General features: G+C 63.7%; 52 protein-coding genes and 3 pseudogenes (2 of these 55 running past the window's edge). 26 read left to right on the top strand and 29 right to left on the bottom strand.

The genetic code is table 11. The annotated features are described in order from the left end of the window. The 6 genes and pseudogenes from D8W71_RS23860 to D8W71_RS23835 form a co-directional block, all read right to left on the bottom strand. Positions 1-1,273 carry the 5' portion of an amino acid ABC transporter substrate-binding protein/permease gene (locus D8W71_RS23860; protein WP_121117178.1) on the bottom strand. The gene continues 185 nt to the left of window position 1, outside the view, so only the first 1,273 of its 1,458 coding nucleotides appear in the window; it begins with the start codon at positions 1,271-1,273; its stop codon lies beyond the left edge, outside the window. 80 nt (positions 1,274-1,353) lie between these two features. Then, positions 1,354-2,490 (bottom strand): Mrp/NBP35 family ATP-binding protein, encoded by a 1,137-nt coding sequence (locus D8W71_RS23855; RefSeq protein ID WP_121117176.1) that lies wholly within the window; start codon positions 2,488-2,490, stop codon positions 1,354-1,356. A 44-nt stretch (positions 2,491-2,534) separates the two neighbouring features. Then, positions 2,535-3,396, bottom strand: a pseudogene (locus D8W71_RS23850) (lytic transglycosylase domain-containing protein). 77 nt (positions 3,397-3,473) lie between these two features. After that, positions 3,474-4,475, bottom strand: coding sequence for a lytic transglycosylase domain-containing protein (locus D8W71_RS23845; RefSeq protein WP_121117174.1), 1,002 nt, complete (start codon positions 4,473-4,475; stop codon positions 3,474-3,476). Between the two features lie 9 nt (positions 4,476-4,484). Beyond that, the gene (locus D8W71_RS23840; protein ID WP_121119838.1) at positions 4,485-5,027 is read right to left on the bottom strand and encodes a DUF1003 domain-containing protein; all 543 of its coding nucleotides are present in this window, start codon (positions 5,025-5,027) and stop codon (positions 4,485-4,487) included. 20 nt (positions 5,028-5,047) lie between these two features. After that, positions 5,048-6,322: a magnesium transporter MgtE N-terminal domain-containing protein gene (locus D8W71_RS23835; RefSeq protein WP_121117172.1), complete on the bottom strand. Its 1,275-nt coding sequence runs from the start codon at positions 6,320-6,322 to the stop codon at positions 5,048-5,050. Positions 6,323-6,383: 61 nt separating this feature from the next. Here D8W71_RS23835 and D8W71_RS23830 point away from each other — a divergent pair, with 61 nt between their 5' ends. The 6 genes from D8W71_RS23830 to D8W71_RS23805 all read left to right on the top strand — a co-directional run bounded on the left by D8W71_RS23830 (position 6,384) and on the right by D8W71_RS23805 (position 12,339). Then, complete coding sequence (locus D8W71_RS23830; protein WP_121117170.1) at positions 6,384-7,343, top strand: HpcH/HpaI aldolase/citrate lyase family protein; 960 nt, start codon at positions 6,384-6,386, stop codon at positions 7,341-7,343. A 54-nt stretch (positions 7,344-7,397) separates the two neighbouring features. Further along, positions 7,398-7,889, top strand: a complete 492-nt coding sequence (locus D8W71_RS23825; RefSeq protein WP_121117167.1) for a general stress protein — start codon at positions 7,398-7,400, stop codon at positions 7,887-7,889. Between the two features lie 202 nt (positions 7,890-8,091). Further along, positions 8,092-9,414: an extracellular solute-binding protein gene (locus D8W71_RS23820; RefSeq protein ID WP_121117165.1), complete on the top strand. Its 1,323-nt coding sequence runs from the start codon at positions 8,092-8,094 to the stop codon at positions 9,412-9,414. Then, the gene (locus tag D8W71_RS23815; protein WP_121117163.1) at positions 9,411-10,334 is read left to right on the top strand and encodes a carbohydrate ABC transporter permease; all 924 of its coding nucleotides are present in this window, start codon (positions 9,411-9,413) and stop codon (positions 10,332-10,334) included. The genes D8W71_RS23820 and D8W71_RS23815 overlap by 4 nt, the downstream gene beginning before the upstream one ends. Beyond that, a complete protein-coding gene (locus D8W71_RS23810) occupies positions 10,334-11,167 on the top strand; it encodes a carbohydrate ABC transporter permease (RefSeq protein WP_121117161.1) in 834 nt (277 codons plus the stop codon). The genes D8W71_RS23815 and D8W71_RS23810 overlap by 1 nt, the downstream gene beginning before the upstream one ends. Positions 11,168-11,172: 5 nt before the next feature. Continuing rightward, positions 11,173-12,339: an ABC transporter ATP-binding protein gene (locus tag D8W71_RS23805; protein ID WP_121117159.1), complete on the top strand. Its 1,167-nt coding sequence runs from the start codon at positions 11,173-11,175 to the stop codon at positions 12,337-12,339. Positions 12,340-12,409: 70 nt separating this feature from the next. Here the strand turns inward: D8W71_RS23805 and D8W71_RS23800 are convergent, their stop codons facing one another. Then, positions 12,410-12,688, bottom strand: coding sequence for a hypothetical protein (locus D8W71_RS23800; protein ID WP_121117157.1), 279 nt, complete (start codon positions 12,686-12,688; stop codon positions 12,410-12,412). 130 nt (positions 12,689-12,818) lie between these two features. After that, on the bottom strand, positions 12,819-14,282 hold the full coding sequence (locus D8W71_RS23795; RefSeq protein ID WP_121117155.1) for an MFS transporter: 1,464 nt from the start codon (positions 14,280-14,282) through the stop codon (positions 12,819-12,821). Between the two features lie 97 nt (positions 14,283-14,379). On the opposite strand from D8W71_RS23795, the gene D8W71_RS23790 reads away from it, so the two are divergent. Beyond that, a complete protein-coding gene (locus D8W71_RS23790) occupies positions 14,380-15,510 on the top strand; it encodes a winged helix DNA-binding domain-containing protein (protein WP_121117153.1) in 1,131 nt (376 codons plus the stop codon). Here the strand turns inward: D8W71_RS23790 and D8W71_RS23785 are convergent. Together D8W71_RS23785 and D8W71_RS23780 are read right to left on the bottom strand one after the other, a co-directional pair. Then, a complete protein-coding gene (locus D8W71_RS23785; RefSeq protein ID WP_121117151.1) occupies positions 15,494-16,351 on the bottom strand; it encodes a chromosome partitioning protein ParB in 858 nt (285 codons plus the stop codon). The two genes, D8W71_RS23790 and D8W71_RS23785, sit on opposite strands and share 17 nt — an antisense overlap. Continuing rightward, positions 16,341-17,057 (bottom strand): metallophosphoesterase family protein, encoded by a 717-nt coding sequence (locus D8W71_RS23780; protein ID WP_121117149.1) that lies wholly within the window; start codon positions 17,055-17,057, stop codon positions 16,341-16,343. The genes D8W71_RS23785 and D8W71_RS23780 overlap by 11 nt, the downstream gene beginning before the upstream one ends. Before the next feature lie 33 nt (positions 17,058-17,090). On the opposite strand from D8W71_RS23780, the gene D8W71_RS23775 reads away from it, so the two are divergent. After that, the gene (locus tag D8W71_RS23775) at positions 17,091-17,699 is read left to right on the top strand and encodes a suppressor of fused domain protein (RefSeq protein WP_121117147.1); all 609 of its coding nucleotides are present in this window, start codon (positions 17,091-17,093) and stop codon (positions 17,697-17,699) included. 15 nt (positions 17,700-17,714) lie between these two features. Here D8W71_RS23775 and D8W71_RS23770 read toward each other — a convergent pair whose 3' ends face one another. Beyond that, positions 17,715-18,812 (bottom strand): magnesium and cobalt transport protein CorA, encoded by a 1,098-nt coding sequence (locus tag D8W71_RS23770; protein ID WP_201265175.1) that lies wholly within the window; start codon positions 18,810-18,812, stop codon positions 17,715-17,717. 33 nt (positions 18,813-18,845) lie between these two features. On the opposite strand from D8W71_RS23770, the gene D8W71_RS23765 reads away from it, so the two are divergent. The 4 genes from D8W71_RS23765 to D8W71_RS23750 all read left to right on the top strand — a co-directional run bounded on the left by D8W71_RS23765 (position 18,846) and on the right by D8W71_RS23750 (position 21,939). Continuing rightward, complete coding sequence (locus D8W71_RS23765) at positions 18,846-19,688, top strand: PHP domain-containing protein (protein WP_121117143.1); 843 nt, start codon at positions 18,846-18,848, stop codon at positions 19,686-19,688. Then, positions 19,685-20,299: a MarC family protein gene (locus tag D8W71_RS23760; RefSeq protein ID WP_121117141.1), complete on the top strand. Its 615-nt coding sequence runs from the start codon at positions 19,685-19,687 to the stop codon at positions 20,297-20,299. Before D8W71_RS23765 ends, D8W71_RS23760 begins: the two co-directional genes overlap by 4 nt. A gap of 15 nt (positions 20,300-20,314) precedes the next feature. Next, positions 20,315-20,563, top strand: coding sequence for a hypothetical protein (locus tag D8W71_RS23755; RefSeq protein WP_121117139.1), 249 nt, complete (start codon positions 20,315-20,317; stop codon positions 20,561-20,563). A gap of 179 nt (positions 20,564-20,742) precedes the next feature. Next, complete coding sequence (locus D8W71_RS23750) at positions 20,743-21,939, top strand: NAD(P)-dependent malic enzyme (RefSeq protein WP_121119836.1); 1,197 nt, start codon at positions 20,743-20,745, stop codon at positions 21,937-21,939. 33 nt (positions 21,940-21,972) lie between these two features. Here D8W71_RS23750 and D8W71_RS23745 read toward each other — a convergent pair whose 3' ends face one another. Genes D8W71_RS23745 through D8W71_RS23730 form a run of 4 tightly spaced genes read right to left on the bottom strand, consistent with a single transcriptional unit; the run spans position 21,973 to position 25,419 of the window. Beyond that, positions 21,973-22,671 (bottom strand): ABC transporter permease, encoded by a 699-nt coding sequence (locus D8W71_RS23745; RefSeq protein WP_121117136.1) that lies wholly within the window; start codon positions 22,669-22,671, stop codon positions 21,973-21,975. Next, positions 22,668-23,345 (bottom strand): ABC transporter permease, encoded by a 678-nt coding sequence (locus D8W71_RS23740; protein WP_121117134.1) that lies wholly within the window; start codon positions 23,343-23,345, stop codon positions 22,668-22,670. Before D8W71_RS23740 ends, D8W71_RS23745 begins: the two co-directional genes overlap by 4 nt. Continuing rightward, positions 23,342-24,520 (bottom strand): ABC transporter ATP-binding protein, encoded by a 1,179-nt coding sequence (locus D8W71_RS23735; protein WP_121117132.1) that lies wholly within the window; start codon positions 24,518-24,520, stop codon positions 23,342-23,344. The genes D8W71_RS23740 and D8W71_RS23735 overlap by 4 nt, the downstream gene beginning before the upstream one ends. After that, positions 24,520-25,419, bottom strand: a complete 900-nt coding sequence (locus tag D8W71_RS23730) for an ABC transporter substrate-binding protein (protein ID WP_121119834.1) — start codon at positions 25,417-25,419, stop codon at positions 24,520-24,522. Before D8W71_RS23730 ends, D8W71_RS23735 begins: the two co-directional genes overlap by 1 nt. Positions 25,420-25,643: 224 nt before the next feature. Between D8W71_RS23730 and D8W71_RS23725 the strand changes: the two genes are divergently transcribed. Beyond that, positions 25,644-26,534 carry a glycine betaine ABC transporter substrate-binding protein gene (locus D8W71_RS23725; protein ID WP_236077589.1) on the top strand — a complete coding sequence of 297 codons (891 nt, stop codon included), beginning with the start codon at positions 25,644-25,646 and terminating at the stop codon, positions 26,532-26,534. Here the strand turns inward: D8W71_RS23725 and D8W71_RS23720 are convergent. The 3 genes from D8W71_RS23720 to D8W71_RS23710 are packed head-to-tail and all read right to left on the bottom strand — an operon-like array spanning position 26,490 to position 29,830. After that, on the bottom strand, positions 26,490-27,428 hold the full coding sequence (locus D8W71_RS23720) for an alpha/beta hydrolase (protein ID WP_121117130.1): 939 nt from the start codon (positions 27,426-27,428) through the stop codon (positions 26,490-26,492). The two genes, D8W71_RS23725 and D8W71_RS23720, sit on opposite strands and share 45 nt — an antisense overlap. Before the next feature lie 6 nt (positions 27,429-27,434). Beyond that, positions 27,435-28,268 (bottom strand): SDR family NAD(P)-dependent oxidoreductase, encoded by an 834-nt coding sequence (locus D8W71_RS23715; protein ID WP_121117128.1) that lies wholly within the window; start codon positions 28,266-28,268, stop codon positions 27,435-27,437. Further along, a complete protein-coding gene (locus tag D8W71_RS23710; protein WP_121117126.1) occupies positions 28,265-29,830 on the bottom strand; it encodes a flavin-containing monooxygenase in 1,566 nt (521 codons plus the stop codon). Before D8W71_RS23710 ends, D8W71_RS23715 begins: the two co-directional genes overlap by 4 nt. Before the next feature lie 69 nt (positions 29,831-29,899). Between D8W71_RS23710 and D8W71_RS23705 the strand changes: the two are divergent. Beyond that, positions 29,900-30,511 (top strand): annotated as a pseudogene (locus D8W71_RS23705) (TetR/AcrR family transcriptional regulator); the annotation flags it as partial. 508 nt (positions 30,512-31,019) lie between these two features. Here D8W71_RS23705 and D8W71_RS23700 read toward each other — a convergent pair. The 6 genes and pseudogenes from D8W71_RS23700 to D8W71_RS23675 form a co-directional block, all read right to left on the bottom strand. Continuing rightward, positions 31,020-34,835 (bottom strand): multifunctional oxoglutarate decarboxylase/oxoglutarate dehydrogenase thiamine pyrophosphate-binding subunit/dihydrolipoyllysine-residue succinyltransferase subunit, encoded by a 3,816-nt coding sequence (locus tag D8W71_RS23700; protein WP_121117124.1) that lies wholly within the window; start codon positions 34,833-34,835, stop codon positions 31,020-31,022. A 126-nt stretch (positions 34,836-34,961) separates the two neighbouring features. Next, on the bottom strand, positions 34,962-38,774 hold the full coding sequence (locus D8W71_RS23695; protein WP_121117122.1) for an ABC transporter ATP-binding protein: 3,813 nt from the start codon (positions 38,772-38,774) through the stop codon (positions 34,962-34,964). A gap of 35 nt (positions 38,775-38,809) precedes the next feature. Beyond that, the gene (locus tag D8W71_RS23690; RefSeq protein WP_121117120.1) at positions 38,810-39,574 is read right to left on the bottom strand and encodes an ABC transporter permease; all 765 of its coding nucleotides are present in this window, start codon (positions 39,572-39,574) and stop codon (positions 38,810-38,812) included. Next, positions 39,571-40,779 carry an ABC transporter ATP-binding protein gene (locus D8W71_RS23685; RefSeq protein ID WP_121117118.1) on the bottom strand — a complete coding sequence of 403 codons (1,209 nt, stop codon included), beginning with the start codon at positions 40,777-40,779 and terminating at the stop codon, positions 39,571-39,573. The genes D8W71_RS23690 and D8W71_RS23685 overlap by 4 nt, the downstream gene beginning before the upstream one ends. Before the next feature lie 95 nt (positions 40,780-40,874). Next, positions 40,875-41,718, bottom strand: a pseudogene (locus tag D8W71_RS23680) (LLM class F420-dependent oxidoreductase). 19 nt (positions 41,719-41,737) lie between these two features. Next, positions 41,738-42,478 carry a hypothetical protein gene (locus D8W71_RS23675; RefSeq protein WP_121117116.1) on the bottom strand — a complete coding sequence of 247 codons (741 nt, stop codon included), beginning with the start codon at positions 42,476-42,478 and terminating at the stop codon, positions 41,738-41,740. A 73-nt stretch (positions 42,479-42,551) separates the two neighbouring features. On the opposite strand from D8W71_RS23675, the gene D8W71_RS23670 reads away from it, so the two are divergent. Both D8W71_RS23670 and D8W71_RS23665 read left to right on the top strand, forming a co-directional pair. Then, complete coding sequence (locus D8W71_RS23670) at positions 42,552-43,394, top strand: helix-turn-helix domain-containing protein (RefSeq protein WP_201265174.1); 843 nt, start codon at positions 42,552-42,554, stop codon at positions 43,392-43,394. After that, the gene (locus tag D8W71_RS23665; protein WP_121117115.1) at positions 43,387-43,779 is read left to right on the top strand and encodes a VOC family protein; all 393 of its coding nucleotides are present in this window, start codon (positions 43,387-43,389) and stop codon (positions 43,777-43,779) included. The genes D8W71_RS23670 and D8W71_RS23665 overlap by 8 nt, the downstream gene beginning before the upstream one ends. Here the strand turns inward: D8W71_RS23665 and D8W71_RS23660 are convergent. Both D8W71_RS23660 and D8W71_RS23655 read right to left on the bottom strand, forming a co-directional pair. Next, positions 43,761-44,768 carry a glutathione S-transferase family protein gene (locus D8W71_RS23660; RefSeq protein ID WP_121117113.1) on the bottom strand — a complete coding sequence of 336 codons (1,008 nt, stop codon included), beginning with the start codon at positions 44,766-44,768 and terminating at the stop codon, positions 43,761-43,763. The two genes, D8W71_RS23665 and D8W71_RS23660, sit on opposite strands and share 19 nt — an antisense overlap. Positions 44,769-44,781: 13 nt before the next feature. Then, positions 44,782-45,480, bottom strand: a complete 699-nt coding sequence (locus D8W71_RS23655) for a GNAT family N-acetyltransferase (RefSeq protein WP_121117111.1) — start codon at positions 45,478-45,480, stop codon at positions 44,782-44,784. A gap of 148 nt (positions 45,481-45,628) precedes the next feature. On the opposite strand from D8W71_RS23655, the gene D8W71_RS23650 reads away from it, so the two are divergent. The 3 genes from D8W71_RS23650 to D8W71_RS23640 all read left to right on the top strand — a co-directional run bounded on the left by D8W71_RS23650 (position 45,629) and on the right by D8W71_RS23640 (position 48,121). Continuing rightward, positions 45,629-45,832, top strand: coding sequence for a cold-shock protein (locus D8W71_RS23650; RefSeq protein WP_068369974.1), 204 nt, complete (start codon positions 45,629-45,631; stop codon positions 45,830-45,832). A gap of 211 nt (positions 45,833-46,043) precedes the next feature. Continuing rightward, positions 46,044-46,688, top strand: coding sequence for a PadR family transcriptional regulator (locus D8W71_RS23645; protein ID WP_121117109.1), 645 nt, complete (start codon positions 46,044-46,046; stop codon positions 46,686-46,688). 62 nt (positions 46,689-46,750) lie between these two features. Next, entirely contained in the window at positions 46,751-48,121 is a 1,371-nt protein-coding gene (locus D8W71_RS23640) for a DHA2 family efflux MFS transporter permease subunit (RefSeq protein WP_236078127.1), read from the top strand. Positions 48,122-48,186: 65 nt separating this feature from the next. Here the strand turns inward: D8W71_RS23640 and D8W71_RS23635 are convergent, their stop codons facing one another. Next, complete coding sequence (locus D8W71_RS23635; RefSeq protein ID WP_121117104.1) at positions 48,187-49,332, bottom strand: acyl-CoA dehydrogenase family protein; 1,146 nt, start codon at positions 49,330-49,332, stop codon at positions 48,187-48,189. 86 nt (positions 49,333-49,418) lie between these two features. On the opposite strand from D8W71_RS23635, the gene D8W71_RS23630 reads away from it, so the two are divergent. Continuing rightward, positions 49,419-50,210: an enoyl-CoA hydratase/isomerase family protein gene (locus tag D8W71_RS23630; protein ID WP_121117102.1), complete on the top strand. Its 792-nt coding sequence runs from the start codon at positions 49,419-49,421 to the stop codon at positions 50,208-50,210. Between the two features lie 49 nt (positions 50,211-50,259). Further along, positions 50,260-50,856 (top strand): TetR/AcrR family transcriptional regulator, encoded by a 597-nt coding sequence (locus D8W71_RS23625; RefSeq protein ID WP_121117100.1) that lies wholly within the window; start codon positions 50,260-50,262, stop codon positions 50,854-50,856. 6 nt (positions 50,857-50,862) lie between these two features. On the opposite strand, the gene D8W71_RS23620 is transcribed toward D8W71_RS23625, so the two are convergent. Then, positions 50,863-51,432 carry a TetR/AcrR family transcriptional regulator gene (locus tag D8W71_RS23620; RefSeq protein WP_121117098.1) on the bottom strand — a complete coding sequence of 190 codons (570 nt, stop codon included), beginning with the start codon at positions 51,430-51,432 and terminating at the stop codon, positions 50,863-50,865. A 104-nt stretch (positions 51,433-51,536) separates the two neighbouring features. Between D8W71_RS23620 and D8W71_RS23615 the strand changes: the two genes are divergently transcribed. The 5 genes from D8W71_RS23615 to D8W71_RS23595 are packed head-to-tail and all read left to right on the top strand — an operon-like array spanning position 51,537 to position 56,840. Further along, complete coding sequence (locus tag D8W71_RS23615) at positions 51,537-52,451, top strand: metal-dependent hydrolase (protein ID WP_121117096.1); 915 nt, start codon at positions 51,537-51,539, stop codon at positions 52,449-52,451. Next, positions 52,448-53,506, top strand: a complete 1,059-nt coding sequence (locus D8W71_RS23610) for a PDR/VanB family oxidoreductase (protein WP_236077588.1) — start codon at positions 52,448-52,450, stop codon at positions 53,504-53,506. The genes D8W71_RS23615 and D8W71_RS23610 overlap by 4 nt, the downstream gene beginning before the upstream one ends. Positions 53,507-53,522: 16 nt before the next feature. Continuing rightward, entirely contained in the window at positions 53,523-55,043 is a 1,521-nt protein-coding gene (locus D8W71_RS23605; RefSeq protein WP_121117094.1) for a flavin-containing monooxygenase, read from the top strand. Beyond that, a complete protein-coding gene (locus D8W71_RS23600; protein ID WP_121117092.1) occupies positions 55,040-55,888 on the top strand; it encodes an SDR family NAD(P)-dependent oxidoreductase in 849 nt (282 codons plus the stop codon). The genes D8W71_RS23605 and D8W71_RS23600 overlap by 4 nt, the downstream gene beginning before the upstream one ends. Positions 55,889-55,898: 10 nt before the next feature. Continuing rightward, positions 55,899-56,840, top strand: a complete 942-nt coding sequence (locus D8W71_RS23595) for an adenosine deaminase (RefSeq protein ID WP_121117090.1) — start codon at positions 55,899-55,901, stop codon at positions 56,838-56,840. Here the strand turns inward: D8W71_RS23595 and D8W71_RS23590 are convergent. Beyond that, positions 56,827-57,193, bottom strand: partial view of a molybdopterin-dependent oxidoreductase gene (locus D8W71_RS23590; RefSeq protein ID WP_121117088.1) — the 3' end only. 1,115 nt of this gene lie beyond the right edge of the window; the window shows 367 of its 1,482 coding nt (coding positions 1,116-1,482); its start codon lies beyond the right edge, outside the window; its stop codon occupies positions 56,827-56,829. The two genes, D8W71_RS23595 and D8W71_RS23590, sit on opposite strands and share 14 nt — an antisense overlap.

Below are 57,193 nucleotides of genomic sequence, written 5' to 3'. Positions count from 1 at the left end.
TGATGACGAACTGGTTGATGTAGGACGGGATCATCGTGCGGATCGCTTGCGGCATGACGACGCGTCGCATCGATTTGAGATAGCTGATACCGAGGCTTCGTGATGCTTCCATTTGGCCCTTGTCGACGGCGAGGATACCGCCGCGGACGATCTCTGCCATGTACGCGCCCGCGTTCAGCGAGAGCGTGATGATGCCTGCCGTGAAGGCGGACATCTGGAAGCCGAGCGCAGCGGGGACGCCGAAATAGATGAAGAAAGCCTGCACCAGAAGCGGTGTCCCACGGAAGATGTCGACATACGTGGTTCCGATTCCGCGGAGCACGATGTTGGTCGAGACCCGGAACAGGCCGAAGATCGCGCCGAGTACCAGAGCAATAGCGATGGAGATGACCGTCAGAACGATCGTCAGCCACAGGCCCTTCAGCAGCAGCTGCCAGCTGCTGGCGATGAGTCCGGGAATCGAGGTGTCCGAGGTGGTCGCTTCCGCGCCGATGTACGTGTCGACGATCCTGTCGTATTCGCCACTGGCTCGGATGTTCTCGAGTCCGGCATTGAATTGCTCGAGAAGTTGAGCGTTGCTGCCCTTCGCAACTGCGAACCCGTAGTTGGCGCCGGATTCCTTGTCCGTGACGATTTTGAATCCGTTGCCCTGGTTGATGCCGTACTGCAGGACCGGATAGTCCTCGAATGCAGCTACCGAATTGCGTGTTTTGACTTCCTCGTACATCGTTGCCGACTCGTCGAAAGGTCGTACCGTGAAACCGTATTGGTCCGCGATCGAGGCGGCGAATTCAGCGCCCTGGGTGCCTGTCTTGACGGCGACGGTCTTGCCGCGTAGATCCTCGTAGCCCTTGATGTCTTCGTTGTCCTCCAAGATCCCCATCTGAACATTGGATTCGAAGTAGGGGTCCGAGAAATCGAAGGTGGCTTTCCGTGGTTCCGTGATCGACATTCCGGCGATCATGCCGTTGAACTGTCCGCTCGTGACGCCCTGAAGGGCGGTGTCGAAACCGACTTGCTCGACGGTGTAGTCGAAATTTTGATCGGCTGCAATAGCAGCGAGGAGATCCATATCGATTCCGACGAGGTTCCCGCTCTCGTCCTGAAATTCGAAGGGCGCGAACGTGGTATCCGTTGCAATACGGTAATTCTGAACCGAGGGGTCTGGTTGCGCTGACGCGAGGCCAGGGCCGAGCAGCGAGCCCAGCAGTGTCACGAACAGTGCGAGCAGTATCGGTACGAATACCGGCCTGCTCCGATGCGGCGTCTTCATGCAGGCCACTCTCTATCGAGGGAATGATTCTTGGCAAATCATAAGACGGGAACCCTCGACAGGTCTGTAATCGGGTGGTACTAGCCCTTTCGGGTCGTGTCGATGTTCAGCGACATACCGACCAGACCGCGCTCTCGTACCGCGAGTTTCTGGGCCACCTGTTCCAATGCTTGCGCGGCCGGTGTCTCCGGGTGGCCGAGGACGATCGGCGTACCTGCGTCGCCGCCTTCTCGAACAGCGGTGTCCAGCGGGATTTGGCCCAGCAGTGGAACTGGGGCGCCGACGGCCTTGGTGAGACGGTCCGAAACATCCTGTCCGCCACCGGATCCGAAGATATCCATCCGGCTGCCGTCGGGAAGTTCGAGCCACGACATGTTCTCCACGACGCCTGCGATGCGTTGACGCGTTTGCAGTGCGATCGCGCCTGCACGTTCGGCGACCTCGGCGGCAGCCTGCTGCGGAGTTGTGACGACGAGGATTTCGGCGCCGGGAATCAACTGAGCAACCGAGATTGCAATGTCGCCTGTGCCGGGTGGGAGGTCGAGCAGGAGCACATCCAGATCGCCCCAGAACACGTCGGCGAGGAACTGCTGAAGTGCGCGGTGAAGCATCGGACCGCGCCACACGACAGGTGTGTTGCCGGAGGTGAACTGTGCAATGGAAATGAACTTCACGCCGTGCGCCTGAGGCGGCATGATCATCTTCTCGACTTGGGTCGGCTTTGCGTCGTTGCCGAGCATCCGCGGAACCGAGTGGCCGTAGATGTCGGCGTCGAGCACACCCACCGAGAGTCCACGCCGGGCCAACGACGCCGCCAGGTTCACGGTAACCGAGGACTTACCGACACCGCCTTTGCCCGACGCGACCGCGTACACACGCGTCAGCGAGCCGGGTTGAGCGAACGGGATGGTGGGTTCGGCAGAATCGCCGCGCAGGGACTTGCGAAGCTCGGTGCGCTGCTCGTCGTTCATGACGTCGAGCTCGACGGTGATGGCTCCGACGCCTGCAACGTCGGCCACGGCCTTGGTGACGCGGTCGCTGATCTCGGTCTTCAGCGGGCATGCAGCAGTTGTGAGGTAGATGCCGATGTCGACGGCGCCGCCGTCGCCGATGGTGACGCCCTTGACCATTCCCAGGTCGGTGATCGGTTTGCGAATTTCCGGATCGATGACCTTCGAGAGTGCGCTTCGAACGTCGGATTCCGTCAGTACTGACATGTGTCCATGCTAGTGAACCGGGAGTGGAGCCTGCGGAATGACCCTCAGTGAATACGCGGCAACTGATCCGAAGTGGGGACAATGCCGGTGGCGTAACCGGTGGACCAGGCGAGGACGTTGGCGACGTAGGCCATCGAGTTGTTGTAGCGCAGGATCGCCGTGGTGGTCTGGCCGAGATCGCGAAGATTGAGGCCACCGTCGCACAGGTAGTCACCCGTGGCGAGGGCTGCGTCGTAGAGGTTCTGCGGATCGGAGATACCGTCGCCGTTGCCGTCGGCCTTGTAGCGGTTCCAGGTTTCGGGAAGGAACTGCATCGGCCCGACTGCGCGGTCGAAGTTCGGGTCGCCGTCGAGCGCCCCTCCGTCGGTGTCGGCGATGACGTTGTTGCCTGCAAGGCTGCCGTCGAGGCGGGGGCCGAGGATGGGTTCGAGAAGCTTGCCGAGATCGTCGGCCTTGCCGTTGTTCGCATGCGTCGACTCGACGCGTCCGATTCCTGCGATGACGGTCCAGCTGATGCCGCACGCGGGTTGGACCTCGGCGAGGATCCGCTCGGCGTTCTTGTAGGCGGACACGTTGACGGTCGGTATTGCGATGGGGCTCGCGGCGAGGTTCGTCGGCAATTCGGGGTCGGGGATCTCCGGAACCGGGGAGCAGGGGCGCGGCGAGCGCGACGGGTGCTTCTCCCTGGGCGACCGGTTGTGCTTCGGTCTCCGCGGGCAGGGGTTCCGGTGTTTCGACGACCGTGCTGGCCTGTTGTGCGCTGGAGTTCGTCGTCATGAACGGGATGTATTCGGTCGCGCCTGCGCTCGTGGCTGCGGTGATGAGTCCGGCAGGGACCAGTCCGGTCAGAGCTATCACCGAATTCCGGCGAACAGTGGAATTCGATGCTTTTCTGTGACGTCCCACGCCTTGATACCTCCAGCTTGTTTTGAAACCGGAGTCGAGGGTACCTGATTCGAGATGCTTCCGTTACCTCGCCGTTATCAACCGACGGGTGCGGGTGTGGGAGCGCAGAGAATCAGGCACGGCAAGGGTGGCAGAGTCGGCAGGACGATCGCAGGCATCGGTGGTGGGGCGGGCGGGTCGGCAGTCGGCACGGGTGTGGTCGGTACGGGCGTGGTCGGCTGCGCCGGACCGGTCGTCGGCGTGGGTACGGAAGTAGCCCCGGTGTCCTTCACGGACTCGGCGCCCGTTCGGTACGCGGCCGACCAAGCGAGCACGTCGGCGACGTACGCAGCCGAGTTGTTGTACCGAAACACCGCCGCGGCCTCGTCGGCCGGCTTGGTCAGATCCAGCCCACCCGAGCACAGATACCGCCCAGCCGCGAGGGTGGCGTCGTACACGTTGTTCGGATCGGATACGCCGTCGCCGTTGCCGTCGGCGGCGTATCGGGCCCACGTCCCTGGAATGAACTGCATCGGTCCGACGGCGCGGTCGTGGGCGCGGTCGCCGTCGTGGTCGCCGCCGTCCGTGTCGACTATCACAGTATTGCCCGCGAGAGAGCCGTCGAGGACGGGGCCCAGAACAGGCGTGGCTGTGGTCCCGTCGGCATCCACCTGGCCGCCGCGTGCATGCCCGGACTCGATCCGGCCGATCCCGGCGAGCAGATTCCAGGCCAGCCCGCACGACGGCATGTCCGACGCCAACGCCGCCTCGGCCGAACGATAGGCGTCGAGTACGGACTCGGGAATGCCCAGGGCGCCGATCACGGGCGTCGGGATCGTCGCCCTCGGGACTGCGGATGGGACCGGCACCGGCTCGGACACCACCGGCGCCGCGGGAACCGGCGCGCTCAGCGCAGGCCAGGCCCGGGTCGGCGGCGTCGCCAACCCGGGTATGGACGCCGATGGCGGCAGCGGCGCCTGCTGCGCCGCAACGATGGGCGCTTTCGGGGGTACGGATGCGGACGCGAGCGCGGCTGCGGCCCCGGTCAGCACAACAGCCGACGCGAGAAGGGGAATCCCAGCTCGTCGCGTCGGCCGCATGAGAACACGTTACAGTTTGGGGGCGTTCTGCACTTCGGAATCATCCGCCTCGTCGATCGATGGCTGGCGCGACTTCTTCCGCGATTTCTTCGACGGCGAGGACGTCTGGCCAGTCGCCTGTTCCAGAAGTTCTCGAATTTCATCGAGTTCACGTCGCAGATAGTCGCGTGTGGCGACCTCGCCGACGGCGATGCGAAGCGACGCGAGTTCGCGGGCGAGAAACTCGGTGTCGGCCTTCGTCTGCTGCGCCCTCGACCTGTCCTCCTCGAGCGAGACACGGTCTCGGTCGTCCTGGCGGTTCTGCGCGAGCAGAATGAGCGGAGCCGCATAGGCGGCCTGCGTCGAAAACGCCAGGTTGAGCAGAATGAAGGGGTACGGATCCCACCGAAGTGCGACGACGGCGACGTTGAGGAAGATCCAGACGATGACGATGATCGTCTGGATTGCCAGGTACCGGCCGGTCCCCAGGAAACGTGCGGCGCGTTCGCCCGATTTTCCGAGGTCGACGTCGAGATGGAAGTTGAACAGACGTGACCCCTGTGGGGTGTCCATCCGTTGCCGTGCGGAGTCCTTCACTGTCCTGCCACCTCCTGATCACGCCAGTCTTCGGGAAGAAGATGGTCCAGTACGTCGTCGACCGTGACGGCTCCGACGAGGTGATCCTCGTCGTCGACGACGGGCCCGCAGACGAGGTTGTACGTCGCGAAATATCGTGTGACAGCGGTGAGGCTGTCCTCGGGACTCAGTCGCGGCAGCGCCTTGTCCAGAACGCCGCCAATCAAACTGGCCGGCGGTTCTCGTAACAGTTGTTGAAGGTGAACACACCCGAGGTACGCGCCTGTCGGGGTAGCCGTCGGAGGTCGCACGACGAACACGAGCGACGACAGCGCAGGCGTCAGGTCCGGGTTGCGGACGCGGGCGAGGGCCTCGGCGACCGTGGTCGACGCCGTGAGCACCACCGGTTCGGGGGTCATCAGACCGCCCGCGGTGTCGGGGGAGTGCTCGAGCAATCGTCGGACAGGCGCCGAATCCTCGGGGTCCATCAACCTGAGCAGCGATTCCGCCTCGGTCTCGGGCAGCTCTCCGAGGAGGTCGGCCGCGTCGTCGGGGTCCATGGCCTCGAGCACGTCGGCTCCGCGGTCGACGCCGAGGTAGTGCATCATCTCGACCTGATCGTCGTCGGGGAGCTCCTGCACGACATCGGCGAGCCGCTCGTCGTCGAGTGCGTGAGCCACTTCCATGCGCCTCTTGACGGGCAATTCGCGCATCGCGTTGGCGACGTCTGCGGCACGGAGATCCTCGAACTGCATCAACAACTGTGCGACGCCTTGCCCGGGGAGGGACAGTTCGTTCTGCGTCAGCCCCTGCACGTGTTGCCAGTCGACGACGTGGATGGCGCCGCGGCGAGCAAGCCTGCCGCGTTGACGACGAACCGCGACGCGGGCGACGAGCCAGTCCCTGGTGCGGGTCAGTTCGATACCGAGATCGACCACGATGGAATCCGAATCGTGGAGTTCCTCGAGTTCTGGGTCGTCGACGCGAACCTTGGAGTCGAGAATCTGTGCGAACACCAGAATTTCGTTCGCCCGCTGCGAGAATCTTCGGAGACTGACGTTGCCTGTGGTGAGCTGGACAGAGTTCGGTTCGATCGACGTCACGCGCAGCATCGGCACGAAAATTCTTCGGCGAGTGGCGAGTTCGACAACGATACCGAGGACGCGGGGTTGGGCGCGGCCGACGCGCATCGAGACCACGAGATCGCGGACGCGCCCGATGGATTCGCCGTCGGGGCCGAGAACGACCAGACCAGCGAGCCTGGCCGCGAATACCTTACTCAGAGCTGCCATGATGGCAAGGTTAAGCGGTCCCGGTGTCAAGACGAGAATCGACGAGGAGAATCAGACATCCATGAGTTCGGTGCAGCAGGGCCGTCCCCGTCGATCCGTACTCGCAGTACCCGGCAGCTCCGCGAAGATGATCGGCAAAGCCAAGGGCCTGCCCGCGGACGCAGTCTTTCTGGATCTGGAGGATGCCGTCGCGCCGATCGCCAAGGTCGAGGCACGCGGTGCGATCGTCGAAGCCCTCAATTCCGATGGGTGGGGTTCGCAACTCAAGGTGGTGCGCGTCAACGACTGGACGACGCCCTGGACCTACGGTGACGTCATCGACGTGGTCTCCGGTGCGGGTGCCAATCTCGACGCGATCCTGCTCCCCAAGGTCGAGACGGCGGCTCACGTGCAGGCGCTCGACCTGTTGTTGACTCAGGTGGAGAAGACGAGCGGTCTCGACGTCGGTGCCATCGGCATCGAACCGCAGATCGAGAGCGCCCGGAGTCTGCGCAACATCGACGAGATCGCAACCGCAAGCCCACGGGTACAGACGCTGGTGTTCGGTCCGGCGGATCTGATGGCGAGCGTGAACATGCGCACCCTCGTGGTCGGCGAGCAGCCCGAGGGGTACGACACCGGAGACGCCTACCACCACATACTGATGACCATTCTCCTCGCCGCTCGAACTCACGGGTTGCAGGCAATCGACGGACCGTACCTGCAGATCCGTGATGTCGATGCTTTCCGGCGCGCAGCGCAGCGAACAGCCGCGCTCGGCTTCGACGGCAAATGGGTTCTGCACCCGACCCAGATCGACGCTGCCAACGAGATCTTCAGTCCGCGCCAGGCAGACTTCGACAAGGCCGAGGACATTCTCGAGGCGTACGAATTTCACACGTCGGATGCAGGCGGTGGCCGCGGCGCCGTGATGCTCGGTGACGAGATGATCGACGAGGCGTCGCGCAAGATGGCGTTGGTGGTCTCGGGTAAGGGACGGGCCGCCGGCATGGTTCGCACCTCGCCGGATTCGCCCCTGTGAAAGACGAACAACAGCGCGCTAGGAGAGTTGTAGGAGACGGGGCACAATAGAGGAATGACGAATCCTCTTTCGCAGCCCGGTCGCCCAGGCCAGGGGCTCCCGACGCCTCCATCCGGTTGGCCGATCGGTTCCTATCCGACCTACGCCGAGGCACAGAAGGCAGTCGACTACCTCTCCGATCAGGAGTTCTCGGTGCAGGACGTCACCATCGTCGGTGTCGACCTCATGCAGGTCGAGCGGGTTCTCGGACGGTTGACCTGGGCGAAAGTAATTGGTGGAGGCGTAGTTTCGGGTGCATGGCTCGGTCTGTTCCTGGGCCTTGTTCTCGGCATCTTCACCAATGGCAACATCCTCGGAGCGTTGATCATCGGCATCATCGGCGGCATCATTTTCGGTCTGATCTCGGCGGCAATTCCGTACGCGGCAACCAAGGGGCAGCGCGACTTCGCGTCGAGCATGCAGTTGGTCGCGGGACGGTACGACGTGTTGTGCGAACCCAAGAGCGCAGAGAAGGCGCGGGACATGCTCGCGAAGCTGTCGATCTGACCCAGAAGTATCGCCGCGTCAAGATCACGGAATTGTCCCAATTTCGCTTTTCGCCCGTGTAGTTCGGTTACGTTTCTTTACGTGCAGGGCAGTCTGCTCGAGGGAGCTTTGCACACGTAATCGAGAATACGGAGGCGGAATGCCGAGACAACGTAGTCGTGGGCATGGTGGTTCGAGGCCGAGAAGCGCAACCAGAATAGGCGTGTTGGCTGCCGCGGCCTTGGTTGCCAGCCCGCTACTTGCTGCCTGCGGATCGTCCGACAGCAGCACTCCGGTGCTGAGCTTCTACACAGCGGCTGACGGCGCGGAACAGTACGCCGCCGCCGCGGAAGCGTGCTCGGCTGCGTCGGGTGGCCGCTACAAGGTGGAACAGAGAACTCTTCCCAAGAGCGCGAACGATCAACGACTTCAGCTGGCGCGTCGCCTTGCTGGAAACGATGATTCGCTCGATTTGATGACGCTCGACGTCGTGTGGACGGCCGAGTTCGCGGAGGCGGGATGGGCGTTGCCCGTCCCCGAGGACCTGTCGGCGAAGCTGAGGGACGGCTCGACACTCGAAGGGCCCCTCGCGACCGCGGAGTGGCAGGACCAGCTGTACGCGGTTCCGTTGAACTCGAACACTCAGCTGCTCTGGTATCGGCCCGACGAGGTGCCCGGTGGCCAACCACCGCAGACGTGGGACGAGCTGATCGACGCGGCCGAATCCAACGCGGCCCAAGGAAAGCCCGCCTACATCGGAGTTCAGGCCAAGCAGTACGAAGGCTTGATGGTGTGGTTCAACAGCCTTCTCGTCAGCGCCGGGGGACAGGTCGTCGGTGAGGACGGCACCACCGTCGAGCTGAACGACACTCCGGCTCATCGCGCTGCGACCGAGAAGACACTCGAGATCATGAAGCGTGTCGCGACTGCCGACGGACACGACCCGTCGATCTCGCAGACCGACGAGGCGACGGCACGCCTCGGCATGGAGGCAGGCAACTCCGCGTTCCAGGTGAACTACCCGTTCGTGCTTCCCGGGATCAAGGAGAACGCCGCGGCAGGAGCCGTTCCGTTTCTCGATCTGACGAATGTCCCGGCGGATCAACAAGATGCGGCAGTCGCCGAGGTGTTCCGCAGTGCGCCGTATCCCGCGGTCGTCCCCGATACTCCGGCGAAGGTCACGATCGGCGGGTTCAACATCGGCGTCGCCAAGACAACCAAGCACGAAGACCTTGCCTGGGAAGCCGTCGCGTGCCTGACGAACGAGGACAACCAGCGCAACAACGCCGTCAACGGCGGCGTGCCTCCGGTCATCGCGTCGTTGTACGCCGATCCCGAGTTCCAGGCCGTCTACCCCGCATGGGAGGGAGTGCTCAACTCCATCGAGAACGCCGCGGTTCGTCCGGTCTCCCCGGCGTACCAGAGCATTTCGATTCTCCTCGCCGATGCGCTGAACCCGCCGCAGAACATCGACCCGGTGGCCGACGTGGACAAGCTCGCCGATCTCGTGTCCAAGGCAGTCAATTCCGAAGGGCTGATTCCATGAGCGAAACGCTGGACAAAGAAGCAGTCCTGAAGAACGTGTCCGACGGCAAGAAGGCCGAGCGAAGGCTCGGACTGCTTCTGATCGCTCCCGCCGCGATCATGATGCTCGCCGTCACCGGTTATCCCATCGTCTATGCCTTCTGGCTCAGCCTGCAGAAGTACAACCTGGCATTCCCGGACGACCGTGAGTTCGTCGGCATCTCGAACTACGTCACGGTTCTCTCCGACGGGTACTGGTGGACGGCCTTCGGCGTCACGACCGCCATCACCATCATCTCGGTCATCATCGAATTCGTGCTCGGTCTCGTGGTGGCACTGATCATGCACCGCACCATCTTCGGACGTGGGCTCGTCCGCACCGTGGTGTTGATCCCGTACGGCATCGTGACCGTCGCCGCGGCGTACAGCTGGTACTACGCATGGACACCCGGCACGGGATATCTCGCCAACCTGCTTCCCGACGGCAGTGCGCCGCTGACCGAGCAGATTCCCTCGCTCGCCATCGTCGTACTCGCCGAAGTGTGGAAGACGACGCCCTTCATGGCGCTGCTGCTTCTCGCCGGTCTCGCACTCGTGCCGGACGATTTGCTGAAGGCGGCACAGGTCGACGGGGCTGGTGCGTGGACGAGGTTGATACGCATCACGATTCCGCTGATGAAGCCTGCGATCCTCGTCGCGGTGCTCTTCCGTACCCTCGACGCATTCCGCATCTTCGACAACATCTACGTGTTGACCAAGGGCAGCAACGGTACCGGCTCGGTGTCGATCCTCGGTTACGACAATCTGTTCGGCGCATTCAATCTCGGACTCGGCTCGGCGATCAGCGTTCTGATCTTCTTCTGCGTCGCCATCATCGCGTTCGTGTTCATCAAGCTGTTCGGTGCCTCGGCGCCGGGCTCGGACGACGGAGGCCGTAAGTAATGACGACCGTGACGCCTCGCAAGAAGGTCGGTTGGACCGTCATCAACACGCTCGTACTTCTGTACGCGCTGGTTCCGCTGGCCTGGATCATCAGCCTCTCGTTCAAATCGACGGCCACCATCGCCGACGGCAGATTCATTCCGCAATCGTTCACCTTCGAGAACTACAAGGGCATCTTCTCGACCAACCAGTTCACCTCGGCACTGATCAACTCGATCGGTATCGGCTTGATCACCACGGTCATCGCCGTCGTCATCGGCACGATGGCGGCCTACGCCGTCGCACGGCTGGACTTCCCCGGCAAGAAGTTGCTCGTCGGAGCGGCACTGCTCATCGCGATGTTCCCGCAGATCTCCCTCGTGACACCACTGTTCGACATCGAGCGCAAGCTGGGCTTGTTCGACACGTGGCCCGGCCTGATCATCCCGTACATCACCTTCGCACTGCCGTTGGCGATCTACACGCTGTCGGCGTTCTTCCGTGAGATTCCGTGGGAGCTGGAGAAGGCAGCCAAGATGGATGGTGCGACGCCGGCCCAAGCGTTCCGCAAGGTCATTGCGCCGCTTGCCGCTCCAGGCATCGTGACCGCCGCGATCCTGGTGTTCATCTTCGCGTGGAACGACCTCCTCCTCGCCATCTCGTTGACGGCTACGGAACGGTCGATCACGGTGCCCGCCGCGATCTCGCAGTTCACCGGTAGCTCGCAATTCGAGGAGCCCACCGGGTCGATCGCCGCAGCTGCTGTGGTCATCACCATTCCGATCATCATCTTCGTGCTCTTCTTCCAACGACGTATCGTGGCGGGCTTGACGTCCGGCGCAGTGAAGGGATAACCGTCATGGCCGAAATCGTTCTCGACAAAGTCACTAAGCTCTACCCCGACGGTGCCGCCGCGGTAAGCGACGTCGACATCACCATCGCCGACGGTGAGTTCATCATTCTGGTCGGTCCGTCCGGTTGCGGAAAGTCCACGACGCTCAACATGATCGCCGGGCTCGAGGACATCTCCTCCGGCGAACTGCGCATCGCGGGCGAACGCGTGAACGAACGCGCGCCCAAGGACCGCGATATCGCCATGGTGTTCCAGTCCTATGCGCTGTATCCGCACATGACGGTGCGTCAGAACATCGCGTTCCCGTTGACCCTCGCGAAGCTCAGCAAGAACGAGATCAACGAGAAGGTGGAAGAGGCTGCCAAGATTCTCGACCTCAGCCAGCACCTGGACCGCAAACCCGCGAACCTCTCGGGTGGTCAGCGACAGCGAGTCGCCATGGGCCGAGCCATCGTTCGTACGCCGAAGGCGTTCCTGATGGACGAGCCGCTGTCCAACCTGGACGCCAAACTGCGAGTGCAGACGCGGGCAGAGATCTCGCGGTTGCAGAAGCGCCTCGGCACCACGACGGTGTACGTCACGCACGATCAGACCGAGGCGATGACGCTCGGTGATCGCGTCGTGGTCCTGCGCGGCGGTTTGGTGCAGCAGATCGGTTCGCCGCAGGAGCTCTACGACAAGCCGCGAAACCTGTTCGTGGCAGGCTTCATCGGTTCTCCGTCGATGAACTTCGTACCGGGAACGCTGACCCGCGACGGTGTCGCTACCGAGCTGGGTACATTCGAACTCCCGGCCGAGCGCCGCTCGGCGATCCAGAACAAGAACCCCGGCAGGGACGTCGTGGTGGGTATCCGCCCCGAGCACTTCGAAGACGCGGGTCTGATCGACTCGTACCAGAAGCTCAGCGGCGCAACCTTCACCGCCAAGGTCGACGTGATGGAATCGATGGGTAGCGACAAGTACGTCTACTTCGAATCCAAGGGCAGCAAGGTTCAGTCGGCAGAACTGCAGGAGCTTGCTGCCGATGCGGGCCTGGGCGATACCGGTGCGCAGGTTGTCGCTCGTCTGGCCGCAGAGTCGAAAGCGGCCGAGGGCGGCGAGGTCGAGCTGTGGTTCGACCCGGGCAAGATTTCGGTGTTCGATGCGGCGTCGGGTGACAATCTGACGCTGTAGGGCGGCTTGCCGCCAGTGGCGCGGTTAGGTGCCCCACAGGGGCCCTTACCGCGCCACTGGTGCGTAGCGCCTAGGCCGCGGAACCGGTGGAGAAGCCCTGAAAGAAGTTCGGCGCGAAGGTGGGCACCGCAGTCGGGGCCGGCAGCGGTGCCGGTTGCGGCTGGAACAGATTGGGCAGCTGGAACTGCGGGATCTCGAGCTGCGGCTGGTTCTGCTGCTGCCCCTGATTCTGTCGGTCCTGGTTGTCGTGGATCGGGTCGGCCGAGGCGGTTCCGACGACGGCGACGAGCGGAACTGCGACCAAGGCGCCGGTGACTGCGGTGCGGGTCAAGATCGTGCGAGCATTCATTGTGGTAATCCCTTTCGAGTAACTGGCGTACGACTCGAATCTAGGGACGCACTCAGAGCTGCGAAAGCGAAAACCGCACTCTCCCAGAACCTCAGCAGTCCTCTACCAGCACGGCTCTACCTGCAGTTTCTCAGCGTTTCGCCTGGATTGACGCGCCCTCGCGCACCGAACTTGCTGTGAGTGTGCTGTCCGGAGATCCGGGCACCCGAATTGCGAAGGCGGACAACGTCACAATTGTGCACGCAACAGCGCCGACCACGAACGCAGCGGTGTACACCACTTCCCGCGGCACCGAGGTTCCGGCGATCGTGTACGTGGCGAGCATGGTCGTCAGTAGCGCGCTTGCGATGGAGGTTCCGACGGTCCTGACGATCGAGTTGACGCTGTTGGCCACCCCGGTGTCGGCGGCCGACACTTCGGCCATCAGCAGGTTGGGGATCGCCGCGAACGCGAAGGACACGAACACGTTGATTACTGCCGACGCGGCGATCACCTGCCACGAGGTGGCGTGGAAGAACGCGAAGAAGCTGAAGCCCGCGATGCCGATGACGCCGCCCGCGATCAGGATCGGGCGCGGGCCGTATCGCCGGATGAGACCGCCGCTGAGGGTTGCGGCGACCACACCGAGCGCAGCCCCCGGCAGCAGGTACACGACGCTGGCGGACAGAACGTCCGCACCGAATCCGTAGCCGGCTACCTCCCGCGGCGTCTGCACGAAATACGAGCACGCCAGGAAGTTCACGAACATACCGACTCCGACGAACACGGTCGCGATGTTGGTGGCCAACAGGGGACCGTGGTTGAGCATCCTCGGTGCGACGAGTGGGGCCGAAATGCGGTTCTCGACGATCCACCACAGTGCGAGCACGACCGCGCCGACGATGGCGCATCCGAGCGTCGCCGCCGATGTCCATTCCCACGACCGCCCCTGCGTCAGGGCCAGGAACAACAGAACGAGTGCGGTGGCAAGCAGCGCGGCACCCCACCAGTCGACGGATCCCGAGCCGTTCCGTGGGCGGGAGGGCACCCCGAACCACGCGAATACGATTGCGATCGCCACGAATGCAACCGTCAGCCAGAACACGCGGTGGTAGTCGGCACCGTCAGCGGTCAACAGGCCGGTGAGGACGAGTCCGAATCCTCCGCCCACGCCGAGGGTTCCGGACAGGATTGCCATCGCCCCCACGAGTTTCCTCGGCGGCATCTCGTCGCGAAGAAGGGCGAGCGCGATCGGGAACAGTGCGTAGGACACTCCCTGCATGACCCGTCCGACGAGCAGCAGAGCCAGCGAATGCGTCACCGCCGCGATCACCGATCCCACGAGCACGACGATCAGCACCGTGAGGAGCACCGGGCGTTTGCCATGGAGGTCGGCCAACCGTCCGATGACGGGAGTGGCGACGACGGCCGCGAGAAGGTTGGCGGTCAACACCCACCCGGCGGCCGTCGTGCTGACGGCGAGCTGGGTGCCGATGGTTCCGACGATGGGAATGACCATCGTCTGGAGGACGGACAGCGTCATCACCACGAAGCAGAGGCCGGGAAGCAACAGGCGGCCAGGCCTGAGCTCGTCGAGGCGAGCAGGGGTCGACATTCGGGAAAACCTCGTTACATTTTTACAAAGCAACTACAACAATTTGATGTGCGCATCTAAGTAACTATCAGGTTTGGCGCGGCCTGGGAAGGCGAGAATGCGCGGGGCAGGACACTCACCACCTATCTCCACCCGCGCTGTGGGCGTCGCCACGCTGGCGCGGCAGCATCTGCTCGAACGCGTCGACATGCCTGCCGAAAAAATGATCGAGCACCTCGTCGGAATGCAGGCCCAGGCGCCGTTCCCGCCGTACTTCGGGCTGTGGTCGCGCATCGCGAACTTCCGACCCGAGGAGCTCTCGGGGCTGATCGATACTGCTCGAGTGGTGCGCATCGTGGCGATGCGGGGGACCGTGCATCTGGTCAGCGCCCGCGACGCAGCCTTCCTCCGGCCGCTCGTCCAGCCGATCATGGACGGTGACCTGTTGACCAATCAGTTGCACAGGCATGCGTTGGACGGGGCTGACTTGCCGGCCATCGTCCGTGCTGCGAACAGCAAGATGGCGGACGGTCCGTGTACGACCACAGAGTTGGGAGCCCACCTGTCGCCGCTGTTTCCCGAAATCGCGCAACCTTCGCTCGTGCATGCGGTGAGAAACCTGATCCCGGTGGTGCAGGCACCGCCGCGAGCGGTGTGGGGAAAATCGGGCCAGGTCCGACTCGTGCCTTTGGAGCAGTGGGCAGGCGTCGCCCTCGACGTAGCACCGTCTCTCGAGCGGCTGCTGTTTCGCTACCTCGCCGCGTTCGGCCCGGCTTCGGTCGCCGACGCCCAGACATGGTCCGGTCTGACGAAGTTGTCCGAGGTGATGGAGCGTATACGTCCTCGGCTGGTGACGTTCACCGCGGAATCGGGCGCGGAACTGTTCGATCTCCCCGACGCGCCGCGGCCTGATCCGGATACACGTATTCCGGTGAGAATCGTGGCTGCGTTCGACAATGTGATCCTCGCGCATTCGGATCGGTCGAGGATCCTGAGTGCGGAGGCCAAAGCCAAGCTCTCTACTGTCAACGGCGTGTTCCCGCCGGTCGTGCTCGTCGGTGGCCAGGTTGTGGGGCAGCTGAAGATGACCACGACGAAGACGTCGTCGGTGATCACCGTTACGCCGTACCGGCGACTACCGAAAGCTGCCATGGCCTCGATCGCAGCAGAAGCGCGCCGGATGTCGAGGTTCGCCGTTTCCGATGTCGATGTCGATCAGCATGAGGTGACGTTCAGCGAGGCCCGGTAGTTCGCGCCCGCTCTCTCAGCTCCGAGACGATTTCGTCGTTCCAGATATGTTCGCGGACAAGGCGATAGCGCTCGCGGATCATCCACAGGTACGCCTCGGCGTCGGTCTGGCCTTCGAGGATGTCGGCCGCGCGGACCATGCGAACGACGGGGAGGAATTCCTCGCCGAACCAACGCCGGGCAACCGTCGCACGGTCGACGAATTCCGACAGCTCCTGCATCAGCCGAAACCCCCAGGCCTCGACACTTTCGCTGAGCTCGGCGTAGTCGAACGGATCCGTGACGGTCACGGCTTCACGAGCCTTCCCGACGAGTGGGACCCGGGACAGAAAGATTCGTCGGTGATCCTTGATCAGCAGATCGCCGCGTCGAGTGATCCCTTCAGGGGAGATACGAGTGACGATTTCGGTGACGAGAGCGTCGATGGTCGTGCGGTGCATGGCAAATGCAATCGACACCCGATGGTGGCCGTCGAGTACGAAATGCATGGACCCGATGCGATAGGCCTGAATCGGCGGCATCGATTCACCGCGTCGTTGAGCTGCGGCGAGGCGCTGCCAACGCTCACGGCTCCGGGCCGACGTCGGCCTGAAGAACCTGTCGAAATCTCGTGTGCGATCGACGCTTCCGACGATCGAGTCGACGCGGATCACCTGTATGCCCAGTTGTCGTTCACCGACCTTGCCGAGCGCGGCGACAACCTCGTCGAACGGCAGGATCGTGTTGACGTCGTCCGGTTGGCGACGCAGCCAACCGACGAGGCGCGCGATGTCGGCGCGCCGTCGCTGACGGGTGAAATCGTTCTCCGCATCGGCCGCGGGGAAGCCGGTGTCACGTGCCATGGCGTCGCCTCAGGATCGTGGGTGCCCCTGCATCCAGTCGCCCTCGGCCGGGCTCGATCTCGAGAAGGGTGTATCCGACGGTATTGACCACGGCGGATCCGTGCATCTCGAGATCGTCGGGAGTCCGTCCGTGGGGATGGATGTGGCCGTGCAGCAGAATCTGCGGCTGCAGGGACCTGACCACGTCGTCCAGGCACTCGAAGCCGACGTGCGCTGGATCGGTGCCGTCGCCCACCCCGAACGGCGGACTGTGGGTCAACAGAACGTCGATCCCGCGTCGATCCCCGCGCGCTCGTTCGGCCCACGCCTGAGTACGGGTCAATGACCGCGCCCGACGGCGCTGCTGGCGTTGGGTCCACTGGTTGGGCCCGCCGTTGTATCGGATCGATCCGCCGAGCCCCGCAATGCGAAGTCCCGCAGCAGTCACGATGCGGCGGTCGGCATTGATCGCGCCGACAGGTCCAGGCCACGTACTCGGCAGTCCCGCTCGCATCCATCCGGCACGGCCGGCGGAGTACCCGGTCAGGTCCGCGTCGTGGTTGCCGGGAACGAACACGCACGGGGCATTGAGAACATCGGTGAGGTATTCCAGATAGTCGAACGGCAGATCGCCCGCCCCCAGAATCAGGTCGACGCCCAAGGATCGGACCTGCGGATTCCACAGGCTTTCGATCGTTTCGTCGGAGACGGCAAGAACAGAGACCACGCGGACGACGCTACCGGGCCGCCGTGGTGTTGGATGGACTTCGTGAGCGAGAGTGGCATCGGCAATGTAATTGCCCGAGTGCGGGCGCATCTCGTCGCTGAACTCGGGGACGAGAATCCCTCCTCGGCATCGGTGACGTTCCTCGGTCTCGAAGCGCTCGACGTGCTGAGATTCTCCGCGGGCGACGAGGACTTGGTCCGATACGTGAGCCTGGGATGCTCGCGGCATCCCATGGCAGATCCAGGCGACATGGTTGCCGATCCGTCCAGGGGACCGCGTGCGGAACTCGTGCTCACGCTTCGCGGCGGCGCCGGAACCGCGTCCGGCGTGCACAAGAAGCTGGCGATTCTTGCAGCCTCCCCGGCCGTCGAGGGAGTTGTGTTCGTCGGCGACGCTCTGCTCGATCTCGGCGAGCCGCTGTGGGTAGGCGCCCCGTTCACCGCGGTGCTGCTCGGGACAAGCGATATCGCCGATCTCGAACTGCCCGAACCGGCCGATCCGGTGACGTTCTACGAAGTCGTGCCCATCACCGGTACCGAAGCGGCATGGGTTCGTCTTCGCGGCGCGGACGCGCTACGTGAGGCGTGGACCGAGGCTGGAATCGACGTGCGAGACCCCGGCCGATCGGCCGTGAACCTCTAGAGCCGCGCTCGTCCGCTAAAGCCAGTTGTTGCGCCTGAAAGTCGCGAACAGCCCGACGCAGAACGATGCGACCACCGCGAGCATGAGGTAGTACCCGTATTTCCAGTGCAATTCGGGGATGTTGTCGAAGTTCATACCGTAGATGCCCGCCACCATCGTCGGGACTGCAGCGATCGCTACCCACGCCGAAATCTTTCGCATGTCCATGTTCTGCTGCATTGTCACCCGCGCCAACGCCGCGTCGACGAGTGAGCTGAGAACCTCGTCGAACTCGGCCACCCGTTCGGCGACGAGGGTGTGGTGGTCCTGCACGTCTCGCAGGTAGCGCCTCACCGCTTTCGGCACCGGTGTGTCGACGCCGGAAACCAACTGACTGAGCGGCGTCGACAGCGGGGACACCGAACGGCGCAGCTCGACGACTTCGCGCTTGAGCAGGTAGATGTTTTCGATCGGCACGTGATGGTTGGGTGAGAAGACTTCTTCCTCCATGGCGTCGACGTCCCGCTCGATCGAACTCGTCACCGCCAGATACTCGTCGACAACGTGGTCGGCGACGGCATGCAACACTGCCGACGGGCCGAGAGCAAGCCGTTCGGTGTGCTCCTCGAGTCCCAGGCGAACTCCGGACAGGCCCGAATGCTCACCGTGGCGGACGGTGATCACGAAGTCCCGGCCGAGGAAGACCATGATTTCCCCGCTCTCGACGATCTCGTTGGCCGTCGTCACCGATTCGTGCTCGACGTAACTGACCGTACGCAGGACGAGAAACGCGACGTCGTCGTATCGTTCGAGCTTCGGGCGCTGATGCGCGTGCACGGCATCTTCGACCATGAGTTCGTGGAGGCCATAGCATTCGGCAACACCGTTCATCTGCCCCTCGTCCGGCGCGTGGAGTCCGAGCCAGACGAATCCCTCGCCGCGCTTGCGTACCTCCGCGATGGCAGCCGAATGCGTGTATCTGCCGGGCAGACGAGCCCCCTCGACATAGACGGCGCAGTCGACGATGGCGCGTGCCGTGGGAACCGGAACTTTGGGCCCGGCGGCCTGGCCGCGAGCGGACGGTCGGAGTGCATGAAGCGACGGAAGCGACGGCCTCGGCGGTAGAGACGGCATGCGGCGAATCGTACGCCTGCGATACTGGCTCTCGTGCTCATCGATCTCCACACCCACTCCTCGGTGTCCGACGGAACCGACAGTCCATCGGAACTCGTCCGAGCGGCCAGAGATCGGGGGCTCGACGTCGTCGCGATCACCGATCACGACACCACCGCAGGTTGGGACGAGGCGCTCAGCGCCGCACCGTCCGGTCTGGTTGTCGTTCCGGGTATGGAAATGTCGTGCGTCGGGCGTGGGGAAGACGGCGACCCCGTACCGGTGCACCTGCTTGCGTACCTGTTCGACCCGAACAACGAGGTGTTCGCCGGTGAGCTCGAACGGCTCCGAAGCGAACGAGCTGAGCGGATCCGACTGATGGCCGAGTTGCTCGCCGCGGACCATCCGGCGATCGTGCCCGACGAGATCCTTGCGGCCACGGGCGAATCGGCCGGTCGCCCGCACCTGGCGCGAGCGCTCGTCGACGCAGGGATCGTCGGGAGTGTGCAAGAGGCGTTCGATTCCCACCTGGCGACCGACAGCCCCTACTACGTCGCCAAGATCGACACGCCCCTCGAACTCGCGGTCGAGATGATCGCGGCCGCCGGCGGAGTCAGCGTCGTCGCACATGCTCGTGCTCGCAGCCGGGGGAGGTTGCTCGACCCCACCCAGATCAGGGAGCTTGCCACTCTCGGACTGGACGGCCTCGAAGTCTTTCACGCCGACCACAACGCCGACGACACCCGGTTCATGAGTGACCTAGCGGACGAGTTGGGCCTCATCGCCACCGGATCCTCGGACTACCACGGGAAGAACAAGGTCCTCGAGCTCGGTGAACACACCACCGAGGTGGACCAGTACGACCGAATTCTGGCTGCGGCATCGAGAGTGCCGTGAGCTTCGATACGACGCTCTACCTCACGGTGCTGATCACGCTCTTCGTGATCATGGACCCGCCGGGCGCAATCCCGGTGTTCCTCTCGCTCGTGGGACGAAAGAGCAAAGAAGCGCGAAACAAGGCCGCCTGGCAGGCACCCGCGGTGTCACTGACGGTCATCACCGTGTTCGCCATCGGCGGGCAAGCGATCCTGAACTACTTGCACATCGGGATCCCCGCCTTGCAGGGAGCAGGCGGACTGCTCCTGCTCATCATCGCGCTGTCGCTGCTCACCGGTCGCGGCGCGGGCGGCGGATCCGAGGCGGAGGATGTCAACGTCGCCCTCGTGCCTCTCGGTACACCACTGATGGCGGGCCCTGGCGCGATCGCAGCCGTCATCGTCTACGTCAGCCAAGCCGACGGACATCCCGGATCGCTCATCGCGGTCGCACTCGCCATCGTGACCATCCACCTGGTGTTCTTTCTGGTTCTCAGATTCTCGACTGTTCTCATCCGCATCCTGGGCGAAGGTGGCATCACACTGCTCGCCCGGATCGCCGGTCTACTGCTGGCCGCAATCGCGGTCCAGCTCATCGCGGATTCCGTCCGCGGATTCATCACGGGAGGCTGACGGTTGCTACGAGGTTTGAGTGGGGCCGTCACCGCGGGTCTCGTCGTTCTGGCAGTCGTCGTCGGGGGAGCGCAGTACCTCGGTAGCCAGCGAGGGTTCCCAGGGCCGGGCGCGGTATCGGTCGCGGCACACATCGCCGCGGCAATCGTCGCAATCGTGATCCAGCACTTCGCCGATCACCGTCGACGAGCCGCCTCGGCCTTCGCATCGATCCTGGTCCTCCTGGTCGCAGGCATCCTCCTGTGGACGCAGTGGTGGAGCTGATGTTTGCAAAGTTCGCCGATCCGGTGGCAGACTGAATCCCAGTGCAGCTTCAGGCGCCACAGCGCCGAGCTCGTAACGCGACGGCGCACACGCCTCACGTCATCATTTCGATTTCTCTGCAGCCGCGGATGGGCGCGCACGGAGACATCTTCATCGAATTGTTTCCTGGGGGCTATAACGTGACGACTGTGACCGAACCGACAAGCAACACCGTAGATCTGCCGGCCATCACCGACGAAGAAATTTTCCTCGGCCATGTCGGAGGCAAACTGACCGTCGAATTGGCGGCGCCGCTCGAGACTCAGCGTGACCTGTCCATCGCCTACACCCCGGGCGTCGCGCAGGTCAGCCGGGCAATCGCGCAGGATGCCGATTTGGCCAAGCAGTACACCTGGACGAACCGCCTGGTCGCCGTTATCTCCGACGGTTCTGCGGTGCTCGGTCTCGGCGATATCGGCCCACGCGCTTCTCTTCCCGTGATGGAAGGCAAAGCAGCACTGTTCAAGAAGTTCGCCGACCTCAATTCCATCCCGATCGTTCTCGACACCAACGACGTCGACGAGATCGTCGATACCATCGTGCGACTTCGCCACAGCTTCGGTGCCGTCAATCTGGAGGACATCTCCGCTCCCCGCTGCTTCGAGATCGAGCGTCGCGTCATCGATGCGCTCGACTGCCCGGTCATGCACGACGACCAGCACGGAACGGCCATTGTCGCCCTCGCGGCTCTGAACGGCGCGGCGAAGTTCCAGGGACGCAGCATCGCCGAGTTGAAGATCGTGATCTCCGGCGCCGGAGCAGCAGGCGTCGCGTGCGCGAACATCTTCCTCGCGGCGGGAATCTCGGATGTGGTGGTCCTGGACTCGAAGGGCATCGTGTCCGCCGATCGCGCCGACCTCAATTCCGTCAAGGTCGATCTGGCAGCTCGTACCAATCCGCGTGCGCTCTCGGGCAGCGCCGGAGACGCTTTGCTCGGCGCCGATGTGTTTCTCGGCGTCTCGGCCGGGCAGATCGACGAGAGCTACATCGCGTCGATGGCTCCCGAGTCGATCGTCTTCGCGCTGTCGAACCCCGACCCGGAGATTCACCCCCACACCGCTGCCAAATACGCCGCGATCGTGGCGACCGGACGCAGTGACTTCCCGAATCAGATCAACAATGTGCTCGCCTTCCCCGGCGTGTTCAAAGGCGCGCTCGACGCCGGAGCGCGACGTATCACCGAAGGCATGAAACTCGCCGCTGCCGAGGCAATCCTCTCGGTTCTCGGCGACGAGCTGGCTGCGGACAAAATTGTGCCGAGCCCGCTCGACCCACGCGTCGCCCCAGCCGTTGCGGACGCAGTCGCGGCAGCAGCGCGAGCCGAGGGTGTCGCGTAGGAAACAGGGAAAACGAGCGCCCCGGAACCCGCCTTACCTGGCGGTGGTCCGGGGCGCTTTCCATGTTCGACTCAGTCGTCCGGTGCCCGGAACCGAGGCCCAGACCGCAAGAGCGAGAAGTGAATCGACGACGAGTGTGAGCGCAGCGACCAAGATCGCGCCGACGAGCACGCGGCCGTAGTCGTAGAGAGCAAGGCCGTCGAAGATGTAGCGCCCGAGCCCGCCGAGGTTGACGTAGGCGGCGATGGTCGCGGTGGCGATGATCTGAAGGGTCGTGTTGCGAAGTCCTCCGACTATGAGCGGCAGGGCATTCGGGATCTCGACTCGGAACAGCACCTGCAGCTCGGTCATCCCCATCGCTCGGGCAGCGTCGACGACATTGGCGTCGACATTCGCTATGCCCGAATAGGTTCCGGCGAGCAGCGGGGGAATGCCGAGGAGGACCAGCGCGATGATCGGGGGCATCAGGCCGAGGCCGATGACGAGCACCAGGAACACCAAAATTCCCAGGGTCGGCAGTGATCGAAGTGCGTTGACCAACCCGACCACCAAGGCCTCACCTCGGCGCAGGTGACCGATGAGCAATCCGATCGGGACAGCGATGGCCGCCGAAATCAGCACAGCGAGCAGGCTGTACCAAATGTGCTCGATGATTCGTGCGCCGATTCCGGTCGGGCCTGCCCAGTTACCGCCGTCGAAGATGTAGGAGAACGCGTCCGAGAACAGGTTCATGCCGCGGCCTTCTTGTTGGAGCTTCTCGGCTTCTTCGTAGTTCCCAACCGGGTCCACGGTGTGAGCCAACGGCCGAGCAGGTACAGGGCGGCGTCGAACACCAGAGCAAGGAAGACGATGGAGATGATGCCCGCCACTATCTGGTCGGGGTAGTCACGCTGATATCCCTGAGTGAACAGCTGACCGAGGCCGCCGATGCCGATGACCGACCCGACGGATACCAGCGAAATATTGGTGACGGCGACGACTCGGATGCCCGCGATGAGGACCGGAAGCGACAGTGGCAGTTCCACTGCCACTGCTCGTCGCAGCGGCGAATAGCCCATGGCCTCGGCCGAATCGACGACGGCGAACGGCACCGAGTCCAGCGCCTCCGGTACCGCCCTGATCAGCAGTGCGGACGAATACACCGCCAACGCGATGACGACGTTCAGCGGATCGAGGACCGGCAGACCGACTATCGCGGGAACCGCGACGAAGAGGGCAAGCGACGGAATGGTGAATGCGACGCTTGCCACGGTCAGAGTGATCTTGCGGATCCACGACGAACGCCGAATAACGGTACCGACCGGGATGGCGACGACGAGTCCGATCAGCACCGGCACGAGTGAGAGGTACAGGTGTGTCTTGGCGAGACCGAGGACGACGTCGAAGTTGTCCACCAGCCACTTCACCGGTCGGCATCCTTCTCGAAGTGATGACGGTTGCGTTCTTCGTCCTCGGACTTGCGTTGTACCGCAAGGTGTTCGAGGATCTCCGCGGCATCGACGCTGCCGACGGCCGCCCCGGTCGAATCGACCGCGACTCCGATTCCCGACGGCGAAGAGATTGCGGCGTCGAGTGCTTGACGCAGGTCGCCTCCCTCGAGGAACAGGGAACCACCCGCCGCTGTGCTCTCGTCGAGTGAGAAGCCGTCGCGCACTTTTTCGATCCCGGTGGCGTCGATCCATCCGAGCGGGCGACGCTCGGAGCTGACCACGAGAACCCACTGGCCTCGGTCCAACCGGAGACGTTTCACCTCGTCCTCGGTTGCGGTGTCGATCGGGTGCATAGTGACCGACTGAGCCGACCGGAACGACAGCCCTCGGTACCCACGATCGCGTCCGACGAAGCCGGCGACGAAAGGTGTTGCGGGTGAGGCGAGGATTGTCTGCGGGCGGTCGTACTGCTGTAGACGTCCGTGCGGGCCGAAGACTGCGATGTGATCGCCCAGGCGGACGGCCTCGTCGATGTCGTGCGTGACGAACACGATCGTCTTCTTCAGATCGGCCTGCAGGCGCAGCATTTCGGTCTGAAGATCCTCGCGGACCACCGGGTCCACCGCGCTGAACGGCTCGTCCATCAGCAGAATGGGCGGATCGGCCGCGAGCGCACGCGCAACCCCGACACGCTGCTGCTGACCGCCCGACAGTTGCGCTGGGTACCGCGATGCGAATGCGGGATCGAGGCCGACGCGTTCGAGAACGCTCAACGCCTCCTTGCGGGCAGCGCGTCTCGTCTGGCCGCGCAGCACCGGCACGGTCGCGACATTGTCGACGACCGTCCGGTGCGGCAGCAGGCCTGCGCTCTGAATGACGTAACCGATGCCCCGCCGCAGCTTCACGGCGTCGGTGTCGGCGATGTTCTTTCCGTCGACCGTGATCACTCCCGACGTGGGCGTGATCATGCGGTTGATCATCCGCATCGACGTTGTTTTGCCGCACCCGGACGGTCCGACGAACACGGTGAACGACTCGGGTTCGATCACGAGATCGAGATTCTCCACCGCGGTCGTGTGGCCGGGAGTGGAGCCTGCGGAACGACCCTGAACGTCCGGGTAGGTCTTGTTGACGCCGTCGAATGTGATCATCAGCTGACCGGCTGGTCCAGTCCCTTGTCGGCGACCCAGGCTTTGGCTGCCGCGGCCGGTTCGATCTTGGCGTCACCCGATACCGAGGTGTTCAGTGCGATCAACTCGTCCGTCGTGATCTGTGCCGACACGGCGTCGAGCACCTCGGTCAGCTTGTCGGACTGCTTCGACGTACGCAGGACGGGGATGACGTTCTGCGCGGCGAAGTTGTTCTCGGGGTCTTCGAGCACCACTAGATCGTTCTGGGCGATCGAGGGCGCCGTCGTGAAGATATCGGCAGCCAGGACATCGCCGTTGACCAGTGCCTGCACCGTCGCAGGTCCTCCGCCGTCGTTGATCGAGACGTAGTTCTGCGGCGCGATGGCGAGGCCGTACTTGGACTCGAGCCCCGGCAGACCTCCAACACGTTCCTGGAACTCGGGAGTGCCGGCGAACTTCAGCTCGGCGGAGAAGGGCGCGAGGTCGCCGATCGTCGTGAGATTGCGTTCCGTCGCGGTTGCCCGTGTCACGACGACGGCGTCTTTGTCTTCACCGGGGGCCTGGGCGGTGATGGTCAGATCGTCGCCGAGCGCTTCGGGTAGTGCCGCGAGAATGTCCTCGGAGGACGTCGCGGTAGCGGATTCGTCCAAGTACTGAAGAAGATTGCCCGTGTAATCGGGAATGAGGTCGATCGATCCGTCGCGTACTGCCGGGATGTACGCCTCGCGGCTGCCGATGTTGAGCTTGGTGCTCACTTCGAAGCCGTTGGCGCGCAATGCTTCTGCGTAGATGTTGGCGACGGTCTCGGACTCCGGGAAGTTGGCGGAGCCGATGACGATCGAATTCGGGTCGGTGTTCGTGTCGTCACCACCGCCGGAGGAGAGGGGATCGCTGTTTCCACCGCACGCGGCCAGGGCCATGGCCGAGACGGACAGCGCAGCGATGACTCGCGTAGTTCTGGAGACGTTCAAGGGGATCCCTTTCGATCGGCAGCGCTTCTCGGGCGGCTGACGGCGGGTCGCTGGGACGTGGACGAACAGGAGTTACAAGCATAGTCATAGGGTTGGTACGAAGATCGGCTCGTTCGCTCTAGTTCCCGGCGAACGGAATCGGTAAACCTGCTCCGGCGAGCAGGTGGAACGGAGTGAGCGTGTTTGCGACGCGTCTGAGGTGGCTCGCTGGTGCGTCGGTGCTCGTCATGGCACTGGCAGGCTGCAGCGCTGGGCCATCCGGCCGATCCGAGGTGATCGTAGGCGCTGGCAACGGCGTCGAGAGCCAGTTGCTTGCGCACATCTACGCAGGCGCCATTCGATCCGCCGGTGTCACGGTGGACGTCGAGTCGGGGTTGGGCGGACGAGCGGACTATCTGGAGGCTCTCGACCGCGGCGAGGTCACGTTGGTGCCCGACTTCACCGGGGCGTTGTTGAACCAGTTCGATTCGCAATCCGGGGCAACGGAGGCAGAGGACGTCTTCGTCGACCTGAACAGGTCGTTGCCCGAGGGGTTGTCGGTGGGCGACTATGCCCTGGCCGAGGATCGGACGGCCCTTGCCGTGTCGCCGACGGGTCCTCTTGCCGAACTGTCGACGATCTCGGACTTCGTGGACAAGCGTGGAACTGCGAAGTGGGGAGTCGTCGGCGATCCACCGAAACCAGACCCGTTGGAGGTCGGTATGCGTCTGGCGCCGCCCGGAACGGGAGCTGGGTTCGAGGACATTGCCGTCTATGCAAACGCTCAGGACGCCGTCGACGCGCTGGACTCGGGCGAGGTCGAGGCGCTGGCCTTCACGACGGCCTCTTTCGGGCCGTTGGCCGCCGACCTCACCACACTCGAAGACGACGAGAGCGTGTTTCCTGCGCAGAACGTCGTTCCGCTGATTCGCGCCGGCTCACTGGACGACGCGGCTATCGCGACCCTGAGCGTCGTCGCCGGTGAACTGACGACAGCGGACCTCGCCGACATGATCGGCGAGGCCCGCGGTGGCGGCGACTCAGGCGATATCGCTGCGCGTTGGCTCGGGGAGCACAACCTCTGACTTGTCGAGGCGTGCCGCAAGGAACGAACCCATATGGTGGACGGCCCGCGCTGCCTCGCGGAGGATCGACGCCTGCAAATGGGCTACGTGCCACAACTTTTCGTACTCGACGTAGTTCACCTCGACGCCCGAGAGCAGTAGTTTCTCGTGGAACGCGACGATCTGCGGGTACAGAACCTCCGCCGTACCCACATGCATCACGATCGGAGGGAGGCCGGTGAGATCGCCTTGGAGAGGAGCGAACCCCTGATCCAGGGGATCGCCGTCGCCGAGATACGCCTCGGCCGCAGCGTAGGACCACGCCGTGTTCACCACGATGTCGCGATCGAACTGTGCGTCGCGAGCGCCCGGATCGACCCAGGGTGAGATCAAACCGAGAGCAGCAGGGCTCACGCCGTCGTCGACGAGGTGTCGAGCGGTAGCGACGGTCAGTCCGCCGCCGGCGGAATCACCTGCGATCGCAACGCGATCGGCGGAGTAGCCGTGAGACTTGATCAGCTCACGGTAGGCCGCGACGGCGTCGTTGAGGCCAGCTGGATACGGGTTCTCCGGCGCGAGCCGGTAGTCGAGAACGTATACCGCGCTCGACGATTCGCGAGCCAAGTGAGCGGCGAGCGACCGATGCGTGGCCATCGACCCGATCGTGTACGCACCGCCGTGCAGGTAGAGCACCGCGGTCGTGCGTTCGGTGGCGCCGACGGTGACGCGCTCTGCCCGCCGTCCGGCGAGCATGAGTGGCTGCACCACAGTGCCTTCCGGCAGCGTCTGGATCGGTGCGGCGAGGTTCAAGAGCGTGCGTTGGACCGTGAAGGGGAACTTCGCATACAACGCGACGCGGTAGAACGGCTTCAGTGCGGCTGCGACGAGCGGAAGCGGAAGGTAGAAGGACTTCACGGCTGTCTACTTCTTCTTCGGCATAGCGCGGCCAGCGATCGTCGCGATGACCCGCTGGTATTTCGAGCCGGTGATGCGCTGGAGCAGGTCCAGTGCGATGGCGTCGGAACCGATGAGTACGCGTCCCTTGCCCTTTTCGACGCCTTTGAGGATCGTCTTGGCGGCTTGATCGGGAGTGGTTTTCGCGAGCTTCGAGTCGAAGAACTTGGCTACCGACTGCTGGTCGTAGTTCTCGGCGACTGTCGCATTGCGTGCGATAGCGGTCTTGATTCCACCCGGGTGCACGACGGTCATCTTTACCGGCGCCTTGGCGATCAGCAGCTCGATGCGCAGCGCTTCGCTGAATCCGCGAACGGCGAACTTGGCTGCGTTGTACGCGGCCTGCGACGGCATGGCCAGCAACCCGAACAGGCTGGAGATGTTGATGATGTGGCCGTCGCCCGACTCCTGCAGGTGCGGGATGAAAGCCTTGGTGCCGTTGACGACTCCCCAGAAGTCGACGTCGACGATGCGCTCGATGTCCTTGAACGATGATTCTTCGACATCACCGTGGTACGCGATACCGGCGTTGTTGTAGATCTGGTTGATCTTGCCGAATCTGGTTTTCACGGTCTCGGCGTAATCGAGGACGGTCTCACGCTGCGTCACGTCGAGGAACTGCGATTCCACCTCGCCGCCGAGGGCTTCGACCTGACGGACCGTTTCGGCAAGTCCGTTCACATCGACATCCGACAACGCCAACTTGGCGCCGCGCTGAGCGAGGTTGAGGGCCAGCGCGCGGCCGATCCCCGAACCGGCGCCGGTGACGACGGCAACTTTGCCTACGAATGCTGTGCTCACTGTGCTGCTACCTCGATGTCGTTGTCGGTGGTGGCGCCGACGGCTGGTGTCGGGAGATCGGCTGCCGCGACGCTACGGTACGCCGCGAGGTCGAAGTTTCTGGTGATCGCACGGAATCGGAACGTGAAGTCCGGCCACAGGGTGGTGTTGTTCCCGTGCTTGTCCAAGTACCAACTGGCGCAACCACCGTTCATCCAGACGCTGTCCGCCATTCGGTTCTGCAGGTCGGCGTTGTACTCGTCCTGCACGTCCTTGCGGACTTCGATCTGTCCGATGTCGTGCTTTTCGATCGTGTCCAACGCATCGACGACGTAGTTGAGCTGCGACTCGATCATGAACACCATCGAGGTGTGTCCCAGGCCGGTGTTGGGTCCGACGAGGAAGAACATGTTGGGGAAGCCTGCGACCGCGGCACCCTTGTAGCCCTGCTGGCCTTCTTCCTCGAACGTCTGCGCAAGCGTCTTGCCGCCAGTTCCGTATATGCCCTGGTAGGCGGGCGAGTCCGTGACGTGGAACCCGGTCGCGACGACGAGGGCGTCGATCTCGCGCTCGGTGCCGTCGGCGCTGACGATCGAGTTCGCCTTGACCTCGGCGATGCCGTCGGTCACCAGATCGACGTTGTCGCGGTCGAGCGCTGGGTAGTACGCGTTGGAGATGAGCATGCGCTTGCAGCCGATGCGGAAGTTCGGTGTGACCTTCTTGCGCAGCGACTTGTCCGTGATGCCCTTGTTGATCTGCTGCTTGGCGATCAACTCGAAGATGCGCATCAGGGCCGGCTTCTTGGCCAGGCCGACGACCTGTGTCTCGCGTGCGGCGTAGATGGCGGTGCGGGACAGACGCTGGAATCCGGGAATGCGCTTGAACGCGAACTTTTCGAGACCGGTGTACTCACGGTCGAAGCGGGGGAGGATCCACGGCGCGGTGCGCTGGTAGACGTCGAGGTGCTTCACCTTGTCCGCGATTGCCGGCACGATCTGGATCGCCGACGCGCCGGTGCCGATGACGGCGACGCGCTTGCCTTGGAGCGATACGTCGTGGTTCCACTGTGCGGAGTGGAAGACGTCGCCCTCGAAGCCTTCGATGCCTTTGATCGGGGGCAGGTTCGGCTCGCACAGTGCGCCGACGGCCGTCACGACAACCTTCGCGGTGTATTCGCCGGTGCTGGCGACGATGTTCCAGCGGCGGGTGTTCTCGTCCCAGGTGACCGAGGTGACGTCGGAGTCGAATACGTGCTTGTCGAGCACGTTGTACTTACGGGCGACCGACGAGATGTACTTCTGGATCTCCGGCTGAGTCGAGAACGACCGAGTCCAGTCGGGGTTGAGCGCGAACGAGTAGGAGTACAGGTGCGAGGGCACGTCGCACGCTGCGCCCGGGTACGTGTTGTCACGCCACGTGCCGCCGACATCGCTGCCGCGCTCGAGTACCAGGAAGTTGTTCTTGCCCTTCTGGGTCAGCTTGATGGCCAACCCAAGACCGGCGAAGCCGCTGCCGATGATGACTGTGTCGACCTGGCGCGGCGCCGTCACGCGCTCCGAAGTATCTGTTACGGAAAGACTCATGCAGGTGAGCGTAGGAGCTTATTGAGTGTGAGTCAATAGTTATTGACTAACATTCAGTAAGCTGGTTGCATGGCCGGTGTGAACAACCCAGCAATCAAGAGAACGCGCATGAGCCCGGACGAGCGGCGTGCGCAGCTCATCGAGCTCGGCACGGAAATGCTGGCGGACCGGCCTCTGGAGCAGATATCGGTCGAGGACATTGCCGACCAGGCAGGCGTGTCGCGCGGTTTGCTGTTCCACTACTTCTCGTCCAAGCAGGACTTTCACCTCGCAATCGTGCGCGAAGCGAGCAAGACGATGCTCGAACGCACGGCGCCTGACATGACGCTCGATCCGTACGAAATCCTCAGAGAGTCCATCGCGAACTACGTCGACTACGTCACCGAGAACCGCGACACGTTCATTTCACTGTTGCGAGGCTCGGCCACCGGCGACCAGGACATGCGCGAGGTGTTCGAACAGACACGAAGCACAATGGCCGACCGCACCGTCGTCAACCTCTACAAGCTCGACGTGGAAGCCAACCCCACCACCGAACTCGCCGTTCGAGGATGGATCGCCTTCGTCGAAGAGACCACCATCACCTGGCTCCGTGACCCCAGCATCTCCCGCGACGAGCTCATTCAGCTCAACGTCGGCGCACTCCCGGCCGTCGCCCTTGCGCCGAACATGATCGCCGCACCTCGGGGCAGGGGCAGGGCAGGGCTGGGGCTAGGGCTGCGGCGGAATAGTGCCCGTCCGCCTGCTCGCACGCTCGGCCGTCTGCCTGCACGCGCGCTCGGCCGTCCGCCTGCCTGCGCGCTTGAATGGACCGCAGTAGCCATCTGTTCGTATGAATGGACCATCCGAGCGATGCTGGGTTCGGACTCAGGGGTGACCGAATGAGTCATTCGCTCACCCGATGATTGTGTCGCACCCTTTTCGGTTGTTCGCACTGGTTGCAACGTGAGCGGTTGTCTGGAACGAGTGCGGTTGCGGCTGGGGTTGCCGGAATGGGTGCGATTCCCGGTGCGAAGTGACCGAAACAGACTGTGAGTGACCGAAACAGACATTCGGTCACTCTGAGTGACCGAATGAGTCGTTCGGTCGACCCGGTACACCCCGAAACGCCGAACGGCGCACCCAGCCACCCGTGAGGTGACCGAATACGCCGTTCGCTCCGGCCGAAACCGGGTGAAACTGCCTAGATCTACTCGCCGACGCCCGCGAAGGCCTCGTCGATGATTTCGAGTTGCTCGACAGCGTGCACCTTGCTCGAACCCGACGACGGTGCAGACATCGCACGACGCGACACGCGCTTGATGTTGCTCAGCACGTCGGGCATGAGCTCCGGGAATGCCAGGCCGAAGAACGGCCACGCACCCTGGTTTGCCGGCTCCTCCTGGACCCAGCGGAACTCGGTGGCGTTCGGGTAGCTGTTGATCGCCTCGGTGATCCGACGGGTCGGAACCGGGTACAGCTGCTCGATGCGCACGATGGCGACGTCTTCGCGGTTGTCCTTCTGCTTGCGGGCGAGAAGCTCGTAGTAGAGCTTGCCGCTCACCATCAGGACGCGCTTGACCTTGCTGCGATCACCGGTGCCGGTGTCGTAGGTCGGTTCGTCGAACACCGAGTGGAACTTGCCGTCGGTGAAGTCCTCGATGTTGGACACCGCGGCCTTGTTGCGGAGCATCGACTTCGGGGTGAAGACGATGAGCGGGCGACGAATTCCATCGCGTGCGTGACGACGCAGCAGGTGGAAGTAGTTCGCCGGCGTCGACGGAACGGAGACGGTCATCGAGCCCTCGGCGCACAGCGTCAGGAAGCGCTCGATGCGGCCCGACGTGTGGTCCGGTCCCTGGCCCTCGTGGCCGTGCGGCAGCAGCAGAACGACGTCGGAGAGCTGACCCCACTTGGCCTCACCGGAACTGATGAACTCGTCGATGATGGACTGAGCGCCGTTGACGAAGTCGCCGAACTGCGCTTCCCACAACACGAGTGCGTCCGGGTTGCCCACGGAGTAGCCGTATTCGAATCCGACAGCCGCGAACTCGCTGAGCGCGGAGTCGTACACCATGAACTTGCCGGGGTTCTCGCTGCCGATGTTGTGCAGCGGGGTGTACTCGGCGCCCGTCTTGCGGTCGATGATGACCGAATGGCGCTGGGTGAACGTGCCGCGACGGGTGTCCTGGCCCGAGAAACGAATATTGCGTCCCTCGTCCACGAGCGACCCGAGTGCGAGCAGCTCGCCGAACGCCCAGTCGACCTTGCCCTCGTACGCCATCTCGCGGCGCTTCTCGAGGACCGGCTTGACGCGCGGGTGCACGTTGAAGCCGTCGGGAACCTCGAGGAAGGCGTCGCCGATGCGATGCAGGATCGACTTGTCGACTGCCGTTGTGAGCTTGGCAGGCAACTGCTGATCGAGCTCGACGGACTCGCTGGGCTCGGGGGTGTACTTTTCGAGCTCGCGAACCTCGTTGAATACGCGTTCGAGCTGGCCCTGGTAGTCGCGAAGTGCGTCCTCTGCCTCTTTCAGGGAGATGTCGCCGCGACCGATGAGGGATTCGGTGTAGCTCTTGCGGACGCTGCGCTTGGTGTCGATGACGTCGTACATCGCCGGCTGCGTCATCGAGGGGTCGTCGCCCTCGTTGTGTCCACGCCTGCGGTAGCAGATCATGTCGATGACGACGTCCTTGTTGAACTTCTCGCGGAAGTCGACTGCGAGCTGTGCGACGCGCACACATGCTTCCGGGTCGTCACCGTTGACGTGGAAGATCGGCGCACCGATCATCTTGGCGACGTCGGTGCAGTACTCGGACGAGCGCGAGTGCTCGGGTGCGGTTGTGAAGCCGACCTGATTGTTGACGACGATGTGCACGGTGCCACCGGTGCGGTAACCGCGCAGCAGTGCAAGGTTCAGCGTTTCCGCGACGACGCCCTGGCCTGCGAATGCCGCATCACCGTGGAGCATCAGCGGTAGGACGGAGAATCCGCCTTCGCCGGCACCCTTGTCGAGCAGATCCTGCTTCGCGCGAACGAGTCCCTCGAGGACCGGGTCGACGGCCTCGAGGTGGGACGGGTTGGCGGTCAGCGAGACTGCGATGTCGTTCTCGCCGAACATCTGGATGTACGTGCCCTCGGCGCCGAGGTGGTACTTCACGTCGCCGGAGCCGTGAGCGGCAGCCGGGTTCATGTTGCCCTCGAACTCGGTGAAGATCTTCGAGTACGGCTTGCCGACGATGTTGGCCAGCACGTTCAGACGGCCACGGTGAGGCATACCGATGACGACCTCGTCGAGCGAATGCTCGGCACTCTGGTCGATGACGGCATCCATCATCGGGATGACCGACTCGGCACCTTCGAGCGAGAAGCGCTTCTGACCGACGTACTTGGTCTGCAGGAAGGTCTCGAACGCTTCTGCGGCGTTGAGCTTGCTCAGAATGTACTTCTGCTGTGCCACAGTCGGTTTGACGTGGGTGGCCTCGACGCGTTCCTGCAGCCAAGCGACCTGATCGGTCTCGAGGATGTGGGTGTACTCGACGCCGACGTGGCGGCAGTAGGAGTCACGTAGGACGCTGAGTACGTCGCGCAGACGCATCTTGTCCTTGCCGTGGAATCCGCCGACCTTGAATTCGCGGTCGAGGTCCCAGAGCGTCAGGTCGTGGCTGATCACGTCGAGATCCGGATGCATCCGGAACTTGTCCTTCGTGAACTGCAATGGATCCGTGTCGGCCATGAGGTGGCCGCGGTTGCGATACGCCGCGATGAGCTCGAGCACACGGGTGTTCTTGTCGACCGTGCCCTCGGGCAGATCCTTGCGCCAGCGGATCGGCTCGTACGGGATCTTGAGCGAGTGGAAGATCTCGTCGTAGAACTCGTCCGAGATCAGCAGGTTGTGGATCGTGCGAAGGAAGTCGCCCGACTCGGCACCCTGGATGATGCGGTGGTCGTACGTCGAGGTCAGCGTCATGAGCTTGCCGACGCCCAGTTCGGCGAGACGTTCGTCGCTCGCACCCTGGAACTCGGCCGGGTACTCCATGGCGCCGGCACCGATGATGGCGCCCTGACCGTTCATCAGGCGCGGGACCGAGTGCACGGTTCCGATTCCGCCGGGGTTGGTCAGCGAGAGCGTGACGCCCTGGAAGTCCTCACCGGTGAGCTTGCCGTCGCGAGCGCGACGCACGATGTCCTCGTACGCGTTGTAGAACTGCGTGAACGAGAACTCCTGCGTGTTCTTGATGGCGGCGACGACGAGATTGCGGCTGCCGTCCTTGCCCTTCAAATCGATTGCCAGACCGAGGTTGGTGGCAGCCGGCGTGACCGCGTTCGGCTTGCCGTCGATCTCGGCGAAATGGCGGTTCATGTTCGGGAACGCCTTGACGGCCTGCACGATGGCGTAGCCGAGCAGGTGCGTGAACGAGATCTTGCCGCCCCGCGTACGAGCGAGGTGGTTGTTGATCACCAGGCGGTTGTCGACCATGAGCTTGGCCGGAATTGCGCGGACGCTGGTCGCAGTCGGGATCTGCAACGACGCCGACATGTTCTTCGCAACGGCCGCAGCAGCACCACGGAGGACCTTGGACGATTCCTCTGCGGCAGCGGCAGCGGCAGCGGGCTTCGCAGCGGATGCGGACGGGTTGGCTCCCGCAGCCTTCGACGTAGCGGGCTTCGCGGTCGGCGCAGGCTTCTCGGCAGCGGCCTTCGGTGCCTCGGCCTCGGCCGCAGGCTTTGCAGCGGTCTTCGGCTCAGCCTTGGCGGCGGTCTTCGGCTCGGCCTTGGGTGCGGCTGCCTTGGGCGCGGCGCTCTTGGGCTCAGCGGTCTTGGGTGAGGACTTGCCGTTGGCGGCGGGCGCACTTCCGTTCGGAACTGATGCGGTCTCGTCACCCGCCGGCGCGTCCGGGTCGTAATCGGTGAGGAATTCGTGCCAGCTGGCGTCGACCGAGGACGGGTCGTCCTTGAATCGCTGGTACATCTCGTCGACCAGCCATTGATTTTGTCCGAATTGGGTAGTGGAGCTGCTGCTCACGGCAGTAGTTCGCCTCGATTCTTCTCTTCGTTCCCGATGAAACGCGCGTACACCCCCAGGCTAGACCTCATTGAGGTAGAGCGAACGTCCGGGACGTAGCTGTGGTATGTACTCGCGAGTAACTTTTCAACTGGTACTGACGACTCCTTGGTATATCGAATTATCGCTGCCGGATGTTTCGGCCGCATCCCACAAGCGCGCATAGAAGCCTCCGCGCGCTCTCAGGTCATCGTGCTTGCCGGTCTCGACTACGCGTCCGTGGTCGACGACGACGACCAGATCGGCAGTGGCTGCAGTAGCGAGTCGGTGGGCGACGACCACGGCGGTGCGTGTGCGGAGTACACGTCGACTCGCGTCGAGGACCGTCCTCTCGGTGGCTGGATCGAGAGTTGCGGTGGCCTCGTCCAGGAGCAGCACATCGGGGTCGACCAATTCGGCTCTGGCCAGCGCGATCAGCTGACGTTGGCCAGCCGACAGCCCCTGCCCGCGTTCGCCGACAGGCTGTCTCATGCCACCGCGAAGGGCGGCAATGGTGTCCAGAGCGCCGACGGCTCGCGCTGCGTTCTCGATCTCCGTACGCGACGCGTCCGGCTTGCCGAACGCAATGTTCGACGCGACGTCGCCGGTGAAAAGATGGGCTTCCTGCGGCACGACGCCCAGTCTGTGTCGGTACTCCGAGAGCGTGTAGTCCCGGAGATCGGTGCCGTCGACGCGAACCGATCCGGTCGTCGGATCGTAGAACCGTGCGAGCAGTTTCACGACTGTGGACTTGCCTGCTCCGGTCTGACCGACGAGCGCGACGGTGGCGCCCTGGGGGATTGTGAGATTCACCTCAGTGAGCGCGTCGGTGTCGGATCCGGCATATCTGAAGCCCACATTGTCGAAGTGAAGGTCGCCTCGAAGGCCGCCGCCGGGGATAGCGGCGGCATCGGAATTGGAGGCGGCATCGATCGAACTCGGGGTTCGAAGCAGATCGCCGATTCGGCTGACTCCGACACGGGCCTGCTGGTATCCGTCGAACACCTGAGACAGCTGCTGGATCGGTCCGAACAACAGCCCGAGATACAGCACGAACGCCACGAGTGTGCCGGCCGAGGCGTTGCCGGTGGAGACCTGATGAGCCCCGACGAAGACGACCAACGCGAGGGCGAGATCGGACAGGAAAGTGATGAACGGGAAGAACACCGAGACGGCTCGCTGTGACCGCATGCGACTGACGCGGTAGCGGTCGGCTCGCTGGGTGAACCGGTCTGCAGCGAACTGCTCGCGGCGATAGGCCTGCGCGGAGCGGAGACCGGCGATGTTCTCCTGGAAGTCGGCGTTGACGGCGGAAATCCGCTCCCGCGACTCGGAGTACGCCGCCGACGAGATCTTGCGGAAGACGAGGGTCGCGACGATCAAGGGCGGAACGACGGCTAGAGCGACGAGGCCGAGAGCGAAGTCCGTGATCAGCAGCGCAGCCGAGATCCCGAGCACGGTGATGAGGCTGACCACCGCAGTCGACGCACCGGTTTGAATGAACGTGGACAGCGCGTCGACGTCGGTCGTCATCCGGGTCATGATGCGGCCGGACAGCTCGCGTTCGTAGTAGTCGAGACCGAGTCGCTGGATGTGTGCGTAGCTTCTCACCCGGAGGCCGAACAGAACCCGCTCCCCGGCACGCGCGGTGATGGTGGTCGTCGCCGCGATGACGAACCAGCCCGCGACTGCGAGTGCGACGCCGATGGACGTGGCTGTCCACAGCGCGCCCGCATCGCCGCGCGAGACTCCGTCGTCGACTGCGAATCGGACGATGGACGGGAATGCGATCGAAGCGAGGGAGTCGAGAGCGAGGAGCACGACGACGGCGATCAGAAGTGTCCGGACGGGAGAGAGGAGGCGCGAGATTCGAAAATGTGGATCTGCCACGCGAAGGCTGGGCGACGAGGCCACCGGGTGCTCATCGGCCGGAGGCAGGGCTGCGACTGCTGCGCGCAGCCCCGGCGTCGAGACTGCGTTGCCCAGCGCCCCCGCGACGGGCCCGCCGCCGCCGGAGACCTGCGTACGCGTCGTCTGCGCATCCGTGGCCTCCTGGTCGGCGTCCGGCCACAGCGTGCCGGTACCACCGATGCTGCCGGTACCGGCAATGCTGGATGTGTCGTCGTGGTCGGATTCCGCTGAGCGCACGGGCGCGGAGGAGACCGATTCCTCGTCGACATCGGCTGCGAGAAGCTGCCGGAACAGCGGGCATCGCTCGTCGAGTTCGTCGACGGTCCCGATATCGATGATGCGGCCTTCGTCGAGCACTGCGACACGGTCGGCGAGGGACAGCGTCGACCGGCGGTGCGCGAGAACGACCGTCGTGCGGCGACGCAGGTGCTTGAGCGCGGTGAAGATCTTGGCTTCCGTTGCGGCGTCGACCGCAGATGTTGCGTCGTCGAGTATGAGTATTCGCGGATCGGTGAGCAGTGCCCGGGCAAGTGCGATGCGTTGGCGCTGACCGCCGGACAGCGTGAGCCCACGCTCGCCGACGATGGAGTCGTACCCCTCGGGCAATGCCTCGATGAACTCGGCGGCCTCCGCTAGCCCGGCGGCATCTCGGATCTCCTCTGCGGTGGCGTCGGGACGCCCGAGCGCGATGTTCGCGGCGATCGTGTCCGAGAACAGGAACGGTTCGTCGAAGACCAACCCGACTGCCTCACGCAATTGCTCGGCGCTCACACGATCGACGTCGAATCGCTGTCCGTCCGCGGTGAGCGCGACCGATCCGTCACGCGCGCTGTAGAAGCGGGGGAGAAGCAACGACAGCGCAGTTTTGCCGGCTCCCGCTCGTCCGACGATTGCCACACTTTCGCCCGCTGAGACGGTCAGGTCGAACGACTTCAAGACGTCGCGGTCGGGCTCGAAACCGAAGGTGACTCCGGCTAGGTCGATTCCGAGTGGGCCGTCGGGCAGCCGAGAAGGGTGTGTGGGTTCGGGAACCGACGGTTCGGTGTCGATGACCCCGTAGACACGCTCGACTGCGGCGCGCGACAGCTGCGCAAGGATGACGACGGACGACAGTGTTCGGGTAACCGCGGACAGCGTTGCGACGTAGGTGGCGAACGCGAGAAACGTGCCGATGGTGATGTGCCCCTGCATGGCGAGGTACCCGCCGAGCGCGATGACCCCGACCAATCCGAGTTGCGGTATTGCGGCCATCGACGGCGAGAATCGTGCGTTGATCTTGGCGGACCGCATCCGTTCCGCGAACAGTGTCCGTCCGAGTGACTCCAGTCTGTCGACTGCCCAGGATTCGCGGCCGAAGCCTTTGACGACGCGAACACCCGTCACCGTTTCTTCGACATGCTGAGCGAGATCGGCTGCCCGCTGCTGGGCGGACCAGGTTGCGGCATAAAGAGTGGGACGGATTCGGTACACCACCAACGACACCGCAGGCACGATGAGCAGGGCGACAAGGGTGAGAATCGGGGAAAGGTATGCCATCACGACCAGCGCGAGGACGAACTGCAACAGAGCGCCCGCTGCCAGTGGCACCATGGCGAGCAGGCCTTGCACCAGCTGCAGATCGGTGATGGACCGCGAGACCACCTGACCGGTGCGTATTTCGTCCTGGCGTCGCCCGTCGAGACGTTGCAGTGAGCCGAGCAACCCCAGCCGCAGATCGTGTTGCACGTCGATCGACAGCTTGCCCGCCAGAAGCCGCCGACCGTACTGGCACCCGAACCGCACGACGGCGAGGCCTGCGATGGCCGACGCGACCACTTTGATCGCACTGCTGTCGCCTGCACCTGCGTCGTCCACTGCGATCCGCGTCAGCAGAGGGAACGAAATGTCGATGGCGGCGGCGATCATGGTGACCACCAGCGCGCCCGCTGCCGTTCTGCGATGGATCCAGCACTGAGCTGCGAGTCGACGTATCCATCCCGTCGGGGGCTGCGCGCTACCGATTTTCGCCATCGAAACGAACGGTAGTCCGTGCTACCGACAGACCCTCAGTTGATGTCGCGCTCCCTCGTCCTGAGCCATCCGGTGGCGAGTGCGATCGCTGCCCACAGCGTCAGACTGATCGGTGCCCACGGCCAGGTCGTGAACCCGCCGGTGTCGTCCAAGTTTCCTGCCGCGGTGACCGCCATGGTCAGTGCAGCGGGGGTGACGTACCAGGCGCCCTCGATTCCGAGGCCCGACAGAATTCCCAGGGTGATCAGTTCGCCGACGGGGAACCAACCGACGATGATGATCGACGGCCATGTGGGCGAGCCGAAGAGGAGGCCGAGGCCCGAACCGATGATCGACCACAGGACGATGGCGAACAGGCCTGCAGCGACGTAGGACATCGTGTCTCCGGTCAAGGAGAACCGACCAGCTGTGAACAACAGCAGACACACGATGCTGACGATCGACACCACGAGTCCGTATCCGAGCGCGAACAGAGCAGTGACCAGAACTTTCGCACCGATGATTCGATCACGGCCGGATGTGGTGAGGAACGACGTGGTGATCGTGTCGTGTCGAAATTCGGTGCCGGCGTTGACCGCGGAGAACACTGCCGCGAACACCATGGCGAATCCGAGCGCAACGAAGAGGCCGGCGGCGATGATCCCGTCGACGTCCCCGCCGGTCAGCTCGTCCGCGCCGGTCGCGACCGCTGACGAGATCGCGCTTGCGCAAACACCGACGAACACGGGGGGTAGAGCCAGGGCCCACCAGAATTTGAGCGTGGTGACCTTGCGAATTTCGGATGTCAGGAGAGAGTTCATCGCCGGCCCCCGTCCCAGCTTGTCGGACCGGGCTGATCCGTCGACGGGCCGTAGCCCTGTGATGGTGAGCCCTGTGATGGTGAGCCCTGTGCCGGCGAGCCCTGCGGTGGCGGGTATCCCTGCGGGGGTTGGTAGCCCAGCGGTCGTTGGTAGGCAGAACTCGGCCCGTACCCCGGGGCGGGAGCGTATCCCGGGGGCGGTCCGTAACCCGGGGCAGTCGGATAGCCCGGGGCAGTCGGATAGCCGGGGGCAGTCGGATAGCCCGAGGGCGGCCCGTAGCCAGGCGATGGTGCAGCGAACTGGCCTGCCGTCATGGAAAGGAACACCTGCTCGAGATCGACGTGTTCGTGGGTGGTCCCGAACACGGTCACCGCGGCGTCTGTTGCGACGCTAGCGATGGTGTCGCCGTCACTGCCTGCGACGGCGAGTCGACCGTCGGGCAGAAACTGGGTGTTGGTGACGCCACGGGATGCCAGAGCCAAGGCGAGCGCCGCCGGATCGGACACCGTGACGAGAATTCGACTCGGCCTCGATGCGCGGAGCGTTTCGATGCTGCCCTGGTAGACGAGCGATCCGGCGCTGACGATCACCAGGTTGTCCACGGTCGCTTCGACCTCGCGGAGGAGGTGGCTCGAGATCAGGACGGTCCGACCGCTCGACGCGAAGGACTTCAAGAAGTCGCGCAACCAGGCGATGCCTTCGGGATCGAGTCCGTTGGCAGGCTCGTCGAGAACCAGGATCTCCGGATCGCCGAGCAGGGCGGTGGCCAATGCCAGCCGTTGCCGCATACCGAGGGAGAACGCGCCGACCTGGCGCCGCGCTGCATCCGCTAGTCCGACCAGGCGAAGTACGTCGTCCGCACGGGAATCGGGCACGCCGATCGCCGAGGCGAAGATGCCCAGATGGCCTACCGCGGTGCGCTTGGGGTGCAGGCTGCGTGAGTCCAGAACGGCGCCGACAGTCTTCGCTGGATTGGTCAGCGCGGAGAACGGCGCGCCCGCGACAAGGCCGATTCCCGCTGTCGGTTTCGACAAGCCCAAGATCAATCGCAGCGTGGTCGTCTTCCCCGAGCCATTCGGACCCAGGAACCCGGTGATGGACCCTCGTGGCACGGCGAAAGTCAGATCCGACACAGCTCGAATCGTTCCGAAGCTCTTGGTGAGGCCGTGCGTCTCGAGTGCGTTACCGCCGAAGCCGTACGTCATATGTGCGATTCCCCCGACCGATGAGATTGCCGTACCGGGCCGGATGATCCGGCCCGGTACGAGATTACGGGTTCTACGGTCGGTTCCGGTGTCACCTACCGGTGGAGAAACGCGGCTGCGACCTCTCGGTAGGTGCGCGACGGGTCGTCACCGTCGGGCAGGGAATGCAACGTCACATGGGATGCACCAGCAGTAATGTGCTCGCGGAGTCGTTCGGCGATGGCGTTGGCGTCACCGTGCGCCACCAGGGCGTCGATGAGTCGGTCGCTTCCCCCGTTTCCGATCTCGGAGTCGCTGTACCCCAACCGCTTCAAGTTGTTGGTGTAGTTGCGCAGCTGCAGATAAGGATTGTTCACCGGTGGTCGGCCGATTTCGCGAGCCTTCGCCGGGTCGGTCTCGAGGACGGCCTTGTGCTCGGGTGCGAGGATCTTGTCCAGACCGAGTATCTCGCGGGCCTCGGCGGTGTGCTCCGGCGTCGTCAAGTAGGTGTGCACCTGCGGTTCGGTCGGCTGCGAGCTTCAGCACCTTCGGCCCGAGGGCAGCGAGCACTCGCCTCGACGCGGGGACGCCGCCCTCGTCGAGAGCGTCCAGATATTCGACCAGGGCGTCGTACGGTTTCCGGTACTCCTGCGTCGCTTCGGGATGTCCGGCTCCGATGCCGAGGAGGAAGCGTCCGGGATGCTTCTTGTCGATGCGGTGGTACGACTCGGCTACCTCGGGTGCGGCTGCGGACCAGATGTTGACGATTCCGGTTGCGACGATGACGGATTCGGTGGCGTCGAGAACCTCTTCCACGGACGTCAGATCAGCCGGAGGCGATCCGCCCAGCCAGATCGTGCCGTAGCCCGAGGATTCGATCAGCCGCGCCAGCTCGGGCGGGATTCCCGAGAAATGACGCCAAATTCCGAGTGTGCCGGTCTCTGGTGTGTCGGTGCTCATACCTTCCCCCAACGCTCGATCATTGCTCGAGAATTCCGTCGATGGGGTCGGCGTCGATGATGCGCGTCTCGGGAAAGGCCCTTGGCGCCGGACCGAACGCTTCGCGCGCATTGCGAATGACGCCCTTGCCGATGACCCGGTTGCCCGCGCCGCCGATCACCGCCCCGATTCCTGCTGGAAGCAACTTGCCGAACAGCAGAGCGCTGCGTTTGGCGAGGTACTTCTGCACGAACTTCTTGACCAGTGACTTGTTCATGTTCGTCATCGCGCCGCCGGGGATGCGCGAGGTGATGAGCGGACCCCAGTTCTTCGCCGAACTACCGACGGTCTTCTGCACGATCTGCATTCCCGATTCACCCAGCGCCACGGACAGCACGAGTGCCCGCCGCTGCTGATGATCGTGGACCGGTATGCCGTGAACCGATGCGACGGACAGGGTCAGTAGTGCCGAGGACTCGATGAAGAACGCGGTTTCTGCGCCGACCGCCGCAATCGACGCGATCGTTCCGACGCCGGGGACCGCTGCCGCGCCGCCGACGGCGCTGCCGCTGCCTGTCACGGCGAGAAGAAATCTGTTTTCGAGACGTTCGATCAATTGGGCGGGGGTGTCGTCCGGGTGCGCCCGACGCATGTAGCCGACGTACTTTTCGACGGCCGGTCCCTGCAGGCGGCTGGCGTTGTCGAGGATCTTGACGAGCGCGCTTTCGAGCCGCCCGCCCTCCTTGATCACGTCGACCTTGTCGTCCTTGCTCTTCGCCATTCGTGCTCCGCTCGCGTTCGATGTTTCCTCGCCAGGGCTGGTACCCGTTCGCCTACGGTTCTACCCTGCGTAGATGACCGGGGTCTCGGACGGCGCACAACGACCTCCCACGGCACGGCTGCGGCCCTACGTGGCGTCGTACGACGGGTATCGACTGAAAGGCTTCGAGGCGGGCACCCACGTCGGTATGCCGAGTCCCAATTTGACGGTGATCCTGTCGATCGACTCGAAGCTCGAGATCGCGAATTCACCTCATCAGGGTTCGTGCACGTTCGAAACTCTGGCAAGCGGAATCTCGACCGAACCGGTGACGATCGCACACGACGGCAGCCAGCACGGCATTCAGCTGTCGTTGACTCCTGCCGGTGCTCGGGCTCTGTTCGGTGTTCCGACGTCGGCGCTGGGGGAGTGGATGGTGGATCTGTCGGAGGTGCTGCCCGGTGCGCGGGAGCTGACGGACCGGATCGGCGCCGAGGATTCGTGGGACGCCAGGTTCGACATCGTCGACGAGATCCTGTGTCGCTCGCTGAAGGAGAGCGAGATCGATCCGACGTTGGCGCAGGCGTGGACTCTGCTGGTGGGATCCCACGGCCGAGAACGGGTCGGTGACGTGGCGTCGAGCATCGGTTGGAGCCGCAGGCATCTCGTCAACCGGTTCACCGCCGAGTTCGGGGTCGGCCCGAAGGACTCGGCGCGCATTGCCCGATTCGACCGCTCGCACCAGTTTCTGCGACGACCTGAGATACCGCCTCTCGCCGACGTCGCCGCTCGGTGTGGGTACTACGACCAGGCCCATATGGCTCGGGAGTGGCGTGACCTAGCGGGTCTGTCGCCGTCGCGGTGGCGTCGGGAAGAGGAGTTCGCATTCGTCCAAGACGCCGACGAGCGAGGCGAGCAGGATTGCCTACATGACTGATACAGCGAACAGCGTGTGGCCTTGCTTCCGATACGACGACGCCCGCGCAGCCATCCGTTTTCTCGTCGACGTACTCGGATTCACCGAAGCCGCTGTCTACGGAGAGGGGGAACAGGTCGAGCACGCCGAACTCCGTTGGCCCGAGGGCGGCGGGGTCATGCTCGGCAGCGTAAGGCCCGACAGTGCGATCGCCGGGCTGCCCGCGGGGGTGGGGTCGGCTTACGTCGTCACCGGTGACCCCGCCGCGATCCACGACCGCGTGGTGGCCGCTGGAGGCGCCGTCACTCAGGAATTACGCGAGGAGGACTACGGAAGCCGCGGCTTCACCTGCCGCGACCCCGAAGGTGTCTTCTGGAGCTTCGGAACCTACGCCGGCACCCAGTGATCGGCGGGCACGATCTCCTCGTCCTTCGGCGGCGGCGGCGGAGTGCCGTCGCCGAACGGACGGCCGCCGAGTGACTCGCGGCCGTGTGGCGCAAGCCAGCCGTGCAGGTCGGGACCCTTGGGCACGATCCCGGTGGGATTGATGTCGGTGTGTACCACGTAGTAATGCCGTTTGATGTGGTCGAAGTCGACGGTATCGCCGAAGCCCGGTGTCTGGAACAAGTCGCGCGCGTAGTTCCACAGCACCGGTATCTCGCTCAGCTTGGTGCGATTGCACTTGAAGTGACCGTGGTAGACGGCATCGAAACGCACGAGCGTGGTGAACAGGCGCACGTCGGCTTCGGTGATGGTGTCACCCACCAGGTAGCGCTGCTCGCTCAGGCGTCCGGTAAGCCAGTCCAGTGCGGTGAACAATCTGTCGTACGCCTTGTCGTAGGCGTCCTGGGATCCGGCGAATCCGCAGCGGTAGACACCGTTGTTGACCTCGGTGAACACCCGGTGCGCCACGTCGTCGATTTCGCTTCGGAGGGCTTCCGGATACAGGTCGGGTGCGCCCTCGCGGTGGTACTGCGTCCACTCCGTCGAGAAGTCGAGCGTCATCTGCGGGTAGTCGTTGGTGACCACCTGCCCCGTCTCGATCTCGACGATTGCAGGCACGGTGATGCCGCGCGGGTAGTTGGGGAAGCGCGCGAAATACGCGTCCTGCAGCCGTTCGATCTTCAGCACCGGGTCGATCCCGCCGGGTTCCTCGTCGAAGTTCCAGCTCCGCGGATCGTGGGTCGGCCCTGGAATCCCCAGCGACAGAGCGTCCTCCAAACCGAGAAGCCGCCTGACGATGATCGACCGATGCGCCCACGGGCAGGCACGCGCGGCAATCAACCGATAGCGACCTGGCTCGACGGCATAACCGTCGCGACCGTCAGCGGTCACGCGCGTCTCGATGTAGTTGGTGTCGCGCGTGAATTCCTTGCCGTTCTCGACGTAGCTCATACCTTCAACCTACTTATGTCGAGATGTCCACTGTGACGAACACGCCCCATTCTTCGTATCCGAGACGCGAGGCGAGTCGCCTCGCCGTCGTGTTCTCCGCGTTCGTGCGCCACTGCGGAATCATGCCCTCGTCGAATGCGTCGTTGGTGACGAGACGGGCAACGACCTGTCCGTTCCCCTGCCGTCGGGCTGCGGGTGCGGTCAGTACACCGACGTCCGCGAGCACGCCTTCCCATTCCAGATAGGCCGCGCCGGACAGCGGCGGCGCGGTGTCGGCCGGTTCGTTGTCGCTGAGAAGGGTGAACCAGGAACGCTTTCGGGTCAGCTCGGCCGCGAGGACGTCATCAGGCGCGCACAGAGCTTCGAGGGCGAGGACATGGTCGAGGTCGTGCGAAATCAACGGATCGTGTCGGTCGAGGGTGGTGCCGATGTCGCCCGCGAACGACAGAATCACCGGCCCGTGGCCGCGTCCCTGCAGCTTTTCGGCCAAGAACCCGCGACGAGACAGTTCGTCGTCCGTGTGTTGTGCCGCGGAGGCAACTGCTTCCTCGGGCCCGATGAGCACGGACGCACCGCCGAGTTGAACGAATGTGACCGAAGTCTCACTAGGCCTGACTTCGATATATCGGCCGAATGGGGTCAGGGCAGAATCCTGCAGGCCAAGGCGTCTCGACCACGCCAGGCGAATGATGTCGTGATGATGTGAATCCACCGGATAGACGCTATCGCGCCGTCTGTGGAACCAACCTGAAAAATTTTTTTGCCCCTGCTGTTTCGCTGAGGCGTGATCAATGGCAGTATCGCAAATGAGATTAGTGCTTCGACGTGAAGAGCTAGCTCGCTTACAGAAGGTTTACAGTATGACGCAGGGCAGTGTTAAGTGGTTCAACGGCGAAAAGGGCTTCGGCTTCATCGAGCAGGACGGTGGCGGACCTGACGTGTTCGTTCACTACTCGGAGATCCAGGGAACTGGCTTCAAGTCGCTCGACGAGGGTCAGCGCGTGGAGTTCGAGGTCGGCCAGGGCCAGAAGGGCCCCCAGGCCACAGGCGTTCGCGCTATCTGATCCCCTAAAGGATCGCCACCCGAAATTGCTGACGGCTTAATGCTGTCTTCAGTTCAGGTACTGAAAAGGCCGGATACACGGAGTTCGCTCCGAGTGTCCGGCCTTTTTGTGCTTCCGCCACCCGTGCGCGCGTAGTTGGCACCGGCGGGATCTACGCGCTCACAGGCATGCGCTAATATTCCAACTGGAATAATTCAGTTGGGAGATCTTGATGGCGGGGAAAACTTTGACGCCGCTCGGGATCGCAGTGCTTGCGCTGCTCAACGAGGGGCCGATGCATCCGTACGAGATGTATCAACTGTTGATGTCGCGAAAAGAAGACCGAATCGTCAAAGTGCGACCCGGTTCGCTGTATCACGCCGTCGACAGGCTCGTCGAGAACGACTTGGTGCGCGAAGTCGGCACAGAACGGGAAGGCAACCGGCCCGAGCGGACAACGTACGAGGTCACCGACTCCGGGCGTGACGCGTTGGCGGCAAGAATCTCGGAGATCGTCGCGGAGCCGATACCGGAATATCCACAGTTCGTACTCGCACTGTCGGAGATTCACAATATCGATGCCGTGCACGCTGTCTCGTGCGTGCGCAGGCGAATCCGACACAAATTGACTGAGGACGCCGAGCTGGCGGTGATCGAGAGCGCCGTCACCGCGCGGGCGGTCCCGTCGATCTTCTACGTCGGGCTGAGATTCATGCGGGCCATGATCGCCGGCGAGATCGCGTGGCTCGAGAAATTCGTCGACGACATCGAGACGGGCCGAATTCCCTGGCTTACCGAGGACATGGCATCCGAGATGGCAGCCCGACGCGCAGGACACACATCGAACAATGGGGGAGACCTGTGCAAACCGAAGTAGTCGTGCCCGATACCGAGATCAAACCGTGGCCCGCCCTGTGGGCGCTGTGTCTCGGCTTCTTCATGATCCTCGTGGACACGACGATCGTCGCGGTTGCTCAGCCTGCAATTCTGGAGGGCTTGAACACCGATATCAACAACGTCATCTGGGTCACCAGTGCGTATCTGTTGGCTTATGCCGTGCCACTTCTCGTGACCGGACGCCTCGGTGACCGATTCGGTCCGCGGAATCTCTACATTGCAGGCTTGGTCGTGTTCACATTGGCTTCGGCGTGGTGTGGTCTGTCCGGCTCGATCGAAATGCTGATCGCAGCCCGCGCCGTGCAAGGCGTCGGAGCTGCGATGATCACCCCGCAGACCATGGCCGTCATCACCCGCGTGTTCCCGGCGGACAAGCGTGGAACGGCGATGGGTGCATGGGGCGCCGTCGCCGGCGTCGCCACTCTCGTCGGGCCCATCCTCGGCGGAGTGCTCGTCGATTCACTCGGCTGGGAATGGATTTTCTTCATCAACCTGCCCGTCGGTGTCGTCGCTATAGTGTTGGCGCTCAAGTTCGTTCCGGTGTTGCCGACGAACGAGCACAAGTTCGACCTCCTGGGCGTCGCGCTGAGCGGTATCGGCTTGTTCTGCATCGTGTTCGGAATTCAGGAGGGCCAAAAGTTCGACTGGGATGGACGTGTCTGGTCGCTGATCGTGGCGGGAATCGTCATCTTCGCGGCGTTCGTCTACTGGCAAGCGAAGAACAGGAACGAGCCGCTGGTTCCGCTCGCCCTGTTCCGCGATCGCAACTTCTCTTTGTCCAACATCGGTATCGCCGCAATGGGATTCGCGATGTCGGGCATGATGCTACCGATCATGTTCTACGCCCAGAGCGTTACCGGGCTCAGTCCGACGCGCTCGGCCCTGCTGTTCGTACCGATGGCAGTGCTGACCGGGGCATTGGCTCCGAATGTGGGCAAGCTCGTCGACCGAATGCATCCGCGCTACATCGCCGGTAGTGGCCTGTTCTTGCTCGCAATCGCGCTACTGGCCTTTGCCGCGCTCATGACGCCGACCACCGCGATCTGGAAGCTCCTGCTTCCCGTTGCGCTGATGGGCGTCGCCAATGCCATGATCTGGTCTCCGTTGGCGGCCACTGCAACTCGCAACCTGCCGATGAGTCAGGCGGGTGCTGGCGCCGGCATCTACAACACGACCCGCATGATCGGGTCCGTACTCCGTAGTGCCGGAATCGGCGCGCTCATTCAGTCGCGCTTGGCAGTGGAGATCCCCGGGTCCGACGCGGCAGGTGCCAACGAATTCAGTGGGCGCGTACCGGAAATGCTGCGCGACGGTTTCACGTCGGCGATGGCTCAGTCCCTGGTGCTGCCCGCGATCGTGTTGCTGATCGGGATGGTGGCCGTCTCGTTCTACGCCAGGCCCGCGTTCGAATAGATCCACGCACGTGAACGGAAATGCACAGCCCGCTGTGTATTTCCGTTCACGTGCGCCGAAGGCGCCTACAGCCCCAGATCCCGGCCGATGAGTTCCTTCATGATTTCGTTCGACCCTGCCCAGATCTTGGTGACGCGAGCGTCTTTCCACGCGCGGGCGGCGCGGTATTCGTTCATGAAGCCGTAGCCGCCGTGCAGCTGGACGCAGTGGTCGAGAATCTCGTTCTGCACCTGCGAACTCCACCATTTCGCCTTGGCGGCATCGATCGCCGTGAGTTCACCTTTGCCGTGGGCGACGATGCAGTTGTCGATGTATGCCTGTGCCACATCCAGTTTGGTGACCAGCTCGGCGATCAGGAATTTGTTCCACTGCAGCGACCCGATCTGCTGACCGAACGCCTTGCGATCCTTGGCGTACTGGATCGTGTCCTCGAGAATCGGGCGAACATGTCCGAGGTTCGCTACCGAACAACTGATCCGTTCCTGGGGGAGCAGTTGCATCATGTGGATGAAGCCGCCGTCGAACTCACCGATCATGTTGGATGCAGGCACGCGAACGTTCTCGAAGAAGAGTTCGGCGGTGTCGGATTCGGGCTGACCCACCTTGTCGAGCTTGCGTCCTCGCGAGAATCCTTCGGTGCCGTTCTCCACGGCGAAGAGCGTGATGCCCTTGGCCTTCTTCTCCGGCGTGGTGCGCGTGGCCACGATGACGAGGTCGGCACTGTTTCCGTTGGTGATGAACGTCTTCGAACCGTTGATGATGAAGTCGTCGCCGTCTTTGACAGCCGTGGTCTTCAGCGCGGCAAGATCGGATCCGCCGGACGGCTCGGTCATCGCGATCGCCGTCAGGATCTCGCCGCTGCAGAACCCGGGCAGCCAGCGCTTCTTCTGCTCCTCGGTGGTCAGTTTCACCAGATACGGCGCCACGATGTCGTAGTGAATACCGAAGCACGACGCCACTGCCGCACTCGAGCGAGACAGTTCCTCACCGAGTACCGCGTTGAAACGGTAGTCGTCGGCGCCGCTGCCGCCGTACTCTTCGGGAACCTCGAGCCCGAGGAAGCCGTTCCTGCCTGCTTCTAGCCAGATGTCGCGATCGATGAAGCGTTGCTCGACGAGCTTCTCTTCACGGGGAGTGATCGTGCGGGTGACGAATTCGCGGACGGATGCGCGGAACGCGTCGTGGTCCTCGTCGAACAAGCTGCGCTTCATGTGTGTTCCTCCAGATAACGGTAATCCAGTGCGCACAATACTCGCCGGTAACAAGGTCCTTCGCAGCGTATGGCACTCTGGCAGTCATGGCTGACCAACCCACCTCCCTCGTCAGGTACACCTCGGATGCAGGCGCAGAGGTCGCGGTGCTGACCTTCGACCACGGCCCGCTCAATCTCTTCGATCAGGCCATGTTCGATTCGGTGGCGAAGGACGTGGCCGATCTCACCGCTAATCCGCCCAGGGCAGTGCTGCTGAGGGCCGAGGGCAAGGTCAACTCAGCAGGCGTCGACGTGCACGTCTTCGACGGTCTCAGCGCACAGCAGGGTGCCGACCTCTGGCGGCAGCTGTTCGCCGATATCGCCCACCCGCTCGAGGCGCTTCCGTGCCCCGTCGTCTACGCCGCCCACGGGCTCACCTTGACGGCCGCATTCGAGATCTCGCTGGCGTGCGACATCATTCTCGCGAGCCCGAAAGCGAAATTCGGACTCGTCGAAACCGTCGTCGGGCTTACCCCGTCGATGGGTGGTCCGCAGCGCCTTGCCGAGCGGGCCGGCTCGGGTCGTGCACGCGAACTCGTCATGACGGGAGACCTGTACGACGCGCAGACGATGAAGGAGTGGGGCGTCGTGGGTCAAATCCACGACGACGTCGACGCCTCTGCCCGTGCCCTGGTCGAGCGGTTGGCCTCCGGTCCGACGGTGGCTCACGCTGCCACCAAAAAGATTGTGGCAGCGTGGCGTTCGGGCGGTATTGCTCATGCGGACGAGATCACGTCCGAGGTGTCGGGGGCGTTGTTCGAGACCGAGGATCTTCGCGGAGCGGTGCAGAGTTTCCTCGTCGACGGCCCGGGGAAGGCGACGTACACGGGTCGTTGATGGTAAGTCCTTCCGTGTAGCCGAGGTGCCGGATGGGATCATGGGTGCTATGGCATCGGTGAACGCTCCCAAGTGGAGTCGGTTGGAGCCGGACGAGCGCCGGACGCAGATTCTGGCGAGCGCTGTTCGGTTGTTCGGCGACAAGCCGTATGCCGAGGTTTCGATGGCCGATGTCGCGGCGTCGGCTGGTGTCGCGCGGGGTCTGGTCAATCACTATGTCGGTAGCAAGCGCGATCTCTACCTCGAATGTGTTCGGTTTCTGGTGACGGTTCCGCCGATCGAGGATGTGCATCTGCCGGCTGGTTCGCTTCAGGAGCGTGCACGGGGAAGCGTGCACTGGCTGGTCGGAGTGATCGAGACGCACGGGAGGGCGTGGGTCTCGATGTCGAGCGGATCCGGTGTGGACGAGCAGGTTGCTCGAATACTGGACGAGGCCGACGATCTCGCGGCAGAGCGAGTGTTGCATGCGACGGCGTTCGACGGTGCCGATCCGGTGCTGGCGGCGTCGGTGGTTCGCGCGTTCGGCGGCATGGTGAAGGCGGCGGGGCGTGAGTGGCTGGTGCGGGAGACGCTCGATCGTGAACAGGTCGAGGCCCTGCTGACCGATGTTCTGGTCACCGTGCTCGGGACTGCGCGCTCCCTCTAGCGCGGGTTATGCCTCGGCCAGCATCGGGACGATGTTTCGGTGGGCGAAGGCGAGCAGGTCGTCGTAGGTGTCCAGGGCAGCGCCCGCCGAAGGCGTCAAGAGGATCGAATGGACGACCCGGACGACGATTTCGGGTCCGTCCGGAATGGCGAAGGCCGTCGACGGTGACGCACCGTGTGCGATGTGGGTTGCGGCCAAAATCGCGGGGGCGAGCAGGCCGGACGCGTTGACGGTCAGTTCTTCCAGGACTACCGGATTCTCCGAGTCGAACATCTTCAGCAGTACCGGATTGGTGCGCACGGAGTCGACTGTTGCTGCGAATCCATGTGCGACACCGTCGGCGAGGGAGGGCTGCTCCGACGCAGCTGCCGACACCGACTGGAGAAGCCGTCTCGCCTCGCGCGCCATGACGGCCTGGACCAGTTCGTCCTTCGATCCGATACGGCGGTAGACGGTCACTCGGTTTATGCGTGCTCGTTTCGCGACGTCGCCGATGGTGGTCCTGGCGATGCCGACTTCACCGAAGAGCTCGAACGCCGCGTCGAGAATTGGTCCGTCGACTCCGTCGGGGTGCATCGCACGATCCTAACGGTCACCTGAATGCAACATTGCAACACTTACTGTTGCTGTGTAACACTTGACTGACTGGAAGTGGTCACGTGCACAGGAACGGAGAACGGATGCCTCGCAATTCAGGGGTCGATTCGAACGATATGTACGACGACGAGTCCTATGCGATCGTCGCGCGCGCCGTGCGGTTCGACTGGTCGAATGTTCCTCTGCAGTACATCCCCGGCGACTGGTACGCGACGCACTTCTGGAATGTGATGCACCTGGTACTGCCCGAGGGCGAGCGGGCCATGGCCGACGTGTTCGCCCGGGCGCTCCCGTCGATCGACGACCGCAGGTTGCACGAAGAGGTCGTCGGATTCGTCGGCCAAGAGGCCACGCATGCGTCCTCGCACGAAAGCTTCCGTGACTATCTCGTCGCACACGGAGTCGATATCGAGCCCATCCTGCGCCGCATCCGTTTCGCGGTGGGCGTGGTCTTCGGTGATCATGGGCTGACCGGGCGCGCCGGCCGGGTGTGGCTACATGAGCGTCTCGGAATCTACGCCGCTGCAGAACATTTCACTGCCGTCGTCGGTGAATGGCTGCTCGACAACACCGAGTTCGACCGGCTGGGCGTCGATCCGACGATGCTGGATCTGCTGCGCTGGCACGGCGCCGAGGAACTCGAGCATCGTAACGTTGCTTTCGACGCTTACCAGTACGTGGACGGCGGCGGTTTCCGGCGCGCCCGAACCGCTGTCGTAGCCAGTGCAGGGCTTGCGGTGCTGTGGTTCAGCACGGCCGCGTACCTGTACCGCAATCCTGTTGCCACACCACGTACGACGCGTTTTCGCGGTATCCGGATGCCGTGGCCGCTCGCCTTCGCCAGGGCGTCGCACAAACATCTCATTCCAGGCCTGTCCTTTCTCTTCGTGCAGCTCGCCCTGTACGTACGGCCCGGTTTTCACCCCTCCGACATGGGAGACATCGACAAGGCCGTGCACTACCTGGCGACCTCGCCTGCAGCGCTGGCGGCCCAGTGACTGCCGGTGTCGGTCTACGTGCCATCGGCGCCGCGTCCCGCGTCTACGCCAAGCTGGTTGCCGAGTCGACCGTCGTGACAGCGCTGTCTCCGGCCCGTCCGCGTCGTCACGTCGGGTACGAGTTCGATGCGATCGTCGACGGCATCGCCGACGAGGCGGTGGACGTCAAGTCGTTTCTGCTGCGCCGCACAGAGAATCGTCCACTACCGACATGGCTTCCCGGCGCACACATCGATGTGACCACTCCGTCGGGTGCACTTCGGCAGTATTCGCTTGCCGGTCGTCCCGACGGCGGTGCCCACTACCGTATCGCCGTCCGAAGAATCCTCGGCGGCAGTGTGTCCGAGGAGATGCACAACCTTTCCGGTGGAGAAGTTCTGCGAATCCGCGGACCGCGCAATGCTTTTCCGTTGGCTCGGGCGAGACGGTACTTCTTTGTGGCCGCGGGCATCGGCATCACACCGATCCGAGCGATGATCGAGCGTGCGGCCGAGGACGGGGCCGAATGGTCGTTGTACTACCGCGGTCGAACCAGGGAGAGCCTGCCGTTCCTCGCGGAACTCGAACAGCTGGCGCAGCGATCGGACAGCCGCATCATCGTCGAGACCGACGACGTCGACGGCCTTGCGTCCGCCGCCGACATCGTGGGATACGCGCGGGAGGGCAGCGCGATGTACGTGTGTGGACCGGCGCCTCTGTCCTCGGCGCTCCGCGGTGAAGCGATGCGGCAGGGAAACGTCCGGGAGTTCCACACCGAACTGTTCACTCCTGCAGCGGTGGTGGACGGAATGCCGTTCACGATGCACCTGAGTCGTTCCGGCGAGACAGTCGCCGTCGGCGCGCAGGAAACCGCGTTGGCCGCCCTTCGTCGGACGAGACCGGATCAGCCGTATTCGTGCCGACAGGGTTTCTGCGGCGCCTGCGTCGTCGGTCTGGTCGCGGGGCGAGTCGAGCACCGCGATCGTGTGCTCGGCGACGAGGACCGAAACTCCTCGATTGCGATCTGTGTCTCGCGCGCAGCCGCCGACGGCGACGTTCTCGTACTCGATCTGTAGAAGGAGCACCTTATCCATGGCTGCAACGCAAGTACCCCGGATAGACGTCGCCATCATCGGAGCGGGATTCGGCGGACTCGGCGCCGCGATCCGCCTCGAACAAGAAGGGCGAGCAGACTTCCTGATCTTCGAGCGCGACGACGCAGTAGGCGGGACGTGGCACGTCAACACCTATCCCGGTGCGCAGTGCGACATCCCCTCGGCGCTCTACTCGTTCTCGTTCGCACCGAATCCAGGGTGGACCCGCCTGTACCCGCTGCAACCGGAGATCGAGGAGTACCTCAATCACTGCACGGACCGATTCGGTATCCGTGACCGAATCCTGTTCGGTCACGAAGTTCTCGAGGCGGTGTGGATCGAGGACGAGGCCCGGTGGTTGGTCACAACCGCGCACGGTACGTGGTCGGCCCGTGTGCTCATCGGCGCATTGGGGCCCTTCAGCGAACCTGCCCGACCGAACATCGAAGGTCTCGACACGTTCGCCGGTACCGTCTTCCACTCGGCCGAATGGAATCACCAACACTCGGTGGCGAGTGACCGCGTTGCCGTCATCGGCACCGGAGCGTCGGCCGTCCAGTTCGTTCCCCGCATAGCCGAGCAAGCACTGCACCTGACGCTGTTCCAGCGAACTCCTACGTGGATACTTCCGCATCCCGACCGGCCCATCTCCGCATCGGGTAGAGCAGTCCTGCGTCGGTTCCCGGTGCTGCAGCGCGCGATGCGCAGGTCGTTCGACCTGTTTCAAGAAGCCTTGGTGCCCGGTCTCATTCGTCACCGGTCGCTTCTGGCGCCCCTGACGGCACTCGGACGTGCGCACCTGAAGCGTCAGGTGAAAGACGCAGACCTCCGGGACAAGCTCACTCCTCGATATGCATTCGGGTGCAAGCGGCCGACGTTCTCCAACGCGTTCTATCCCGCCCTGTGCCGGGACAACGTCTCGGTGGAGACGACTCCGATTGCGCGGATTCGGCCGGAAGGCATCGTCACCGCCGACGGCCGCACACACGACGTCGACGCGATCGTCCTCGGAACCGGGTTCACCGTCGCGGGGCATTCGGGATTTCGACGCATCCGCGGACGAGCGGGAACGTCGTTGGCCGAGGCGTGGCCGGCAGGGGAGATGACGTCGTACCGCGGGACGACCGTGCACGGCTTCCCGAACTTCTTCATGCTGCTCGGCCCGAACTCGGTGGTCTACACCTCACAGGTCGTCACCATCGAAGTCCAGGTGAACTACATCCTCGACGCCCTTCGCGTCATGGACTCGAGATCACTCGTCGCGCTGGAGGTGAGCCGCGACGCGCAGCGAGAATTTGCCGAGCACACCGATGCGCGGCTTGCGGGCTCGGTCTGGAACTCCGGTGGATGCAGTAGTTACTACCTGAGCCCGTCGGGCAGGAACGTGACGTACTGGCCCGGTTCGGTGCGCAGCTTCACGCACGCCATGTCGACGGTCGACATCGACGATTACCGCTGTCGTACAGCGGCATCCATGCGTACAGCGGCATCCATGGAATCGGAAGGGAGCGTCGCATGAGCGGACTCGGGCGGATATCGCTGCCGGGTACGGTTGTGCTCGTCACCGGAGGGGCGCGGGGGATCGGCGCTGCGACGGTAAGAAAATTGGTCGAATCCGGTGCGTCGGTTGCGGTCGTCGACCGAGACTTCCCGACGACTGTCGTTGCGTCCGAACAGATTCTGCTGCTGGAAGCGGACGTCACCGATTCCGAGGCCATGGTCGAGTGTGTGCGCCGAACGGTCGAGAGGTTCGGTGGGCTGGACGCGATCGTCGCAGGCGCCGGAATTACCCCGCCTCCGGCGACTATTCGAACGATCGACCGCGACGTGTTCGACAACGTGATGGCGGTGAATTTCGGCGGTGTCCTCAACGTCGTCCGCGCCGGCGCCGACGAGATCGTCGAACGCGGAGGCCACATCCTGCTGGTCGCGTCGTGCGCTGCATTCACTCCGGGGATGGGTGGCGCTCCGTACATGGTGAGCAAGGCCGCCGTCGAGCAGTTGGGTCGAGCGCTGCGGATCGAATTGGCTGCCGTCGGAGCGTCGGCGGGGCTTGCGTATTTCGGAGTGGTCGACACCGGGCTTGCGCGAGAGACGCTCGACGACCATCCGATCGGACATCGCATCGGTGACCTGCTGCCGTGGCCACTCGATCGACGGCTCTCCGCCGAACGCGCTGCTGACCTAGTGGTAGGCGCAGTGTGCGAACGCCGCGCGCGCGTCATCGCGCCGGCCGTGTGGTTGCCGTACTTCTGGTTACGCGGGATCCTCAATCCCATTCTCGAACGGAAGCTGACTCGCGATCGCAGGGTGTCGACGTTGATTCGTGACGTGGAGGAAATGACGCTGCCCTCGAGTAGGTAGAATTCATGGGATGACTACGTTGCCTCTCGCCGAACTGCACATGCACATCGAGGGTTCGCTCGAACCCGCGCAAATTTTCGAACTCGCCGAGCGTAATTCGATTGCGTTGCCGTACAGCGACATCGGTGAGCTCGAAGCGTTGTACGAGTTCACAGACCTGCAGTCGTTCCTGGATCTGTACTACGCCAACATGTCTGTGTTGAGAACGGCCGAGGATTTTGCCGACCTCGCCCGCGCGTACTTTTCTCGGGCAGCGGCGGGTGGCATCACACACGCGGAGATCTTCTTCGATCCGCAGGCGCACACCTCGCGCGGGGTCGCGTTGGAAGCAGTAGTCGAGGGTTTGGCCGACGCGTCGGCGTCGAGCGAGCGTGAGTTCGGGGTGACGAGCGGCCTGATCGCGTCGATTCTGCGCGACAAGCCGGTGCTGCACGCGAACAAGTTGCTCGACGACCTGCTCGCGATGAAGGCACCCATCATCGGTCTCGGTCTCGATTCTGCGGAGTTCGGATTTCCGCCGTCGTTGTTCGTCGACGTGTTCGCGAAAGCACGAGCCGAGGGCCTCCACGTCGTCGCTCATGCGGGGGAGGAGGGGCCTGCCGAGTACATCTGGGAGGCCCTCGACCTTTTGAAGGTCGAGCGTATCGACCACGGCGTCCGTTGCCTGGAAGACGATGCCCTGGTCTCTCGCCTCGTCGACGAGGAGATTCCGCTGACGGTGTGTCCGCTCTCGAACGTCCGCCTCAAGGTGATCGAGAAGCTGGCCGATCATCCCATTCGGCAGATGATCGAGCGCGGTCTGATCGTCACCGTCAACTCCGACGATCCGGCGTACTTCGGCGGCTACGTGGACGACAACTTCGCGGCGCTCACCGAGCAGGTCGGCCTCACCGACCGCGAGCGAGAGATCTTGTACGACAACTCGATCACAGCGTCGTTCATCGCACGGTGACGAACGCCTTCGGGTAGCCGGTGGCCCCGTCGGGGACGGTGTCCGCCGTCATCGAGGTCTGGATGTCCCCGTCCGCGTCCGTTGCGCGGGCACGGATGGAGTGATCGCCCGGTGACGCCTCCCATTCGAGGGTCCACTGGCGCCACGTGTCGTTCGAGTACTCCTCGGACAACGTCGCAGGCATCCAATCACCCTCGTCGATCTGCACGTCGACCCCGGTGATGCCGGTGTGCTGCTTCCATGCGACGCCAGCGATCACGACCGTGCCCGCGTCCACCGCCGCACCCGAACGTGGAGTGTCGATGCGCGAGGCGGTCTTGATCGGCCCGAGTGCGCCCCATCCACGGTCGGTC

The organism is Rhodococcus sp. P1Y (genome assembly GCF_003641205.1).
In the GTDB taxonomy this organism is placed as follows: Bacteria; Actinomycetota; Actinomycetes; order Mycobacteriales; family Mycobacteriaceae; genus Rhodococcoides.
The sequence above is the reverse complement of the archived record's forward strand: the minus strand, read 5'-3'. Positions and strand labels throughout refer to the sequence as shown.

Bases quoted from the DNA above. Each gene is read 5' to 3' on its own strand.
- D8W71_RS23855 (WP_121117176.1), bottom strand. From the start codon at position 2,490: ATGTCAGTACTGACGGAATCCGACGTTCGAAGCGCACTCTCGAAGGTC.
- D8W71_RS23845 (WP_121117174.1), bottom strand. From the start codon at position 4,475: ATGCGGCCGACGCGACGAGCTGGGATTCCCCTTCTCGCGTCGGCTGTT.
- D8W71_RS23840 (WP_121119838.1), bottom strand. From the start codon at position 5,027: ATGGACACCCCACAGGGGTCACGTCTGTTCAACTTCCATCTCGACGTC.
- D8W71_RS23835 (WP_121117172.1), bottom strand. From the start codon at position 6,322: ATGGCAGCTCTGAGTAAGGTATTCGCGGCCAGGCTCGCTGGTCTGGTC.
- D8W71_RS23830 (WP_121117170.1), top strand. From the start codon at position 6,384: ATGAGTTCGGTGCAGCAGGGCCGTCCCCGTCGATCCGTACTCGCAGTA.
- D8W71_RS23825 (WP_121117167.1), top strand. From the start codon at position 7,398: ATGACGAATCCTCTTTCGCAGCCCGGTCGCCCAGGCCAGGGGCTCCCG.
- D8W71_RS23815 (WP_121117163.1), top strand. From the start codon at position 9,411: ATGAGCGAAACGCTGGACAAAGAAGCAGTCCTGAAGAACGTGTCCGAC.
- D8W71_RS23810 (WP_121117161.1), top strand. From the start codon at position 10,334: ATGACGACCGTGACGCCTCGCAAGAAGGTCGGTTGGACCGTCATCAAC.
- D8W71_RS23805 (WP_121117159.1), top strand. From the start codon at position 11,173: ATGGCCGAAATCGTTCTCGACAAAGTCACTAAGCTCTACCCCGACGGT.
- D8W71_RS23800 (WP_121117157.1), bottom strand. From the start codon at position 12,688: ATGAATGCTCGCACGATCTTGACCCGCACCGCAGTCACCGGCGCCTTG.
- D8W71_RS23795 (WP_121117155.1), bottom strand. From the start codon at position 14,282: ATGTCGACCCCTGCTCGCCTCGACGAGCTCAGGCCTGGCCGCCTGTTG.
- D8W71_RS23790 (WP_121117153.1), top strand. From the start codon at position 14,380: ATGCGCGGGGCAGGACACTCACCACCTATCTCCACCCGCGCTGTGGGC.
- D8W71_RS23785 (WP_121117151.1), bottom strand. From the start codon at position 16,351: ATGGCACGTGACACCGGCTTCCCCGCGGCCGATGCGGAGAACGATTTC.
- D8W71_RS23775 (WP_121117147.1), top strand. From the start codon at position 17,091: ATGGACTTCGTGAGCGAGAGTGGCATCGGCAATGTAATTGCCCGAGTG.
- D8W71_RS23770 (WP_201265175.1), bottom strand. From the start codon at position 18,812: ATGCCGTCTCTACCGCCGAGGCCGTCGCTTCCGTCGCTTCATGCACTC.
- D8W71_RS23745 (WP_121117136.1), bottom strand. From the start codon at position 22,671: ATGAACCTGTTCTCGGACGCGTTCTCCTACATCTTCGACGGCGGTAAC.
- D8W71_RS23735 (WP_121117132.1), bottom strand. From the start codon at position 24,520: ATGATCACATTCGACGGCGTCAACAAGACCTACCCGGACGTTCAGGGT.
- D8W71_RS23730 (WP_121119834.1), bottom strand. From the start codon at position 25,419: ATGGCCCTGGCCGCGTGCGGTGGAAACAGCGATCCCCTCTCCTCCGGC.
- D8W71_RS23710 (WP_121117126.1), bottom strand. From the start codon at position 29,830: ATGAGTCTTTCCGTAACAGATACTTCGGAGCGCGTGACGGCGCCGCGC.
- D8W71_RS23695 (WP_121117122.1), bottom strand. From the start codon at position 38,774: ATGGCGAAAATCGGTAGCGCGCAGCCCCCGACGGGATGGATACGTCGA.
- D8W71_RS23690 (WP_121117120.1), bottom strand. From the start codon at position 39,574: ATGAACTCTCTCCTGACATCCGAAATTCGCAAGGTCACCACGCTCAAA.
- D8W71_RS23685 (WP_121117118.1), bottom strand. From the start codon at position 40,779: ATGACGTACGGCTTCGGCGGTAACGCACTCGAGACGCACGGCCTCACC.
- D8W71_RS23675 (WP_121117116.1), bottom strand. From the start codon at position 42,478: ATGGCGAAGAGCAAGGACGACAAGGTCGACGTGATCAAGGAGGGCGGG.
- D8W71_RS23670 (WP_201265174.1), top strand. From the start codon at position 42,552: ATGACCGGGGTCTCGGACGGCGCACAACGACCTCCCACGGCACGGCTG.
- D8W71_RS23665 (WP_121117115.1), top strand. From the start codon at position 43,387: ATGACTGATACAGCGAACAGCGTGTGGCCTTGCTTCCGATACGACGAC.
- D8W71_RS23660 (WP_121117113.1), bottom strand. From the start codon at position 44,768: ATGAGCTACGTCGAGAACGGCAAGGAATTCACGCGCGACACCAACTAC.
- D8W71_RS23650 (WP_068369974.1), top strand. From the start codon at position 45,629: ATGACGCAGGGCAGTGTTAAGTGGTTCAACGGCGAAAAGGGCTTCGGC.
- D8W71_RS23645 (WP_121117109.1), top strand. From the start codon at position 46,044: ATGGCGGGGAAAACTTTGACGCCGCTCGGGATCGCAGTGCTTGCGCTG.
- D8W71_RS23640 (WP_236078127.1), top strand. From the start codon at position 46,751: ATGATCCTCGTGGACACGACGATCGTCGCGGTTGCTCAGCCTGCAATT.
- D8W71_RS23635 (WP_121117104.1), bottom strand. From the start codon at position 49,332: ATGAAGCGCAGCTTGTTCGACGAGGACCACGACGCGTTCCGCGCATCC.
- D8W71_RS23630 (WP_121117102.1), top strand. From the start codon at position 49,419: ATGGCTGACCAACCCACCTCCCTCGTCAGGTACACCTCGGATGCAGGC.
- D8W71_RS23625 (WP_121117100.1), top strand. From the start codon at position 50,260: ATGGCATCGGTGAACGCTCCCAAGTGGAGTCGGTTGGAGCCGGACGAG.
- D8W71_RS23620 (WP_121117098.1), bottom strand. From the start codon at position 51,432: ATGCACCCCGACGGAGTCGACGGACCAATTCTCGACGCGGCGTTCGAG.
- D8W71_RS23615 (WP_121117096.1), top strand. From the start codon at position 51,537: ATGCCTCGCAATTCAGGGGTCGATTCGAACGATATGTACGACGACGAG.
- D8W71_RS23605 (WP_121117094.1), top strand. From the start codon at position 53,523: ATGGCTGCAACGCAAGTACCCCGGATAGACGTCGCCATCATCGGAGCG.
- D8W71_RS23600 (WP_121117092.1), top strand. From the start codon at position 55,040: ATGAGCGGACTCGGGCGGATATCGCTGCCGGGTACGGTTGTGCTCGTC.
- D8W71_RS23595 (WP_121117090.1), top strand. From the start codon at position 55,899: ATGACTACGTTGCCTCTCGCCGAACTGCACATGCACATCGAGGGTTCG.